The organism is Terrihabitans aquatilis, from assembly GCF_052542005.1.
This window is the reverse complement of the sequence record NZ_JBOCUO010000001.1, coordinates 835,906-891,481: the sequence shown is the minus strand read 5'-3', so window position 1 is coordinate 891,481 and position 55,576 is coordinate 835,906. Positions and strand designations below refer to the sequence as shown.

Sequence of the window (55,576 nt, the reverse complement as noted above, 5' to 3'; positions counted from 1 at the left end):
TTCCCATTCATCGTATTGCACCCGCCAGGCGCCGGGCGTTGCCTGCCAGATGCCTGCGAACAGTTTTCCGTCGGGCGTCTCCTCAAGGTTCCAGGTTCGTGTAACCGGTTTCCCCTTCAGGATACGGTCTTCGGGCAGGGCGGTTTCTTCCGGAATAATGTTGCCGATGTCGAACGTCAGCAATGCCTGGCTCATCTTGCCATTACTCCAAAGTCTAATTGGTTCCACGGATTCAGAGGACAGAAGGTCGCACTTTTTATACGATCCATAATCTGCCGGACGCGAGCCTCATTTCTGCCCCATCCAGCCCGTTTCTGGCGCCTCATCGGGCCAGGGGGTCCTTTCAGGGAAGAGTGAATGCGTTTTCAGAACATCGCTGCGGCCGCCGCCGCGCTCATCGCGGTTGGCGCCGTCAACGTGTCCGCAGCGCAGGCTGCTCCGAAGTCGGAAAAGAAAGTCCATCGGATGTCGGGCACGGCATCCTGGTACCAGTCCGGTCACCGCACCGCTTCGGGCGCGCGTTACAATCCGGACGGTCTCAGCGCCGCCCATCGGACGCTGCCTTTCGGCACGCGTCTCAAAGTCACCAATCGCAGCAACGGCAAGACGGTTCACGTCGTCGTCAACGATCGCGGCCCGTTCATCGGCGGCCGGGTCATCGATGTTTCGCGGGGTGCCGCACGCCAGCTTGGCATGATGTCGAGCGGCACCGCACGCGTTGAATTTCAGCTCGCCTCGAACTGAGGCACAGGGCGGACGGGAAAAGGTATCGCGTTCCCATCTCCGTCGTCCCAATCATAAAACGCCCGCGGAACCCGATTGTTCCGCGGGCGTTTTGCTGCCGGAACAATCCATGAACGGAGCCGACAGCATGGCGCAGGACAAAGCGGCGAACGACGACAATCCGAAAACCGATCCCAATCCCGGCTCCAACACCGAGAAGCCGGTGGAAGACTGGGTATCCGGCGGTGAGCCGATGACCGGCGCGCAGGCCTCCTACCTGAAGACCCTGTCGGAAGAAGCGGGCGAGCCCGACACCTTCTCCGACGATCTCACCAAGGCGGATGCCTCCAAGCGCATCGACGCCCTCAAGCAGAAGCTCGGCCGCTGACGGCGTGCGCCGGCGCAACGTATTTTTGCGCCGGCACAACGATAGAACCATGGCGTTCCGTCCGCGCCTGCATCATCTTGCCCAAAGATGGAGACCTGCCATGGCGCTGACCCGAACCAACCCGATCGAACGCCCGTTTTTTGCCGCTGAACGTTACGCCCCGCTGATGCTCAGCATCCTGCGCATCATGACAGGGCTTCTCATCATGCAGCACGGTCTGCAGAAATTGCTCGGGTTTCCGTCGGCCCCGGCCAGCGGCCTGCCGCCTCTCGTGTCCATCTACGGTCTGGCCGGTATCATCGAGACTTTCGGCGGCCTGCTCATCGTGATCGGCCTGTTCACGAGGCCTGCGGCCTTTCTGCTGGCCGGCTTCACGGCGGTGGCCTATTTCATGGCTCACGCATCGCGCAGCTTCTATCCCGTCCTCAACGGCGGTGAACTCGCGGTTCTCTACTGCTTTGTGTTCCTTTATATGATGCTTGCCGGCCCCGGTCCGTGGAGCCTCGATGCCCGCCGCCACCGCTCCGGTCTGGGGGCAGGCGGCTTCGGCTTCCGCCGCTAGGACGGCGCGCGATTTTCAGTCAATCGGACGGGTGGCATACGCTGCCCGTCCATGATCCATTGGACACATGCACCGCCCCGAATCGCCTGATGGACGGCCGAAGCGCCAACGCCTGCTGAGCGTCGATTTCTGGCGCGGCCTTGCCTTGCTGACGATCTTCATCAACCACGTTCCGGGCAACGTGTTCGTCCACCTCACGCACCGCAATTACGGGTTTTCGGACGCGACCGAGATCTTCGTGATGCTGGCCGGCGTGGCGGCGGCGCTCGCCTATCTGCCTCGCTTCCGCGAGGGCAAGGCGCTGGCCACCTCGTTCCGCATCCTGCAGCGCGCCTTCCAGCTCTATATGGCGCACATCGTGCTCATCGTCTTTTCGGGCGCCATCATCGCCTACACGGTGAACCGCACGGGCGACAGCCGCTTCCTCGAAGCCTTCCGGCTCGACATCCTCATCAACGACACGATCGGCGGGCTGATCGGCCTTGCCACGTTGAGCCTGCAGCCTTCCTATCTCGACATTCTGCCGCTCTACATCGTGCTGGTCGTGGCGGCTCCGCTGCTCCTGCTGCTGGCGCGGTGCAGCATGGGCCTCACGGTCGCGGCGTCGGTCGGCCTCTATGTGGTCGCGCAATTCGTGCCGCTGCATCTAGTCACCTTTCCCGCGTCGGGCCTTTGGTTCCTCAACCCGTTCTGCTGGCAATTGCTTTTCGTCATCGGTCTTGCCATCGGGCGGATGATCCTCGACGGCCGGTCCGTGCCGCGCTCGCGCGTCCTGCTCGCGGCCGCGCTCGCCTATCTCGCCATCGCCGCCGCGTGGATCGTGTCCGGCTTCGTACCGAGCTGGAATCTGGCGCCGCTGCCGGTTTTCCTGTGGGAATTCAACAAGACGGACCTGTTCCTGCCGCGGCTTCTGCACGTCCTGGCGTTGAGTTATGTTGCAACCTATCTACCCACCGAGCATTGGTTGCGGTCGGTCGCATGGCTGCGTCCGTTCGCGGTGCTTGGTCGTCATTCGCTGCCGGTGTTCGCGCTGGGCACGGTGCTGGCCATCAACGGGCAGATGATGCGGGCGCTGCACGGTGGCAGCCTCGTCATGGATGTTGTGCTTATCGGTTCTGGCGTTCTTCTTCTCTTTGCATGCGCTGGTGTTCTCGAATGGAATCGATTGGGGCAGGCGGATCGCCGCATTGGATCCGGAGCAGTGCAGCCGCGCTGATCTGCGGCCTTGCGATCATGGCCTCGGCGCCGACTTTGGCCGGCGTGTCCGATCGCTGTTTCGTGCCCGATACCTACCTCAAATTCCCAACCATCCTCGACCGCACCGAGGATCTGGTCGGCGACCGCCGTCCCGTCCGCATCCTCATTCTCGGGGCCGATCTTCCCGGGCGTGCGCATGACCGGTCCGGCCCGTCGCCTCTCGTGCACGCGCTCGAACAGCGTCTTCCGGGCGTAAAGTTCCAGGTTCTGGAGGTGCGCACCGCCGGGCTCGCCGAGGAGGATTTCGAGCGGCTGCGCAGCGCCGTCGCCACCACCAATCCGGACCTCGTGATCTGGCAAGTCGGCGTGCGCGATGCCCTGGCGCTCAACGATGTCGATGATTTCGAAAGCGTGCTCGACCAGGCCAGCGCCTGGGTGGACGCGCGGGGTCTCGATCTCGTCCTCGTCGATCCGCCTTTCGTGCCTCAGGTGGCGCACGAGCGGATCTATGTTCCCTATGTCGGCGAGATCGGGGAGATGTCGCGCACCGACGGCGTGGCCGTCCTGCGGCGCTACGCGGCCATGCAATATTGGAACATCGAGCGGGAAAAGAGGCGCGCGCCGCTGTCGGATTTTACCGCGAAGCAGCCTTGCGTGACCGAATTGCTGGCGGAAGCCATTTCCCGTGCCTCGGTCGTCGCCACGGGCAAGAAGCCCTGAGGGAAAAGGGCCCGGCCGCGTGTATGCGGCCAGGCTCTTCCTTGGGCATCAATCGTCGACGGCGACGACGTTGAAGTCACGGTCGAGCTTTAGGTCCACCTTGTGGCCGTCGATCGTGCGGGCTTCATCGACCTCCCACAGGCCGTCCTTGAGCTTCACCTTGTCCCACTGGACGTAGCCCTGTTCCAGAAGCGCCTCGGCGAGCATCGCCTTTTCGGGGCCGCTGGGCTTGTCGCTGAATGGCAGAGCATAGGCTGCGGGGGCTGCGGCCAGCGCCAGTGCCAGAGCAGTTCCGCGGATCATTGCCTTTGTCATGCTTGGTCCTCCTTGGTTTTCACCAGAATGGGCGGGGGTGAGTATGGCCCCGAATGCGGCAGGGTTCGGGCCGTGTTCCGGCACGGATGTGCCCGCGCCCGACAAAGCTCAGCGATCCGGCTTCACGCTGGTGATCTTGAAGTTCTGGTCGAGATGGATGTCGTGCTTCACGCCGTCCGCGCCGCGTGCGTCGTCCACTTCCCAGCGGCCGTCGTCGAACTCGATGTCCTTCCAGCTGGTGAAGCCACGCTCGGCAAGGGCCGCGGTGATGGCGGCCTTCTCGGTTTCGTTGGGCAGACGGTCGGCCATTGCCCCGCTCACGGGCGCAAGGAAGGCCGCGGCGGCGAGGGCGATGCGGATCGTGCGATGGGTCATGAAAAGCCTCCATTGATCGGGAGCCATTTCATCTAGAGCCCTGACACGCTGGGAAAAGTGCGGGCCGGCGCCGATCAGCGTCCGCGTTTGCCGCCGGCTCTTCCGGCGCTGGAACGTCCGCCCCGCGTCACGCGGCGCACCTCCACCTCGTCATCACGCGCTTCCGAGGCCAGTCCCTCGACCACACGGCGCGGCGCGGCCAAGGGCAGGTCGCGGTTGTGCGGTCCCATCTCCTTCAGGGTCGGCTTGTGCACGCGCGAACTTGGCGGCGGCAGCGGATCGACCGGCGCGTTGGGCAGACTTTCCTCCGGCGGACGATTGCCGCGCTTGCCCTTCGGCGCTCCGGCGGGCGAGGCGCGGTCGCCGTATTTGCCGGCCTGCTGCTCGATGTCCGATTGCCGGGTCAGCGCATCGTCCGCCACCAGAAGCTCGGTCTCGCGCAGACGTTTCAGCTCGTCGCGCAGGCGGGCGGCCTCCTCGAATTCCAGATTGGCGGCGGCCTCTCGCATGCGCTTTTCGAGATCGGCAAGCGTCGCCTGGAAATTGTGGCCGACGGTCGCGCCGTCCTTCATGAGGCCGGTATCGACGCGGACGTGGTCGCGCTCGTACACGCTGTCCAGAATGTCGGCGATGCGCGCCTTCACGCTCTGCGGCGTGATGCCGTGCTCCTCGTTGTAGGCCAGCTGCTTCCCGCGGCGGCGGGCGGTTTCCGCCATCGCCCGCTCCATCGATCCGGTGACGTGATCGGCGTAGAGGATCACGCGCCCGTCGACGTTTCGGGCCGCTCGGCCGATGGTCTGCACCAGAGACGTCTCGGACCGCAGGAAACCCTCCTTGTCGGCGTCGAGGATCGCGACGAAGCCGCATTCCGGAATGTCGAGGCCTTCGCGCAGCAGGTTGATGCCCACCAGCACGTCGAATGCGCCGAGCCTGAGATCACGGATGATCTCGATGCGCTCGATCGTGTCGATGTCGGAGTGCATGTAGCGCACCCGGATGCCGGCCTCGTGGAGGTATTCCGTCAGATCCTCCGCCATGCGCTTCGTCAGCACGGTCACGAGCGAGCGGTAGCCGGCCTTCGCCGTCTGCCGGATCTCGTCCAGCACATCGTCCACCTGCGAGCGCGCAGGCCGCACCTCGACCGGGGGATCGACCAGCCCGGTCGGGCGGATCACCTGCTCGGCGAACACGCCGCCGGTCTGCTCCATCTCCCATTTGCCGGGCGTCGCCGAGACGTGCACGGTCTGCGGCCGCATCTCGTCCCATTCCTCGAAGCGCATGGGGCGGTTGTCCATGCACGAGGGCAGGCGGAAGCCGTATTCGGCCAGCGTGGCCTTCCGGCGGAAGTCGCCGCGATACATGCCGCCGATCTGCGGGATGGTGACGTGGCTTTCGTCGACGAAGACGAGCGCGTTGTCGGGCAGATATTCGAACAGGGTCGGCGGCGGCTCGCCGGGTTTGCGGCCGGTCAGCCAGCGCGAATAATTCTCGATGCCCGCGCAGGAACCGGTGGCCTCCATCATCTCCAGATCGAAGGTCGTGCGCTGCTCCAGCCGCTGGGCCTCCAGCAGGCGGCCCATCTTGGTCAGCTCATCGAGGCGAACGCGCAGCTCTTCCTTGATGCCCTTGATGCTTTGCAGAAGGGTAGGGCGCGGCGTCACGTAATGCGAGTTCGCGTAGATCTTCACGAACGCCAGATCGCTGGTCTTGCGCCCTGTCAGTGGGTCGAATTCCTGGATGCTTTCGATCTCGTCGCCGAACAGGCCGATGCGCCAGGCACGGTCTTCGTAATGGGCCGGGAACACTTCGATCGTGTCGCCCCGAACCCGGAACGTGCCGCGCACGAAATTGGCGTCCGAGCGCTTGTATTGCGTCGCCACGAGGTCGGCCATCAGCTGGCGCTGGTCGATGCGCTCGCCCACCTTCAGGCCGAACGTCATCGCCGTATAGGTCTCGACAGAGCCAATGCCGTAGATGCACGAGACCGAGGCCACGATCACCACGTCGTCGCGTTCCAGCAGCGCACGCGTTGCCGAGTGGCGCATGCGGTCGATCTGCTCGTTGATCGACGAATCCTTCTCGATATAGGTGTCCGTGCGCGGGACGTAGGCTTCCGGCTGGTAGTAATCGTAATACGAAACGAAATACTCGACCGCGTTCCCCGGGAAGAAGCTCTTGAACTCGCCGTAGAGCTGCGCCGCCAGCGTCTTGTTCGGCGCCAGGATCAGCGCCGGGCGCTGCGTTTCGTGGATCACCTTGGCCATGGTGAAGGTCTTGCCAGAGCCGGTCACGCCCAGCAGCACCTGGTCGCGCTCATGGCCCGTCACGCCGTCCACCAGTTCGCGGATGGCGGTGGGCTGGTCGCCCGCCGGCTCGAACTCCGAGCTCAGCACCAGCTCCTTTCCGCCTTCCCATTTCTCGGGGCGGGGCGGGCGATGCGGTGTCCACGGCTTGCCCTGCAATTCCTTGCGGCCGTGCTGGATCAGGTCTTCCAGCGCCTTCACGGTGGCCGAGACGCCACCCGCGCCGCCGTCCGACAAAGCGGGCTTCGCGAACGGGTTTGGAAACGCCGCCGCCACATCCTTGCGCGTGGGCGCCTCGTTCTCCCTGGCCGCGTCCCAGCGCCGGTCGCGCGGCTCCACTTCGGGCGTGGCGTTCTTGCGGGTGCGCGTCGAGGGCTTCTTGGCCGCGCGCGCCTGCGCTTCCTCGGCCGCGCCGCTGCCGCGCCCGAGCGCCTTCAGCAGATCCGGATCGCCGATCAGGCCGGAGAGATCGACCGCGTCCGGGCCATGGTCGAAGCCGGCCTGCGGGGCTTCGCCAAAACCGGCGGGCTTGGAGGGTTTGCGGGGCATGGCCGCAATATGGGCGTGCCCCGGTCAAAAGGCGAGGGGTGCCAGTTCCCGACGGTCTGAAACGCCCGGCCTTTACACGTTCGCGTTAGCTCACGCGATTGCGTTTCGCGGCGACAGGCCTTCGTCGCATTCGCGCCTTTGGTTGGGAGGCGCTTCAGGCGTCCCGCCTGTGAGCCGACCCCGCCGGAGGATTATGTCGATGACCTTGCAAGCTCTGCTTCGCGCCGCCCGCTATCCCGCCGCTGCCGCCCTGTTCGGTCTTTCTTTCCCCGTATCCGCTCAGGATGTCGATCTCGACGTCCCCTATGTTCCGACGCCCGTCCCGGTGGTCGAAAAGATGCTCGACATGGTCGACGTCAAGAAGGGCGAGCGCATGATCGATCTCGGCTCGGGCGATGGCCGGATCGCGATCGCCGCCGCCAAGAGGGGGGCCGAGACCTACGGCGTCGACATCGATCCGCAGCGCATCGCAGAGGCCAAGGCCAATGCCCAGAAGGCGGGCGTCGCCGAGCGGGCGACCTTCGAGGAACGCGATCTCTTCGACACCAATATCAGCCAGTTCGACGTCATCACCATGTACCTGCTGCCGTCCGTGAACCGCGATCTGCGCCCGCGCTTGCTCGATCTGAAGCCCGGCACGCGCATCGTCTCGCACGCCTTCGACATGGGCGAATGGGAGCCGGACGAACATGCCGAGGTCGAGGGTCGGGACGTGTTCTTCTGGCGGGTGCCGGCCAAGGTCGAAGGCGCCTGGTCGATCCGTCACGACGGGGCCGATCTGCGGGTAAGCCTGCGGCAGACCTTCCAGAAGCTCGATGGCACCGCCTCGGCCGATGGGGCCAATTTCCCGGTCACGGGTCAGGTGGCGGGCGAAAACGTCAGCCTCGTCGTCGGCGAGGGAGAGGCGCGGCGCGTGTTCAACGGCCGTGTGAAGGGTGACGCGCTGGAGGCCGTCGCGGGTGAGGGCGCCACCGAGAACTGGACCGCCCGTCGCGGCTGATCGGTACCCCTTCCGGCCGCCGCCTCCTGCGCGGCGGCCCCTCTCCAGCCGCGTGAGGCCGTTTTGACATCCGCCACGAGCCCCCGTCCCACCCTGTCCGTCGTCGATGGCATCGCCATCATGGTCGGCATCGTCATCGGTGCCGGCATCTTCCGAACCCCGCCGCTGGTTGCGGCCAATGTCGATACCGAAACAGCCTTCCTGCTGGTCTGGCTGGTGGGCGGCATCGCCGTTCTCATCGGCGCGATCTGCTATGCCGAGCTCGCCGCCTCCTATCCCAATGTCGGGGGGGAATATCATTTTCTGCAGCGTGCCTTCGGCCGCCGCGTCGCACTGCTGTTCGCCTGGGCCCGATGTACGATCATTCAGCCCGGCGCCATCGCCGCCGTTGCCTTCGTCTATGGCGATTACATGCAGCAGATATTGCCCTTGGGCAGTTATGGCGCGTCGCTCCACGCGGCCATTTCCGTCATTCTCCTCACCGGATTGAACGTGGTCGGCACGCTCCAGTCCAAGAATCTGCAGATCGGCCTGACGATCCTCGAACTTCTGGCGGTCGGCGCGGTGGTGGCCGCCGGCGTCCTTGCCGAACCGGTCGCAGCCGCCGTGCCGGCCGCCGAGGCGCAGACCGGCAACGCGCTCGGCATGGCCATGGTCTTCGTGCTGCTCACCTATGGCGGCTGGAACGAGGCGGCCTACATGTCGGGCGAATTGCGCAATGTCCGCCGCACCATGATCCGGGTTCTCGTCGGCGGCACGGCCCTGATCGTCATCACCTACACGGCCATCAACATCGCCTTCCTGCAGGTTCTCGGGCTCGAGGGCCTGCGCGCCAGCGATGCTCCGGCCGCCAGCGTGATGCGCGCTGCCGGCGGCGAGGTCGGCGTCGTGCTCCTCAGCCTCATCGTCGGCGTGGCCGCGCTCAGCACCATCAACGCCACGATCTTCACCGGCGCGCGCACCTTCTACGCGCTCGGCCGGGACGTGCCGCAATTGCCGCTGGGCAAATGGGACGAGCGGGGCGGCACGCCGCGCCAGGGCCTCATCGCGCAGGCCGTGCTGACGCTCGGCCTCGTCCTGTTCGGCGCCGTCACGCGCGACGGTTTCCAGGCAATGGTCGATTACACCTCGCCGGTGTTCTGGCTGTTCATGATGCTGGTCAGCATCTCGCTGTTTGTGCTGCGACGAAAGGAGCCTGATCTCGCGCGTCCGTTCCGCGTGCCGTTCTATCCCGCACTGCCGGCGCTGTTCGTGCTGATCTGCGCGGGCCTACTTTGGTCGAGTCTCGCCTACACCGGGAACGGCGCTTGGGTCGGCGTCGCCGTGCTTCTGGCCGGTGCCCCGCTGCTCCTGCTGCGGCCCCCGCCGGCAGCCGTGCCCGCAGGCTAGGAACGGGCCTTGGGGCCTGCACCACGCGGGCCGGGAGACCGGCCCGCAATGGTTTCGCCTCAGTCGCTGGGGTATGATCGGGCTGCGCCGAATCGCGGGTCATCCCGGCAGGCGCCTGTCCGGGAGACCGTCGCATGCGCCGTTTTTCAGTCTACGCTCTGCTCGCCGTCGCGCTGTCCGCCGCGCCAGCCATTGCGCAGACCTGCGTGCCGAAGGAGACGCCGGACATGGGTGCGCGCGGCCCGCTGCCGGACATCTTCCGCTGGTGCTCGGAGACCGCGCGCTGCGGTGCCGTCAACAAGAGCGGCGCTTGGGTCATCCCGCCGAAATTCGAGGACGTGATGGTGACGGACGGATTCGTCGCCGCGCTGTCGGGCGAGCTGTGGGGCTTTGTCGACCGGTCCGGAAACTGGCTCGCGGAGCCGGCCTTCTTCATCAACACCGACGATCCGGCCATCGGCGAGGGCATGGCGGCCGTCATCGTCGGCGAGAAGTCCGGCTATGTGGATGTTTCCGGCAAGCTCGTCATTCCCGCGCAGTTCGACGAAGCAGGCATGTTCAAGGAGGGGCTGGCCAGCGTCGTCCAGGGCGAGAAGCGCGGCTACATCGACAAGACCGGCGCGTGGGCCGTCGAGCCCAAGGGCGAGTTCGACCTGCTGGACTGGTTCCAGGAGGGCGTGGCCATCGTCGTGCGCGACGAAAAATACGGCCTGATCGACCGCGAGGGCAATGTGCTGATCGAGCCGCAATTCGCCTGGCTCAGCAATTCCACCGGCGGCGTCCTGGTGGCGGAAAAGGACGGCAAGTCCGGCATCGTCGATCGCACCGGTGCCTTTGTCGTGAAGCCGGAATTCGAGGAAATGGGCGAGTTCTCGCAGGGCCTCGCGCCGGCGCGGCTCAGCGGCAAATGGGGCTTCATCGACACCTGCGGCACCTGGGCCATCGAACCGCAATATGACGATGTGTTCGGCTTCAACGGCGGCCCGGCCACGGTCAAGATCGGCGAGAAATGGGGCCTCATCGACAAGGATGGCGCCGAGCTCCTGGCCCCCAGCATGGCCAGCATCGTCAGCGACGGCTGGACCGAGGGGCTCACCTCCTTCGCGGCCTCGTCCGAGAACGCGCTGGAAGGCATCATCGACGGCACCGGCAAGGTGGTCATCGGCCCGCGCTACCAGACGGCGCTGCCGCTCGGCCACGGCGTGGTCTGGGTCTATGAGGGCGAGACCGAGCAATTGCTCAATCTCGATGGCACGCAGATCCGGATCGAGCCCCAGCCCTGACGCACGCCGCCTGACGTCTGCCGACCTACTTCTCCACCGTCTTTTCGCCCGGCGCGGCCTGCGCCGGGCTGAACGCGCCACCGCCTTGTTGACGCCAGCGCGGGAGGGCGTCTTCTCTGTTCGGGTGGGGATGGCGGCGGGCCATCGATTGCGGGGGCGACAATGGCGGACGTGGAACGCGGAGCGCGCGCGGGCGCGGCAGGCGGATCGGTGCTGGAGCGCTATTTCGCGCTGAGCGAAAACGGAACGAATGTCCGCACCGAAGTGATCGCCGGCATCACCACCTTCCTGACGATGGCCTACATCATCTTCGTCAATCCCAACATCCTGTCGGCCGCGGGCATGCCGAAGGAGGCGGTTTTCGTCGCCACTTGCGTCGCGGCTGCCCTGGCCACGCTGGTCATGGCGCTCTACGCCAATTATCCGGTGGCGCTCGCGCCGGGCATGGGGCTCAACGCCTTCTTCGCGTTCACGGTCGTTGGCGCGCAGGGCTTTACCTGGCAGCAGGCCCTGGCCTGCGTCTTCGTCTCGGGCGTCCTGGCGCTCATCATCTCGCTGCTGCCCATCCGCGCCTGGCTCATCAACGCCATACCCCGCAGCCTGAAGATGGCCACGTCGGCCGGCATCGGCTTCTTCCTCGGCATCATCGCTCTGCAAAGCGCCGGTCTCGTGGTCGACAGTCCGGCCACGCTCGTCACCCACGGCAGCCTCATCGCGCCCGCGCCGCTCTTGGCGCTGCTCGGCTTCATCCTCATCGCGGCGCTGTCCTATCTGAACGTGCTCGGCGCCACGATCATCGGCATCATCGCCGTGACGCTTATCGGCATCCCATTCGGCGCGGCCACGTTCACGGGCGTGGTCTCGCTGCCTCCGAACGTCGGCACCACTTTGTTCGCGCTCGATTTCTCGCGCGCGGTCGAGGGCACGTTCTGGATCGTGGCGCTCACCATGTTCTTCGTCGATTTCTTCGACACGGCCGGCACGCTGGTGGGCGTCACCCATCGCGCCGGCATGCTCGATGAGCAGGGCCGCCTGCCGCGCATGAAGCAGGCGCTGGTGGCTGATTCCGCCGGCACCACGCTCGGCGCGCTGATCGGCACCTCCAACACGACGAGCTATGTCGAGAGCGCGGCGGGCGTCGCGGCGGGTGGCCGCACCGGCCTGTCCTCGGTCGTCACGGCACTGTGCTTCTTGCTGGCCCTGTTCTTCTCGCCGCTGGCGGGTGCGGTGCCGGCCTATGCCACGGCGGCGGCGCTGCTGTTCGTCGCGGTGGTCATGTCGCGCGGCCTGGCCGAGGTCGATTGGGACGATCTGACGGAAGCCGCACCCGCCGCCGTCACCGCCATCGCCATGCCGCTCACCTATTCCATCGCGGTGGGGCTCGGCTTCGGCTTCATCACCTATGCGCTGATCAAGCTGTTCACCGGCCGTTTCCAGGAACTGACCCCGCCGGTCATCCTGCTGGCCGTGATCTTTGCCATCATGCTGCCCATGCTCTGATGATCGGCGCGGTGCTTTCGGGCCTCGCGCGGCAGACCGGTGTCCCTCATGTCAGGCATATCCTTCCAGGCCATCGCGCCGATCCTCCTGCTGATCGGCTCGAACGTCTTCATGACCTTCGCCTGGTACGGGCACCTGCGCTTCACCTCGTCGCCGCTCGTCGTGGTGATCCTGGTGAGCTGGGGCATTGCGCTTGCGGAATATTGCCTTGCCGTGCCGGCCAACCGCATCGGATATGAGATCTATTCCGCCGCCCAGCTGAAGACCATGCAGGAGGTCATAACCCTCACGGTCTTCGCCGGCTTTTCGGTGCTCTATCTCAAGGAGCCGCTGGGCTGGAACCATCTGGCGGGTTTCGCGCTGATCGCGGCCGGCGCGATGCTCATCTTCAAGAAATTCTGAGGCTGATGGTCGAAGGATGGGGCCGCGCGGGCCCCATCCACCATCCTCATTTCTCCGGCGTCACGCGCAGCAGCTTGCCGTCGCGCGCGTCCGTCAGCACGTAGAGCGCTCCATCCGGACCCTGCCGCACATCGCGGATGCGCGCACCGAGATCGGTCAGCAGGTCCTCGGTGCCCGCCACCTTCTCGCCGTCGAGATCGACCCGCACGAGCGCGCGGTTTTTCAGCCCGCCGACGAACAGATCGCCCTTCCAGTCGGGAAACGCATCGCCCGTGTAGAACGCCATGCCGGAGGGCGCGATCGACGGGTCCCAATAATGCAAAGGCTGCTCCATGCCGGCCTTCTCGGTGCCTTCGCCGATCTTCGAGCCGTCATAGTTCACGCCGTAGGAGATCACCGGCCAGCCGTAATTCTTGCCGGCCTCGGCGATGTTGATCTCGTCGCCGCCCTTCGCGCCGTGTTCTACCACCCACAGCTTTCCGGTTTCGGGATGGATCGCCGCGCTCTGCGGATTGCGGTGGCCGTAGGACCAGATCTCCGGCAGCGCGCCATCCCGGCCATTGGCGAAGGGGTTGTCCGAGGGCACCTTGCCGTCCGGTGCGATGCGCACGACCTTGCCGTAATGCGTCGAGAGCAGCTGCGCCCGCTCGCGGTAGTCGGAGCGTTCGCCGAGAGTCACGAACAGGTTTCCGTCGGGCGCGAACGCCAGGCGTGAGCCGAAATGCTTGTTGCCGTCGACCTTGGGCGCTTGCCGGAATATCACCGTCACATCGTCGAGCCGGCTGCGATCCTCCGAGAGGACACCGCGCGCGACCGCCGTCCCGTTGCCGCCCTGGCCGGCCTCGGAATAGGTCAGATAGATGCGTTGATTGCTCGCGAAGTCGGGATCGAGCGCCACGTCCAGCAGCCCACCCTGGCCTCCGGAATCCACTTTCGGGACCCCCTCGATCGGGCCGGATTTCTTGCCGTCCTTGCCGATTGCCACCAGCCGACCCGGCTTCTCGGTCACCAGCATCGCCCCGTCCGGTAGAAAAGCGAGGCCCCAGGGAGTGGCGAGCCCCGTTGCGATCTCTTCTGTCTTCAGCCGGGTTTCGGCATAGGCGGGCAGGGTGAGCAGCGCGGCTCCGGATGCGAGAAGGACGGCGGCAAGGCGCATGAATCTGTCTCCGTGGGAATTCATGTCGGCGACATAAGGGCCCGCTACGTCCCGGCAAGGCGGGTGCCGGTCAGGAAATCGTGAAGGCGCAGCACCTCCGGGTTTTCCACAAATGGTGTGGGCAAGCCGAAACGAGGAATTTACGCCGCACGGTCTCGCGCTCTAGTTGTCCTGATGCGAAGGAAGTGGCGGTGAATCACGCTTTCGGGAGGCAATTGTAGCGGGAACAAAGCGTGGCTATAAAGCGCGCGATCAAGGCTGCCCGTAAGAAGCGGGTTCGAAGATAATTCAACGGGGTGCGGGCGATATGGACCTTATCGACGAGTACCGGCCGAGTGAGTCAGAGCCGTTCATGAACGAGCGCCAGCGCGAATATTTTCGCGCGAAGCTTCTGCGGTGGAAGGACGAAATTCTCCAGGAGAGCAAGGAAACCCTGGAGCACCTTCAGGACGAAAATCAGAATCACCCTGATCTCGTTGATCGGGCATCATCGGAAACCGATCGCGCCATAGAGCTGCGCGCCCGGGACCGCCAGCGCAAGGTGATCGCGAAGATCGACGCGGCGCTGAAGCGGATCGAGGACAGGACCTACGGTTATTGTGAAGAGACGGGAGAGCCGATCGGCCTCAAGCGCCTCGACGCACGGCCCATCGCCACCTTGTCGGTGGAGGCTCAGGAGCGACACGAGCGTCGCGAGCGCGTCTATCGCGACGAATAGTTCTCAGCGATCCTTCAAAACGAAAAGCCCCGGCCAAGCGGCCGGGGCTTTTTTATTGGCGATGTGGGTGGCCGTCAGGACTGGCGGTCGCGACCCAGCAGATTGGCCATCTCTTCTTCGAGCGCGTCGAGATGGGCCTGCTCGTTCATCGGGTTCTGGCGCGCGGGCTGGGGCTGTGCCGGGGGCGCAGCGGGGCGCGGCGTGGGCGCGACAGGCGCGGGCCGTTCGGCGGCAGCCGGGCGCTCCGGCAACGGGCGACGCGGTGGCGGAGGAGGGGCGGCCGGGCGCGGCGGCGCGACGGGGCGTGCCGGTGGCGTTGCCGGGCGGTGCAGGGCCTCTTCCAGCTGCTTCTCGATATCGGCAAACAGCGGATCGACATCCGGCGTGCGGGCGGCCGGAGCAGGCGCTGCCGGCGGGGGTGAGGCCGGGCGTGCCGGTTCAGGGGCGCGCAGAGGAGGCTCGGTGCGTGTGGGCGGGGCGGATGGGGCCGCGGGCGGCGTCTGCCCGCCGGGCCGCGCCATCGACGAGCGGAAGAAGCCCGGCAGTTTCGATTCGCGCGGGGCCGGTTGCGGTGCGGGCGGAGGCGCGAGATCCTCGTCGGCCGGATGCGGAGCGTGCACCGCCGGAGCGGAGCTCGGGGGCGGCGGCGCGGGACGCGCGGCGGGAGCGGGTGCCGCCGGACGCACCGGCGGGCGGATCTGCGGTGCCGGGCGCGGCGGGGCCGCAGGCGCGGGACGCGCGGGCGGTTCGCCGGCGGCATGGTCGAGACGCGGCGCGGCGGAGGGCGGCGCCATCTGCGGACGAGGCGCGGCCTCGATCTCGGGGATGCGGGCCCGCGGCTCGGCGCCTGGCGCGGCCTGCGCTCCCACACGCACGATGTTGCTCTCGATGACGACGTCGTTCGGGCCGCCGATCATGATCAGATGCTCGACATTGTCGCGGCGGATCAGGACGAGGCGGCGACGGGCGTCGATGGCGAATGCGTCGAGCACGCCCAGGCGCGGCTGGCGCGCCCGGCTGGCTGTGGCCACCGGCAGGCGGCGCCCCGCGAGGCGGCGGATCACCCACGCCACCAGCGCGATGAGCCCCAGAACAATAACAAAAGCCAGAAGAAACCGGACCGGGAGCGGAAGGCTGGTGCCGAAGATCTGATCGAGTACGCCCATATTACCGTCCCTGCTGATGCCGAACCGCCAACCCAAATGTTTTGCGGAGGTTCCGCTCCAGAGATGACCGTACCAAAAGCAGGGCCATGATCCTAGAGCTTATCCCTGAGACCGATGCCGTGATGACAGCGCCTTAAGGGCTGCTTAACCATAATCGCGGCCGATTCGCCGCCCGTTCCCGTTTTCCGGCCGGGCAGGGCGGTGGATCGGTGCCGGACGTGACCGCCTCCATGCGCCCAATCCCTGTGGCGAAGCGGCGGGCGCGATTGCTTTTCGGCCGTGCGCGGACCACCCTCCGCATGGCGGACACACATGCGGGACCCATGAGCGACACACAGGAACAGGCAGCCTACGAAGCGCCGATCGACCGCGCCGAGCCGCCCGGCAACATCAAGCTGGTTCTGGCGCTCGCGCTGTCGCTGGTCGCCGCCGCGCTCGGCCTGTCCTACGCCGAGGGCGAGAACGCCGGGTTCTACATCCTCTTGTTCCTCGCCTTGCTGTCGGCCATCGGCATCTTCGCCATGTTCGCGCTGGCCATCGGCATCCTGCGGCCGGCCGGCCGCCGTCGCGAGCCGGATTTCGCCCGCACGCTCCTCGCCGATGCGCCCGACGGCGTCCTCATCCAGGATGCGGACGGCGGCATCGTCTTCGCCAACCGCGCCTACCTCACGATGACCGGCACCGAAATCGCGCGCGACGTGCGCACCGTCGAGCGCGTCTTCGCCTCCGATCCCGATGTGGCCGAGGCGATCTACCGCCTGGCCCAGGCCTCGCGTGAGGGGCGGCCCATGCAGGAAGAATTCCGCGTCCAGAACGGCGCGCGCGGAGAGCCGGCCTGGTACCGCATCAAGGTGCGTCCGCTGCGCCGCGCCGGCGTGTCGCGCCCCGACAGCGTCTGGGTGCTGGCCGATGTGACGCGCGACCGCGAGCGGCAGGAAAACGTCTTCCAGGAGCTGCAGCACGCCATCGATTTCCTCGACCATGCCCCGGCCGGCTTCTTCTCCGCCGAGCCCGACGGCACGCTCGGCTACATGAATGCCACGCTCGCTGAATGGCTGGATTACGATCTCACCCAGACGGGCGCGGGCGCGCTCCGGCTGGAGGACGTGTTCGCCGGCGACGGCGCTTCCCTCGTGCGCACCGTCACCGGCGAAGCGGGCACCGTGCGCACCGAGGTACTCGACCTCGATCTCAAGACGCGCGGTGGCCAGAGCTTTCCCGTGCGCCTTCTCCACAAGGTGGCGGCCTCGGCCGATGGCTCGGTGGCTCCGTCGAAGACGCTCGTTCTCGATCGCTCCCGCTCGCGCGGTGTGCCGGACGCGTTGCGGGCCGCCGAGGTGCAGTTCGCGCGCTTCTTCAACAGCACACCCATCGCCATCGCGATCGTGGATCGCGCGGGGCAGGTGCGCCGCGCCAATTCCGCCTTCGCCCGCTTGTTCGGCGATCTGCTCAAGGGCACCGAGCGGGCGTTGCTCGGCGCCGTGGCCGAAGCCGGCCGCGCCCCTCTTGCCGATGCGCTGGCGCAGGCCGCCTCCGGCCGCGGCGACATCGCCCCGGTCGATGGCCTCATCGGCGAGACCGGCCGCTCGGCGCGCTTCTTTTTCAGCCCCCTGGAAGGCGGTGGCGGCGAGGAGGATGGCGAGGCCGTCATCCTCTACGCGCTCGACACCACCGAGCAGCGGGCACTCGAACTGCAGATCGCCCAGTCGCAGAAGATGGAGACCGTGGGCCAGCTCGCGGGCGGCATCGCGCACGATTTCAACAACGTGCTCACCGCCATCATCGGCTATTCCGACCTGCTGTTGACGAGCCACCGGCCGACCGATCCGTCGTTCCGCGACATCATGCAGATCAAGCACAACGCCAACCGCGCGGCGGGTCTGGTGCGCCATCTCTTGGCGTTCTCGCGCCGGCAGACATTGCGGCCGCAGGTGCTCTCTCTCGGCGAGGTTCTGTCGGATCTGCGCATGATGCTCGGCCGCCTGCTCGGCGAGCACGTCACGCTCGACGTCGTTCACGGCCGCGATCTGTGGCTTCTGAAGGCGGATCTCGGCCAGTTCGAACAGGTCGTCACGAATCTCGTCGTCAATGCGCGCGACGCCATGCCGGGCGGCGGCAAGGTCACCATCCGCACCCGCAACGTGGCGTCGGCGGAGGTGGCGTCCTTCAACGAGCCCATGCTCCCCGTCGCCGACTGGATTCTCGTGGAGGTCGAGGACAGCGGCACCGGCATTCCCAAGGAAATCCGCGACAAGATCTTCGAGCCGTTCTTCTCCACCAAGGAGGTCGGCAAGGGCACGGGTCTCGGCCTGTCCACCGTCTACGGCATCGTCAAGCAGACGGAGGGCTTCATCTTCGTCGACAGCGAACTCGGCCGCGGCACCGTGTTCCGCATCTTCCTGCCGCGTCATGTGCCAGCCGTCGCGCCTGCGGTCATCGAAGCCGCCGGCCACAAGGGACCCGAGCCGGCGCCCGCCAAGGACATGACGGGGCAGGGCGGCATCCTTCTGGTCGAGGACGAGGACGCCGTGCGCAGCTTCGCCATGCGTGCGCTGGAATCGCGTGGCTACACCGTGCATGCGGCCAATTCGGGCGTGGAGGCGCTGGAATTGATGGACCAATATGCCGACGAGATCGATCTCGTCGTCTCCGACGTCGTCATGCCGGAAATGGATGGCCCGACACTGCTCGGAGAGCTCAGGCGGCGAAACCCGGCCCTCAAGATCATCTTCGTTTCCGGTTATGCCGAGGATGCCTTCAAGAAGAACCTGGCCGAGGGCGAGCAGTTCGCGTTCCTGCCGAAGCCGTTTGCCCTGAAGGACCTCATCCAGACCGTGAAGGACACGCTCGGCTGATCCGCGATTCGCGCGGATCAAAGCAAGAACATGCTTGCTAGTGAGAACAAAACGTGTACTTTCAGTGCAGGTTGTTTTTTCCGCCAGCCCTGCCAAGAAGGAGGCTCCCATGGCCCCGAATCTCAAGGTCGTTGAAGTGGTCTCCCAGAACAAATCGAAGGCGCTTGACGCCGCCTTGGCGCAGATCGAGCGCAGCTTTGGCAAGGGCTCCATCATGCGGCTCGGCCAGCGCGAGGCGCTGGACATCGAAACCATCTCCACGGGTTCGCTCGGGCTCGACATCGCGCTCGGCGTCGGGGGGCTGCCGAAGGGGCGCGTGGTCGAGATCTACGGTCCGGAAAGCTCGGGCAAGACCACGCTTGCGCTTCACACCGTGGCCGAGGCGCAGAAGGCCGGCGGTATCTGTGCCTTCGTCGATGCCGAGCACGCGCTGGATCCGATCTATGCCCGCAAGCTCGGCGTCAATCTTGATGAGCTTCTGATCTCCCAGCCGGATGCTGGCGAGCAGGCGCTGGAGATCACCGACACGCTGGTGCGTTCCGGCGCGGTCGATGTGGTCGTGGTGGACTCGGTGGCAGCCCTTGTTCCGCGTTCGGAACTCGAAGGCGAGATGGGCGACACCCAGCCCGGCCAGCAGGCCCGTCTGATGAGTCAGGCGCTGCGCAAGCTGACGGGTTCGATCTCCAAGTCGAACACACTCGTCATTTTCATCAACCAGATCCGCATGAAGATTGGCGTGATGTACGGCTCGCCGGAGACCACCACGGGCGGCAATGCGCTGAAGTTCTACGCCTCGGTTCGCCTCGACATCCGCCGCATCGGCGCCATCAAGGACCGCGACGAAGTGGTCGGCAACCAGACCCGCGTCAAGGTCGTCAAGAACAAGGTGGCGCCGCCGTTCAAGCAGGTCGAATTCGACATCATGTACGGCGAGGGCGTGTCGAAGATGGGCGAGCTCATCGATCTCGGCGTCAAAGCCGGCATCGTCGAAAAATCGGGCGCCTGGTTCTCCTATGAAAGCCAGCGGCTCGGCCAGGGGCGCGAGAACGCCAAGACCTTCATGCGCGAAAATCCGGATGTGGCAAGCCGCATCGAGAACCAGATCCGCATGAACGCCAACATCATCGCGGGCAAGATTCTCGAAGAGGGGGATCCTGAACCCGAGGATGACGGCGCGCCCGACGTTTGAGACGCTTTTAGAAGGCCCGGAAGGGCCTTCTTCATGTTGAACGCAGACCGCTTGGTCGAAGAACATCCTTGACAATATTCCTATTATCGTCTAGCCTTGCTCCATCCTGTTTCAGGAAGGGGGTCGCGCAGGTACCGGCCGGCGTCTGATGGAAACAGGAGCGGCGCCTGCGGTCGGGTTCGGTATCCCGGCTCCGGGAGGCCGATGGCTGAAGGGCAGGGGCTCGCTCCTGCCCGGACGAGTGGGCCCGTCGGGCACTACGACCCGTCTGCGACGATTGGATCGCTGGGGACGGTGCGGTGCCGGGTGCCGCAAGGCGCAACCGGTGTCACACCGTGGAAGCGCCCGCCGCCATCGTGCCCGAAATCGCCGCGCGGGGAACGCCGTAGGTGTCCACGCTATAAAGTTTCACAGGACGCCCCGGCGTTCTCCGCCCCCTTCCCTTGGGGCACCGTTCCGTTTCGCGATCCGCCGACGCCCGCGAGGATGAGGCATGTCTGCGCCTGACGCGTTCCGCCGGGGATGGGGTCGTGGCGCAGTTTTCTAGACAGTCCACAGGCCCGCCGCTAAGAGAAGCCGGAATGCCCGCCATCTCCCTGCGCGGGGCCAAGAGCGTAGTGATGAGCAGCGTCAACGAGATCCGGGCCGCCTTCCTCGACTTCTTCGCGAAGGAAGGTCATCAAATCGTGCCGTCCAGCCCGCTGGTGCCGCGCAACGATCCAACCTTGCTGTTCACCAATGCCGGCATGGTGCAATTCAAGAACGTCTTCACCGGCGTCGAAAAGCGGCCCTATTCCACGGCCACCACCGCGCAGAAATGCGTGCGCGCCGGCGGCAAGCACAACGATCTCGAAAACGTCGGCTACACGGCCCGCCATCACACCTTCTTCGAGATGATGGGCAATTTCTCGTTCGGCGATTATTTCAAGGAACGCGCGATCGAGCTGGCCTGGACGCTCAGCACCAAGGTCTTCGACCTGCCGAAGGACCGCCTCCTCGTCACCGTGTACCATGACGACGATCAGGCCTTCGATCTCTGGAAGCGCATCGCCGGTCTGCCCGACAGCCGCATCATCCGCATCGCGACGTCCGACAATTTCTGGCAGATGGGCGACACCGGCCCCTGCGGACCATGCTCCGAGATCTTCATCGATCAGGGCCCGGAGCTTCAGGGTGGCCCCCCCGGCAGCCCGGACGAGGACGGCGACCGCTTCCTCGAATTCTGGAATCTCGTCTTCATGCAATACGAGCAGATTGCCCTCGGCAACCGGCTCGATCTGCCCCGTCCGTCGATCGACACCGGCATGGGCCTCGAGCGCATGGCCGCGATTCTGCAGGGTGTGAAATCGAACTACGACACCGACCTCTTCAAGGCTCTGATCCGCGCTTCCGTCGAGGCTGTCGGCAGCGACGCCGAAGGCCCGCGCCGTCCGAGCCATCGCGTTATTGCCGATCACCTGCGCGCGTCCGCCTTCCTCGTGGCCGATGGCGTCCTGCCCTCGAACGAAGGCCGTGGCTACGTGCTGCGCCGCATCATGCGCCGCGCCATGCGCCACGCCCAGCTTCTCGGCGCGGAAGAGCCGGTGATGTACAAGCTCGTCCCAGCGCTCACCCGCGAAATGGGCGCTGCCTATCCCGAGCTCGTCAACGCCGAAGCACTTATCACCGAGACGTTGAAGCTCGAGGAAACCCGCTTCCGCAAGACCTTGTCCCGAGGCCTTCAGATCCTCGACGAGGAGAGCGCAGCCCTCAATTCCGGCGACACCCTGTCCGGCGACGTCGCCTTCAAGCTTCACGATACGTTCGGCTTCCCGCTCGATCTCACGCAGGACGCATTGCGTGCCCGTGATATCAAGGTCGACACCGAAGGCTTCGAAACCGCCATGGCTCGCCAGCGCGCCGATGCGCGCAAAGCGTGGGCCGGTTCCGGCGACGCCGCCTCGGAGACGATCTGGTTCGGCTTGCGTGATCGCCTCGGCGCCACTGAATTCCTGGGCTACGACACCGAGACGGCCGAAGGCGTCGTCACCGCACTCGTGCGCGACGGTCAGGAGGTCGAGAACCTGAAGGCCGGCGAGACCGGGTCTCTCGTCCTCAACCAGACGCCGTTCTACGCCGAATCCGGCGGACAGGTCGGCGACCGGGGAACGATCCTCGCTCCGGGCGGGCGTCTCACCGTCACCGATACCCAGAAACGGGCCGATGGCTTGTTCATCCATCAGATCAGCGTGGAGGAGGGCGAGGTTGCGGTCGGCACCGCCGTCGAGCTGAAGGTGGATCACGCCCGTCGCGGGGCCATCCGCTCGAACCATTCCGCGACGCATCTCCTGCATGAGGCGCTTCGCCGTGTCCTCGGCGATCACGTCGCCCAGAAGGGATCGCTTGTCGCGCCCGACCGGTTGCGGTTCGACTTCGCCCATCCGAAGCCGATGAACGACGAGGAGCTCGTCGCCGTCGAGGACATCGTCAATTCCGAAATTCTGGGGAACACGCCCGTCGAAACGCGCCTCATGGCCGTCGACGATGCGGTCGCTTCCGGTGCGCGGGCACTGTTCGGCGAGAAATACGGCGAGGAGGTTCGCGTCGTATCGATGGGCAACCGCGACGGCAACAAGGCCTTCTCCGTCGAACTCTGCGGCGGCACACATACGGGGCGCACGGGAGATATCGGGCTACTGGCGGTCGTCGGCGAAGGCGCCGTCGCAGCCGGCGTGCGTCGTGTCGAGGCGCTGACGGGCGATGCCGCCCGCAAATATTTCGCCGAGCGTGGCCGTGCCCTCGAAGAGGTGGCGGCTCAGCTGAAAGCTCCGGTCAGCGAAGCTCCGGCCCGCGTCGCCGCTCTCGTGGAGGATCGCAAGCGGTTGGAGCGGGAGCTTGCCGATGCGCGCAGAAAGCTGGCGCTTGGCGGTGGGGGAGCGGCTGCTCCGGAAGCCAAGGAGATCGGCGGCACGAAGTTCCTTGGCCGCGTGATCCACGGTGTCTCGCCCAAGGACCTCAAGGGTCTCATCCACGACGCCAAGAAGCAGATCGGCTCGGGTATCGTCTCGTTCATCGCAGTGGACGACGAGAACAAGGCATCGATCGCCGTCGGCGTAACGGCGGATCGTGTTGAGCAGAACAATGCGGTGGATCTCGTGCGTCTCGGCGCCGACGCGCTGGGTGGCAAGGGCGGCGGCGGCCGTCCCGACATGGCCCAGGCCGGAGGTCCGAACGGTGCGAATGCGGATGCGGCGCTGGCCGCCATCGAAGCCCGCATCGCTGCACTCTGAGACAATAGTACGGAGCGGAGCAGGCCATTGGCCCGCTCCGCTCATTGTGTGATCAGGCGGCCATTGCGGCTTTCAGGTTCTCGTCGATCTTGTCGAGGAAGCCGGTGGTCGAGAGCCATTTCTGGTCCGGTCCGACCAAGAGCGCCAGATCCTTGGTCATGTAGCCGGCCTCGACAGTCTCGATGCAGACCCGCTCGAGCGTGTCGGCGAAGCGCTTCAGTTCATCGTTGCTGTCGAGCTTGGCGCGATGGGCGAGACCGCGGGTCCAAGCGAAGATGGATGCCATGGAATTCGTCGAGGTCTCTTTACCCTGCTGATGCTGGCGGTAATGGCGCGTCACGGTACCGTGCGCGGCCTCCGATTCCACCACCTTGCCGTCAGGGGTCATAAGCACGGAAGTCATCAGGCCAAGGGAACCGAAGCCCTGCGCCACGGTGTCGGACTGCACGTCGCCATCGTAGTTTTTGCAAGCCCACACATAACCGCCCGACCATTTCAGGCACGAGGCCACCATGTCGTCGATAAGACGGTGTTCGTAGGTCAGGCCACGAGCATCAAACTCAGCCTTGAACTCGGCATCGAACACTTCCTGGAACAGGTCCTTGAAGCGACCGTCATAGGCCTTGAGGATCGTGTTCTTGGTCGAAAGGTAGACAGGGTAGTTCCGGGCCAAGCCATAATTCATCGAAGCGCGGGCAAATTCCCGAATCGAATCGTCGAGGTTGTACATAGCCATCGTCACGCCAGAATCCGGTGCGTTGAACACCTCCTTCTCGATGACCTGTCCGTCCTCGCCGACGAACTTGATCGACAGGGTGCCCTTGCCGGGGAATTTGAAGTCAGTGGCGCGGTACTGGTCGCCGAAGGCATGGCGGCCGATGATGATGGGCTGCGTCCAGCCGGGCACGAGGCGCGGCACGTTCGAGCAGATGATGGGCTCGCGGAAGATCACGCCGCCCAGGATGTTGCGGATCGTGCCGTTCGGCGACTTCCACATGTCCTTGAGGCCGAATTCCTCAACCCGCGCTTCGTCAGGCGTGATGGTCGCGCACTTGACGCCGACGCCATGTTTCTTGATGGCATTGGCCGCATCCACGGTGACCTGGTCGTTCGTGGCGTCGCGATGCTCGACACCGAGGTCGTAATATTCGAGATCGATGTCGAGATAGGGATGGATCAGCTTGTCCTTGATGAGCTGCCAGATGATCCGGGTCATCTCGTCGCCGTCGAGTTCGACAACCGGGTTTGCGACCTTGATCTTCGCCATTGGCGGGATTCCTCTCATCAAATGCGGGGGCCGTTCTTATATCAGGCACCGCTGACACGAGAAGTACAACTATGGCCGGAACAGACCGCAGCAAACACCTCGTGCGGGGCGGACCTGTCGTGATCCTCGTCGAACCGCAGATGCCGGAAAATATCGGCAGCGCGGCTCGCGCAATGGCCAATTTTGGGCTGGGAGACCTTCGCCTTGTAAGGCCGCAAGCAAAATTTCCTCACCCGAAGACGCGGGCCATGGCGTCAGGCGCCGTGCACCTGATCGACAACGCCCGCATATTCGGTAGCTTGGAGGATGCGATTGCCGATCTGTCGCTGGTGTTCGCGGCCACAGCGCGCGAACGCGGACAGGCTAAGCCGGTCGATACGCCTTCGAGCGCCGTGGGCCTCATGCTTCAGCAGGAAATGACCGGCATAAAGACCGGGATTCTCTTCGGTCGTGAACGGACAGGTCTCGAAAACGATGAAGTGGCGCTGGCGGACCGGGTGCTGACCTTTCCCGTCAATCCGGCATTCGCAAGCCTCAATCTTGGCCAGGCCGTGCTGCTGGCTGGCTATGAATGGTTCAAGGCCTCCAATGGCGATGTGCCGCCTTTCGAAATGCCGCAGCATTCCCCGCCCGCCGAGAAGCAACATCTTATCGCGTTCTTCGCGCATATCGAAGCAGCCCTGGATCGAGCGGGCTTTTTCTTCCCGGAAGTGCGGAGGCCCGTGATGGTGCGCAATCTCCGCAACATCTTTCATCGGCTGGGGCTCTCCGAGCAGGATCTACGCACGTTGCATGGCGCGATCGCTGCCTTGGAAGAAGGAGAGCGCGGACCTTCTCGCCGTGAAAGGCGCGTGCTTAAGGTGAACGCGGAGGACGAGGAAACAGGCCAGTGATGGCACGAGACGGCTCGGTATGGTAAGGCGCGGCATGTCCGATATTCTCATTGCACCCTCCATTCTTGCGGCTGACTTTGCTCGTTTCGGCGAAGAGGTTGCGGCGGTCGATTCGGCCGGGGCGGATTGGATCCACATCGACGTGATGGACGGGCATTTCGTGCCCAATATCTCGTTCGGCCCGGAAGTGGTGAGGGCGGTCCGACGTCACACGCAAAAGCCGCTCGACGTGCATCTGATGATCGAGCCGGCTGATCCGTATCTCGCATCGTTTGCCGAGGCTGGAGCCGATCACATCAGCGTGCATGCGGAAGCTGGGCCGCATCTGCACCGGTCGCTGCAGACGATTCGCGCGCTCGGCAAGAAAGCCGGCGCGGCCATCAATCCCGCAACGCCCGTCGATCACCTCAGCCACGTTCTCGACGAATTGGATGTGATCCTGGTCATGACCGTTAACCCCGGCTTCGGCGGTCAGAGCTTCATCACGTCCGTCCTGCCCAAGATCGCCGAAATCAGCGAGATGGTTCGGCACCGTCCCCGCAAGATCGAGATCGTCATCGATGGTGGCGTGACGAAGGAGACGGCGCGTGCCTGCGCGGAAGCTGGTGGCACGGTGATGGTCGCTGGGTCGGCGGTATTTTCAGGTGGCGCCGGCTATGCCGAGAAAATTTTGGACATCCGCAAGGCGGCAACGAGCATCATTGTCTGAAGCATTCGATGTTCTGTCGCTGATCGCCGGAATTTCCGGTTATGAAATGAGGTTTCGATGATCCCGCGTTATTCCCGGCCCGAAATGGTCGCTGTCTGGTCGCCCGAGACCCGATTTCGGATCTGGTTCGAGATTGAGGCGCATGCGGCGGACGCTTTGGCCGAAATCGGCGTGATCCCGAAGGAAGCCGCAGCGACGATCTGGGAAAGGGGCGGGAAGGCAGAGTTCGACATCGCACGGATCGACGAGATCGAGCGCGAAACGAAGCACGACGTGATCGCATTCCTCACGCATCTTGCGGAGTTTGTCGGCGATGATGCGCGTTTCGTCCATCAGGGCATGACGTCGTCGGACGTTCTGGATACATGCCTGTCCGTGCAGCTGGTTCGAGCGGCAGATATTCTCATCGCCGACGTCGATCGGGTGCTTGAGGCTTTGGAAAAGCGGGCCTTCGAGCACAAGATGACGCCTGCGATCGGCCGGTCTCACGGCATTCATGCCGAGCCTCTGACGTTTGGTCTCAAGCTTGCGGGATTTCATGCGGAGTTTCGGCGGGCAAGGGCGCGTCTTGTGCAGGCCCGCGCTGAAATCGCCACGTGCGCCATTTCAGGTGCTGTCGGTACTTTTGCGAATATTGATCCGCGTGTGGAGGAGCATGTTGCCGCCAAGCTCGGACTTGAGGTGGAGCCCGTATCCACGCAGGTGATTCCCAGAGATCGGCACGCCGCTTTCTTCGCAATGCTGGGAGTCGTCGCTTCGTCGGTTGAGCGTCTTGCGATCGAGATTCGGCACATGCAGCGCACTGAGGTGCTGGAGGCAGAGGAATATTTCTCGCCGGGCCAGAAGGGCTCCTCGGCCATGCCGCACAAGCGTAACCCCGTGTTGACGGAAAACCTCACGGGTCTGGCGCGCATGGTGCGGTCGTACGCAATGCCGGCGATGGAAAATGTCGCTCTTTGGCACGAGCGCGACATCTCTCACTCTTCGGTGGAGAGAATGATCGGACCGGACGCCACGATCACGCTGGATTTCGCACTGGTCAGATTGGCAGGCGTGGTCGAGAATCTCGTCGTCTATCCTGAGCGGATGCAGGGCAATCTCGATCTGCTTGGCGGACTCGTTCATTCTCAGCGTGTGCTGCTTGCATTGACGCAAAAGGGTGCCAGTCGTGAGGACGCCTATCGCCTTGTTCAGCGCAATGCCATGCCGGTTTGGCGTGGAGAAGGGGATTTCCTCACTCTGCTACAAGCGGATGAAGATGTCGGTCGATATTTGACGGGCAATGAACTCGCGGAGCTATTCGATCTCTCGTACCATTTCAAACATGTAGACACGGTGTTTCAGCGGGTTTTCGGCCGCGCTTGAGCCCAGCAAAAAGCCCGCTGCAGCGCAGCGGGCTTTACTTTTTCGACGCTGATCTCAGCGGGTGCGTTCCGGGAATACAACGCCGCCGCCAGGACCGCCACGGTCACCGCCACCAAAACGCTCCCCACCTCGGCCTTCACCGCGCATGCCGCCGCTGATTGGACGGAGTTCGCGGGATCCTCGATCGCGTCCTATTGAGTCGCCGCGACCCGGTCCGCGCTCATTGTCCGAGCGGTCCCGCCGTGGTCCCCGGTCGGAATCGGGACGATCAGGGCGCGACCCCCGATCAAATCCGGGACGATCCTGACGTGGTCCTCGATCGAAATCAGGACGATCACGACGGGGGCCACGGTCGATGACCGGGCGGCCATCCCTCCCACCACGGTTCCTCCAGCGATCCTCGAAACGGTCGCGATGCCTGCGGTCGGTCCAGCGGAAATCACGACGGTCGCGGAACCAGTCCCAATCCACGCGGTGGCGACGGCCGCCACGCCAATACCAGTAATACCCACCGTCATCCCAAAAGAACGGATCGCTGCCATAATAGAACAGGGGATCGCCCAGATAGGACGGATACACCTCCTCTACCACGACACGTTCACGCGGCGGTGGCGCACCCCGGGGGTCGAGGTAGGCAGCACTCGCCCAACCGAGGCCGGAGATCTCGTACCAACTGCCCTGGCTCGAAACGACTTCGACCGTTTCTCCTGCCTGAAGCTGATCCACGACGCTATAATTCGTTCCAGGACCTGAGCGAACATTCAAGCTCGTGGTCGCAGTAGCAGGGAACGCGGAAGCCGCTCCCGCCGACGCGATCAGAAGCGCCAAGGCACTGATCGCGAACCTTGCTTTTGACATGGAATTTCCTCCAAGGCCTCCGGCCGAAGCCACAGGCGGGAATGACAGAGCCGATCTGGAAGGATCGGCCTCAGAGGAGGAAACTTAGGATCTAGCGGGCCGGTTCCAAGGGCGAAAGCCGGCCCTTTATGGGAAGGTTATTGCGTTTTCACCTCAGCCATTGCCCGGTCCAGCAATGACAGCATGGTGCTCCGGATTTCTTCGTCGGAAATCGCGATGCCCGCATTATCCAGATCGCCGCGGACCTTGCGAAACACGTCTTCGTCGCCTGCTTCCTCGAAATCAGCCTTTACGACCTCACGTTCATAGGCTTCGGCTTCTTCGGCGGACTTGCCCATCTTCTCTGCTGCCCACGTGCCGAGATAACGGTTGCGGCGGGCAAGCGCGCGGAATCGCTGCTCCTCGTCCAGGGCATATTTCCGCTCGAAAGCGTCCTTGCGGTCATCGAAAGTCGTCATGTCACTGGCCTCGATCGCAAAATAGCGGCGCGGATTGCTTATCGTCGGCGTCTGCGCAAATCAACGATCGCCTTGCTGCGTTGTAAGCGGCGGCGTGATCGGATAGTTTCGCCGGGCGCCTCATGGACGCGCCTCTCGGTGCGGCCACAAGCTGCGCGTCGTGCATCCTCTCACGAGGATCGCCGGCATGCTTCCTCGAACACGGTACTTTGCTAATGAGCCGCCGCCGCCGGATTTACGAGGGCAAGGCGAAGATCCTCTACGAGGGTCCCGAGCCTGGAACCCTGGTCCAGCACTTCAAGGACGACGCCACCGCCTTCAATGCGAAGAAGCATGAGGTGATCGATGGCAAGGGTGTCCTGAACAATCGGATCTCCGAATACATTTTCACGAATCTCAACGATATCGGAGTGCCGACGCATTTCATTCGTCGACTCAACATGCGCGAACAATTGATTCGCGAAGTCGAGATCATTCCACTCGAGATCGTGATCCGAAATGTTGCAGCCGGTTCGCTGTCGACCAAGCTTGGCATCGAGGAAGGCACGCAACTGCCGCGCTCGATCATCGAGTTCTATTACAAGAACGACGCGCTCAACGATCCGATGGTCTCGGAAGAGCACATCACGGCGTTCGGCTGGGCATCGCCGCAGGAGATCGACGACATCATGTCGCTCGCAATCCGCGTCAATGACTTCCTCACGGGTCTCTTCCTTGGAGCCGGCATCCGTCTGGTCGATTTCAAGATGGAATGCGGGCGCCTATGGGAGAACGACATGGTGCGGATTGTCGTCGCCGACGAGATCAGCCCCGATTCGTGCCGCCTCTGGGACATGAAGACCAACGAGAAGATGGACAAGGATCGGTTCCGCCGGGATCTCGGTGGTCTGGTCGAGGCTTACAGCGAAGTCGCCAAGCGCCTCGGCATTCTCTCGGAAAGCGATAACCCGGTTGCCAAGCCGGGGCCGACGCTGGTGAAGGGCTGAACATGAAGGCGCGTGTCACCGTTACGCTGAAGCCGAGCGTTCTCGACCCACAAGGCAAAGCGATTGAGGGATCTCTGAAATCGCTTGGTTTCGATGGGGTCGGCAATGTTCGACAGGGCAAGGTGTTCGACCTTGAAGTTGCAGAGCGCGACCCCGCAAAAGCCGAGGCAAACATCAAAGCCATGTGTGAGAAGCTGCTCGCCAATACGGTGATCGAGAGCTATCGGGTGGAGATCGCGGGTTGAAGTCCGCGGTCATTCTCTTTCCGGGCTCCAATCGTGAGCGCGACGCTGCCCGCGCGCTGAAGCAGGCAACGGGCCAGGATGCGTCTATCGTCTGGCACGGGGAGACCGCGCTGCCGGCTGGCACCGACATCGTGGTTCTGCCCGGCGGCTTTTCCTATGGTGATTATTTGCGCTGCGGCGCTATCGCGGCCCGCTCGCCCGTGATGGCGGCGGTGCGCGAACACGCAGAACGCGGCGGGCTTGTGCTCGGCATTTGCAATGGTTTTCAGATTCTTGTCGAGACGGGGCTCCTGCCGGGTGCGTTGCTGCGCAACAATCATCTCAAGTTCGTCTGCCGTATGCAGCACTTGAAGGTCGAGCGCACCGACACCCGCTTTACCTCGCGATACACAGGCGGCCAGGTTATCGAAGTCGCAGTGGCGCACGGCGACGGCAATTATCTCGCCGATGCCGATACACTGGCGCGCATCGAGGGTGAGGGCCGTGTCGCGTTCCGCTACTGCGATGCGTCGGGTATCGTGGGGCAGGCGAGCCCAAACGGCTCAGTGAATTGCATTGCCGGCATTTATTCAGAGCGCTTCAACGTGCTCGGCATGATGCCGCATCCTGAAAATCTGATCGATCCGCTGGTCGGCGGCACGGATGGTGCAGGACTTTTCGAAAGTCTTGCCCGCGCGGCCTGACTTTTCCAACTGGCGGAGAGCACCGCTCCGTCGCTTATCCATTAGACAGGCAGGATACGCTTTGGCGATGTCGCAGCCCCCGATTACGCCCGAACTCGTCGCCCAGCATGGCCTGAAGCCTGACGAATATCAGCGCATCCTTGATCTGATCGGCCGTGAGCCGTCATTGACCGAGCTCGGCATCTTTTCGGCGATGTGGAACGAGCATTGTTCATACAAGAGCTCGCGACTTCACCTAAAAGGACTGCCCACCAAGGCGCCTTGGGTGATCCAAGGGCCAGGCGAGAACGCCGGCATCATCGACATCGGTGACGGAATCGCAGTGGTCTTCAAGATGGAGAGCCACAACCATCCAAGCTTCATCGAGCCCTATCAGGGCGCGGCGACCGGCTGCGGCGGCATCCTGCGCGATGTCTTCACCATGGGCGCGCGGCCAATCGCGGCCCTCAACGCGCTGAGCTTCGGCAGCCCGGATCATCCGCGCACGCGGCATCTGGTGTCGGGTGTGGTGTCCGGCATTGGTCATTACGGCAATGCTTTCGGAGTGCCGACGGTCGGTGGGCAGGTGCGGTTCCACCCGCGCTATGACGGCAATATCCTCGTCAATGCGATGGCGGTGGGCATCTGCCGCACCGACCAGATCTTCTATGCGGCGGCAACCGGCGTTGGGAATCCAATCGTCTATCTCGGTTCCAAGACCGGCCGCGACGGCATCCATGGCGCGACCATGGCCTCGGCCGAGTTCGACGAGGGTTCGGAGGAGAAACGCCCGACGGTGCAGGTCGGCGATCCGTTTGCCGAAAAGCTGCTGCTGGAGGCATGCCTTGAGCTGATGGCGTCCGGCGCGGTGATTGCGATCCAGGACATGGGTGCTGCGGGCCTGACCTGCTCGGCCGTCGAGATGGGTGCCAAGGGCGATCTCGGCGTCGAGCTGTTGCTCGACGCGGTGCCGACGCGCGAAGCCGGAATGAGCGCCTATGAGATGATGCTGTCGGAGAGCCAGGAGCGCATGCTCATGGTGCTCGACCCTGCGCGTGAGGAGGATGCCAAAGCGATCTTCACGAAATGGGGCCTGGATTTTGCCATCGTCGGATACACCACCGACGATCTGCGCTTTCGTGTGACGCATGGCGGTGCGGAAATGGCCGATCTGCCGATCAAGGAGCTCGGCGACGAGGCGCCGATCTACGACCGACCTTATGTCGAGACGCCGAAGCGGCCTGTTATCGCGGCGGACGACGTGCCGGCTCCAGAATCGCTGGGCAAAGCGCTGCTGACAATGATTGGTGCGCCAGACCTTTCGTCGAAGCGGTGGGTCTATGAGCAGTATGACCACCTCATTCTCGGCAATACCGTGCAACGTCCCGGCGGCGACAGCGCAGTTGTTCGCATAGAGGACGGCCCGAAGGGCCTGGCGCTGACGGCGGACGTAACGCCGCGCTATTGCGAGGCCGATCCATTTGAGGGCGGCAAGCAGGCCGTAGCAGAAGCTTGGCGTAACATCACGGCAGTAGGTGCGCTGCCGCGCGCACTGACGGACAACCTCAATTTTGGCAATCCCGAGAGGCCCGAGATCATGGGCCAATTCGTCTATTGCCTGAAGGGCATCTCGGAAGCCTGTATCGCGCTCGACTTCCCGATCGTTTCCGGGAACGTGTCGCTCTACAATGAGACGCTCGGCCGCGGCATCCTGCCAACACCAACAATCGGTGGCGTGGGCGTGCTGGATGACGTCACGAAGAGCGTCAGCATTGCCTTCAAGAGGGCGGGTGAAACTGTTCTTCTCATTGGTGAAACGGCTGGCTGGCTGGGGGCGTCGAGCTATCTGGCAATAATGCACGACCGTGAGGACGGTGCACCGCCGCCAGTCGATCTCGCGGCCGAAAAGCGCAATGGCGATTTCGTGCGTGGGCTTATCCTCGAGGGCCGTGTGACCGCATCTCATGATCTGTCCGATGGCGGTCTCGGCATTGCTCTAGCGGAAATGGCGATCGCGGGCGGTGTCGGTGCCGTGATCGACGCATTGCCACAAGGCCTGCCTGCTCATGCCGCGCTGTTTGGCGAGGATCAGGCGCGCTACGTGCTGACGGTCAGCGATAGCGACGCTAATGCCATTCTCGAGGCGGCCGACGCGGCTGGCGTGCGGTCCATGCGGCTTGGCACCACAGGCGGTGATCATTTGACGTTGCCAAGCGGCGAACGCATATCAATCAACGAGGTGCAGCGGGCACATGAGGGCTGGTTCCCAGCCTATATGGCGGGCACGGCAGCGACGGAGAATTGACGCGATGGCGATGGATGCGGGCGAAATCGAGCGCATGATCAAGGACGCCCTGCCGGACGCGGAGGTCACCATCAAGGATCTCGCGGGCGATGGCGATCATTACGCGGCTATCGTTGTGTCCGAGAGTTTTCGAGGAAAGACACGCGTCCAGCAGCATCAATTGGTTTATTCGGCACTCCAAGGCCGGATGGGTGGTGTACTTCACGCGCTGGCTCTTCAAACGTCTGCTCCACAGGCCTGATCATCGCAAATTGGGGCGTGGTGCTCCCATTTCAGTGTGGGCAGGCTTATATGTCGGCAACCGACATTCAAGCGCCGCGTGGCGGCGGGATTTAATGGTGACGAGATGAGCGCTTTCGACCAGATCAAGCAGGAAGTGGAATCGAACGACGTCGTGCTGTTCATGAAGGGCACGAAGCAATTTCCGATGTGCGGTTTTTCCGGGCAGGTCGTGCAGATTCTCGAATATCTCGGCGCGTCTTACAAGGACATCAACGTCCTTGAGACGGATGAAATACGCCAGGGCATCAAGGAATTCTCGAACTGGCCGACCATTCCTCAGCTCTATGTGAAGGGCGAATTCGTGGGTGGTTGCGATATCGTGCGCGAGATGTTCCAGGCGGGCGAACTCCAGGAGTTCATGGCCGGCAAGGGCATTCCGGTAAAGCAGGCGAGCTGATCGGCCCGGCCTTCGGCCAATAAAAAAGCCGCCCATTCGGGCGGCTTTTTCGTATCTGCTTTTCGCCGATCAGCGCGAATAGAACTCGACCACGAGGTTCGGTTCCTGCTGTACCGGGTAGGGAACTTCAGACAGCGTCGGAACGCGCACGAAGCGGGCCGTCATCTTGGAATGATCGACTTCGATAAAGTCCGGGACATCACGCTCGGCAAGCGACACGGCTTCGAGCACGATGGCCAGCTGCTTCGACGCTTCCTTGACCTCGACGACATCGCCAACCTTGAGGCGATAGCTGCCGATGTTGGTCCGGCGGCCGTTCACCTTCACATGACCGTGGTTGATGAACTGGCGGGCCGCGAAAATGGTCGGAACGAACTTTGCGCGGTACACGACAGCGTCAAGGCGCGATTCCAGAAGGCCAATCAGATTTGCCGAAGTATCGCCCTTGAGGCGGGAAGCCTCGGTATAGATGCGCTGGAACTGCTTCTCGGTGATGTCGCCATACGAGCCCTTGAGCTTCTGCTTCGCGCGCAGCTGCGTTCCGAAGTCGGAAAGCTTGCCCTTGCGACGCTGGCCATGCTGACCAGGCCCGTATTCACGCTTGTTGACCGGGCTTTTGGCGCGGCCGAAAATGTTCACGCCAAGACGGCGATCGATCTTGTGCTTGGAAGCATGACGCTTCGACATAATCCGCGTTTCCTTCTCGAAACGTGAGAGTGGAAGACGCGCCCTCCTGGACACCTCCTTTTCGGAGGCCGACAGACCCGGCAGGCCGGAAGTCACGGGTGCGTGCTAAAGAAAGCGCGGGCCCGAAGGACCCGCACGGGGACTTTTAGAAAGGGCCGTTAGAAAAGTCAATGAAACCGCGTGCGCCTCTCCGTGAGGATTGAGGAACTCCCCGGCACCACAGGCGTAGTTCTCTCAGCTTCAACCGCGATGTGCTCGACGCCATCGCTTTCCAGGCGAGGGGCCATGCGCGCACTTACATATCACGGCAAACAGGACATTCGCTGCGAGACGGTTCCGGACCCGATCATCGAGGATGGCCGGGATGCCATTATCAAGGTCAGCAGCTGTGCAATCTGCGGGTCTGATCTTCATCTCTATGATGGCTTCGTGCCTGGGATGCAGACCGGCGATATCATGGGCCATGAGTTCATGGGCGAAGTCGTCGAGGTCGGGAAGGATAACAAAAAGCTGAAAGTTGGGGACCGCGTTGTCGTGCCCTTCACCATTTGCTGTGGCCAGTGTCCTCAATGCCGACGGGGCAATTGGTCGGTTTGTGAAAGAACGAACCGGAAGAAGGATCTCGGCGATCTTGCTTTCGGCCACACGACGGCCGGGCTTTTTGGCTATTCGCACCTGACGGGCGGATATCCCGGCGGGCAAGCCGAATATGTCCGAGTCCCCTATGCGGATGTCTCGCCTATCGTCATCCCGAACGGGCTCACGGACGAACAGGTGCTGTTCCTTGGTGACATCTTTGCCACCGGTTGGATGGCAGCCATCAACTGCGACATTGAGCCGACGGATTGGGTGGGCGTTTGGGGCGCGGGGCCTGTAGGCCAGTTCTGCGTTCGGAGCGCATTCATGCTCGGTGCTGAAAAGGTCTTCGTCGTCGACAACGTTTCCGAGAGGCTCGCCATGGCGAAGGCTGCGGGAGCTATCACGATCAACTTCGACGAGGAAAGCGTCCTCGAAAGGATCAATGAGCTCACAGGAGGGAAGGGCCCTGAGAAATGCATTGATGCGGTCGGCCTTGAGGCTCACGCGACGCGCTCGCTAGACTCCGTCTACGATCGCATCAAGCAGGCGGTGATGCTGGAAAGTGACCGACCGCATGTCTTGCGGGAAATCCTATACGTCTGCCGACCCGCTGGCATCGTTTCAATACCCGGCGTTTATGGAGGCCTCGCGGACAAAATTCCGCTCGGTGCCTTGATGAACAAGGGGCTGACCATCCGCACCGGCCAGACCCACGTGAACCGATACAGCCAGGATCTCCTTCGACGGATCGAGGAAGGTCAGATCGATCCCAGCTTTGTCATTACCCATACCGTCGGCCTGGAGGAGGGGCCAGGAATGTACAAGACATTCCGGGACAAGGACGACGGCTGCATCAAGGTCGTACTCAAGCCCTGAGGTGTTGCCATGTATCGCAAGCAGAAGCATACGAAAGCAGATCCACTCGCTCGTGGTTTGGGTTGGTTCTCATTGGCTTTGGGAGCTGCAGAGCTTTTGGCGCCTCGAACATTGAGTCGAGTGCTGGGGATGGAGGAGCGGTCCGGACTGATCCAAGCCTATGGCATGCGAGAAGTTGTAACCGGTGTCGCTATCCTCGCCTCTGAAGATCCTGCACCTTTTATCTGGGGGCGTGTTGCTGGAGATGCCCTCGACCTCGCCGCGCTTGCACCTGCGATGAATGACTCCAATCTACAACATGACAATGTAGCATTGGCGATTGCTGCCGTGGCGGGTGTGACCTTGCTTGATCTGCTGTGTGCAACAGCGCTCAGTAACCGAGCTCAGGACGCTGTTCCTGTGCGCGACTACAGTGACCGATCAGGTTTTCCGAACGGCCGGCCGAGTCCCGCCTCCTCTGGAACCGATGATCAATCCGAAGGGCATCCTTCCTGACGCTCGCTGAAATCTGCCTTTAACGAGAATAAAAAACCGGGCTCGTTGGAGCCCGGTTTCTTTTTTCCGCCTGTGTTGGCCCTGTCTGGTGTCAGACGTGGGCTGGCTTTGGAGCGGCTGCAATGGCATCCGCTGCGGTTGCAGGGTGGGCAACACCTGAACGGAGTACGTGCGCTGCGAGGACAGGCCGAAGAACGGTCATCGCGAGGAAGGCCGCGAACAGGTCCATTGCTGCCACGGTGTAGAGAACCGTCGACCAGGTTCCTGTAGCTTCCATCATCAGGTTGCCGACCGGGACGAACAGCGCACCGAGACCCTTTGCGCAGTACAGGACGCCATAGATCTTGCCGATATGTTTCGTGCCGAAGGCATCGCCGGCCAGAGCCGAGAACAGCGAGTAAACCTCACCCCAAGCCAGGAACACGACGCCGGACAGGATCAGGAACGCCCACGGATTGGAGCCGAAATAGCCCAGCGCGATGATGCCGAAGCCTTCGAGGGTGAAGGCGATGACCATCGTCTTCTCACGGCCGATGTTGTCGGAAATCCAGCCGAACAGCGGACGCGAGATGCCGTTCATGACGCGGTCGAGCATCAGGGCCAGCGGAAGGGCGGCCATGGTGAAGAAGTACAGGTTGACCTGGAACTCCTTGACGCCAAGGTCCTGAGCGATGACGCCGAGCTGAGCAACGGCCATCATGCCGCCGGTCACCACGCAGGTGAACATCAGCATCATGAGCCAGAACAGCTTGGTGTTGAGCGCTTCCTTCAGCGTGTAGTCCTTGCGGCTCTGAACGAGCTTGTCAGAGACCTTGACTTCGCTTGCCGACGGCGAACGCAGGAACCAAGCCGCGATGAAGGCAAGACCGCCCTGCAGCAGACCGAAGAAGAAGAAGGTTTCCTGGAAGCCTGAGGACTCGATCATTGCCGCGATCGGCAGAATCGTTGCCGCAGAACCCGCGCCATAGCCGCCCGCAGTGAGGCCAACGGCGAGGCCGCGACGATCCGGGAACCACTTCAGAGCGTTGTTGATACAGGTGGCGTAGATGGAGCCGACGCCGATGCCGCCGACGGCTGCGCCGATGTAGAAGCCGGTGAGGCTGGTAGCCTGCGAGTTGATGACCCATGCGACGCCGATGAAGACCGCGCCGAAGGCGACCATCAGGCGGGGACCGAACTTGTCGATGAAGAAGCCCTCGATCGGGGCAAGCCAGGTCTGAACCAGCACGAAGATCGTAAAGGCGATCTGGATGGAGGCGCGCTCCCAGCCGAAGGTTTCCTGAATCTCAGGAACGAACAGCGTCCACGCATACTGGATGTTCGCGGTCGCGATCATGCAGACAACGCCTACGGCGAGCTGGATCCAGCGTGTTGATTCCTTGACGTCCGGACGCAAAGCCGGATTTGCTTTTTCACTCATTGAACGTCTCTCCTAGAATTATTCGATTGGCCGGCATCCCCCCAGCGGGGCCGATCTTTTTGTTTTTGGGCGCTTCAATAAAGCGTCTGGAAAAGCTCCAAAGCCGCAAATTCCAATGGCTTGCGGGGCTGATGAGCCGTCAGCGCGTAGCTGTCGGAGACGAGTTGCCAATGGGCCGTGGATTCACCCTCGACCTTATTGATGGTGGGCAGGACGATGGCGACGTCCTTGGTGTGGCGCGCCAGGAGCGAGAGCTCACCGAACTCCGGCGTATCGAGGATGACCTCTATGCCGATGCCTGCGCTGGTGTCGACGATGCGTGTGCCGATGAGTGTCCATGAATCCGGGATGCGCGGAAGCCGGACCGAAACCGCGGCGCCGAGCTTGGCCGGATCGAGATGGCTGGCATCGATGATACCGTTGGACGAGGATGCATTGACGCTCGGAGCCGTAACGGGAGCGGCGGCAAGTACGGTCGGGACGGGTGCCGTGGATGTTGCCGGCGCCTCCTGAACGATTGCCTCGGCCCGACGGCTTTCCTGGGCGCGATCCCAGCCAATGCCCGTGCCCCAGCCAAGCAGGAAGATGCCGAGGCCGGCGGCGATGCGGCTTGCCGGCGCCATGAAACGACGGAGCCTCAGGGCCTGCGACAGGCGACGCGCCGCGGACACGGTGCCCGGCATGGGAGGTGAAATCGGTGCGGGCAGGGACAGGCGCAAGCTGTCGCGGAGGCTGAGATCAGCCATCACGCGTGCCGCCACGTCAGGATTGCGAGACAGGAATTCCTGGACCTCGAGGCGGCCTTTGTCGTCGATCTGGCCATCGACAAAGGCATTGAGCTCAGCCTCGGTCACGCGATCAACGGCCATCGTCTTTGCCTCCAACCAGTCTCAGCGGAACGACATTGCCTTTGGGTTCATCTTCGAGTGCGCGGAGCGCGAGACGTGCGCGGCCGAGCCGCGACATCAGTGTTCCAACCGGAATGCCGAGCGTGCGCGCGGCCTCCTGGTAGGGCAGGCCCTCGATGGCCACGAGATGGAGAACGGCGCGCTGCTCCTCCGGGAGCGACATGAACGCCGCGCGTATCTGGGTGAGCCGCAGGCGGCTTTCCTGCTCCGGCTCGGCGCAGGTGTCGACGAGTTCGGCCGCGCGGTCGATACGGGCGTCGTAGGCCTTCCGGCTGCGCGTGCGGGAAACGAAGGTGTTGTGAAGCACCGAGAACAGCCAGCTGCGGAGATCGCCGCCATCCTTGAAGGTGCTGCGCCCTTCATAGGCCCGGACGAGCGCGTCGTGCACCAGATCCTCGGCTTCGGCGCGATCACGGGTCAGCGTCCACGCGTAACGGCGCAGCGCGGGCAATTCCGCAAGCACATCAAAGGAGGTTCCGACTGAACTCATGTGCTATTTACATAGCTGCATCCCGATTTAATCCGGACTTGCGGAACTTTTTTTAGAAAAGTTCGTTTCTGTCGATTTTTCGGGATGTTAGGGCGCGACGGTACGTGTGCGGAGCGCCGATATCGCACAGGGTGAGTTGTTCTATCGTACTTTTCCGAGGTTGCAACGTTAGGAGGATTGGCGGGCCTTCGCGGCCTACCCTAGAAGTCGCCCGACACTTGCATGCAAATTATGCGCAGCTCGTCGGCATTGCCGGTCGTAAGCGCGTCGTTCCCGACCGGCCGATATCCCGGAGCGTTTCGCTTCGGCAGGAAGGACTGATTTTTCGAAATGCCTGAATTGACCGTTCGGCACGTGACCACTTACCGCTACGCGCGGCCGGTCGGCTTCGGCGACCACAGGATGATGGTGCGTCCGCTGGAGAGCTATGACCAGCGGCTGATCGACATGCAGATCGATATCCAGCCCCGACCGGTGGACTTGCGCTGGATCCACGATGCCTTCGGAAACTGCGTCGCGATCGCGCGGTTCGGAGTGGATTCCGATGTGCTGAGATTCGAGAGCAATGTGCGTCTCGAGCATTTGCCGCAGAACGTCCCCGACTTCCGGATGGAATCCTACGCCCGCACCTATCCGTTCACCTATGGAGCGGAGGAGATGCCCGATCTCGTTCGCTGTATCGAACGGGCCTATTTCGATCCCAATCACGAGGTGGCGCACTGGGTGCATCAATTCCTCGATCCGCGTGGGGAAACTCCGACGGGTGAGCTTTTGATGACGATCACGCACGCCATCAAGGAGAGCTTCACCTACATCCACCGCTATGAGAGCGGAACGCAGGACCCGCTGACGACGCTGCACACCGGACGGGGCACCTGTCGCGATTTCGCGGTGCTGATGATGGAGGCCGTGCGCGCGCTCGGGCTCGCCTCGCGATTTGTGTCAGGTTATCTCTACGTGCCCAGCGCAAGTGGCCGGGTGGGTGGCGGCAACACCCATGCCTGGTGTCAGGTCTACCTGCCGGGCGCGGGCTGGGTGGAATTCGATCCCACCAATGGCATCATCGGCAATCGCGACCTCATCCGCGTCGCGGTGGTGAGAGACCCTCGTCAGGCCATCCCCTTGCACGGCACCTGGATCGGATCGCAGGCCGACAGCATCGGCATGAGTGTGGAGGTGGATGTGCGCGAGGTGCAGCCCAGCCTTCCCCTAGAGGTTGTGTAAACCGGGGAACCCGTTTTTTCGCCCGTGCATTTAACCATGTCGGGGGTTCGGCATCGGTTTTGCTTCTCCCGTTTCGCGTGTGTTTCGTGCGCGGCCTGTCGGAGGAGCGGATGATGAAGATCAGGTGTGGTTTCGATATCGGTTTCGAACTCCCTCAACCCACGCCTCTTTTGCTGATGCTGAGCGTGCGTCCCGAACGGCTTCCCGATCTTCTGAGCCCACAGGACTTCACATTCTCGCCCTCGGTCGAGGGGCGGGATTATCGCGACGGCTTCGGCAACATCGTCACCCGTGTGACGGCCCCCGCCGGCGATTTTCGAGTGCAGGCGGATTTTCTGATCGAGGACCCGGGCGAATACGACGCGACGGCGCCTGACGCCTTGCAGCACCCGGTGGAGGATCTGCCGGACGACGTGCTCGTCTATCTTCTTGGCAGCCGTTATTGCGACACCGAGCATCTGGTCGAACTGGCCTGGAAAGAGTTCGGCAATACCCCGCCGGGATGGGCGCGCGTGCGGCATATCGTGGAATACACGCACAAGCGCATCACGTTCGGCTATCAGCACGCCTGCGCTACCCGCACGGCCTGGGATGGACATCGCGAACAGATCGGCGTGTGCCGCGATTTCGCGCACCTCGCCATCACACTGTGCCGCTGCATGAACATTCCGGCGCGCTATTGCACCGGTTATCTCGGCGATATCGGCGTGCCGAAGGACCCGAACCCGATGGATTTCTCCGCGTGGTTCGAAGCCTATCTCGGCGGGCGCTGGTACACGTTCGACGCACGCCACAACAAGCCGCGCATGTCGCGGATCGTCATGGCGAGGGGGCGCGATGCGACCGATGTCGCGATATCGACCATTTTCGGCCCGTCCAAGCTGACAAATTTCACGGTGATCACCGACGAGGTGGTGGAGGACCCCGTCTCCTGAAATGAAAAGGAGCCCGAAAAGGGCTCCCGATCTCAGTGAGTGGCTGGATAGAGGATCGGCTCAGGGCCGGGTTCCTCGTAGCGGACATGCAGGCGGTGGGACCAAGCGTCCACCTCATGCTCCGCTTCTTCGCGGCTGTGGCCATAAAGGCCCTGCAGTTTGCCGATGAGCTCTTCGCGGTGGTCTTCGGCGATCCGGAGATCATCGTCCGTGAGCTTGTCCCACGTTTCCTTCGCGTTGCCCTTGAACTCGTTCCAGCGTCCCGCAACCATCTGCCATTGCATTGGTTCTTCTCCTTTGTAGCGGTTCGTCGAGGGTGACAAGGTGCGGGGAACCCCGCAAGTTGGGGAAATCACGGAGCGGCGGAAATGTTCCCTTATCGGCCAGCACGTTGCACGAGGTCGGCATCCGGGAAGCACGTCGCGTCCTGACCGTTGCGGCTCTGCCAGAGACCGATGGCCACACGGGTGCGGAAGCCCACCAGGCCGTCCGTGCCGCCCGCATCATGGCCCTGTTTTTCGAGGCGCTGCTGCATGGTGCGGACATCCGAGCGGTCGAACCCCGACAACGCATCCCATTTTCCGGCGATGGCAGGACTGCCGCGATAGCGATCCGCCAGATGGCCGATGAAGAGGGCGTACATGTCGGATTCGTTGTAGCTCTTCAGGACGTAGAAATTCTGCGAGACCAGAAAGGCCGGCCCGTGGCGGCCGGCAGGCATAAGCAGGTGCCCCGGCAGATTCGGCGCGCCGGAGAGCACGTTGGAGCGCGGCTTCGCGCCCATCTTCAGCCAGTCCCCGACGGGTTTCGGCTTGTCCGGCCCTTCCAGCGTGCAGGAAATGGCGGCGGAGGCCGTGATCTCCGTGCCCCACCAGCGGCCCGGCACCCAGCCATGGCCACGCAAATAATTGGCGATGGAGGCGAGGGTATCCGGTGTGGAATTCCAGATGTCGCGCTTGCCGTCGCCATCGCCGTCCACGGCGAAGCGCAGGAATTTCGACGGCAGGAATTGCGGCTGGCCCATCGCGCCGGCCCATGAGCTTTTGAGCTCCGACAGGGGCAGATGGTCGGCTTCGAGGATTTCGAGGGCGGCCAGCAGTTCCGGATAGAAGTAGGATTTGCGGGCGCCGATGAAGCCGAGCGTGGCCAGCGAACGCACGGCGTTGGTTTTCGGCTTCACCGCGCCATAGGCGGTCTCGCGGCCCCAGATGGCGACGATGATCTCGCGCGGCACGCCATAGCGCGCCTCGATGGCGTCGAGGCTTTTCGACCAGGTTTTCAGGGCCGCGCGACCGCCGGAAACGAGCGGCGGGAATTTGTCTTCCGAGACGTAGCGGCCCGGCGTCTGGAATTCGGGCTGGCGCTGTTCCTTGGGCGGCGGGGCACCCGGTGCCTTCAGATCGGGCAGGGACCAATCGAGCGTGACGCCGCTGAAGGCGGCTTCGAAGGTGCTGCGGGAGATCTTGCGCTTCTGCACATCGGGCCAGACCGTCCTGTCGAGCCAGACGCGGAATTCGCGTTCCAGAGCGGGGCGATCCTGGGCATGGACGGGAGCGGCGAGCAGCAGCGTGACGAAGGCGGCGAGGAGGGACAGAATCGGCTTCATGGCACCACCTCTAACCCGGCCCTCTGCCGGCGCCTATCCGTTCAGGTGCCGCTGGGCTGCGGCGGGACGTTCAGGCGCTTCGTTTCGGGGATGATGATGTCGGCAACGAGGCGGTGCAGCGCCTCGACATGGCCGCTGCCGCGCTCGTAGCTGCCGGCGTTCGAGGTCATGGCGATGGTGAGGCCGAGATCCGGGACGACGTAGAGCATCTGGCCGCCATAGCCCCAGGCGTAGTTCGCGCGGTGGCCGGCGAGATCGGTCGAGAACCAGCCGTAACCATAGCCGTGGCCGGTGAAGAAGCTTTGCGTGACGGGCGTCCAGCTGGCCTGGATCCAGGCTTCGGACAGGACCTGCTTGCCGTCCACGCGGCCGCCATTGCGGTACATTTCGCCGAAACGGACGAGGGCGCGGGGCGACAGCGCCATGTTGTTGCCGCCGAGATAGATGCCCTGCGGGTCGCGCTCCCAGGCGGGGATGGCGATGTCGAGCGGATCGCCGAGCCATTCGCGGGCGAGCTGGTGCGTGCTCTTGCCCGAAGCGCGGGTGAGGATGGCCGAGAGCAGATGCGTGCTGCCGGTGGAATAGAGCATGCGCCCGCCGGGCTTATCGACGAAGGGACGGGCGAGGGCGTCGCGCACCCAATTGCGGCTGGAAATCCAGGCGCCGTAATTCGCGCCCGACGTGCGCTCCAGCCCAGCGCGCATGGTGAGGAGATCGGCGATGGTGATGTCGTGCAGCCGCGGGTCGGGATTGGCCGGCAGGCTGGCGGACAGGAGCGGCGCGATCTTCTGGTCCGGGCCTTCGAGCACGCCGCGGTCGATGGCGATGCCGACGAGGGCGGAGATCACCGATTTCGAGGCAGACTTGATGTTGACGGCGCGATCGAGCGGCGGGCCCCGAAAGACGTGCTCGGCAACCGGCTGGCCGTTATGGGAGACGATGAGTGCGTTGAGGCCGGGCAGGGCCTTGCCGCGTTCGGCGAGCGCGGCATAGGGGGCCGGCGGCGTTTCCTGCGCATGGGGGGCGAACGGCGCGAACAGCAGGCCGAGTACGAGAGCGGACATGAAAAGGCGAGACATGGGCGCAAAGTGGGGACGTGGACGGGGCTGGCAAGCGCAGGATGCTCACCATTTCGCGAGGTCGTCGTCCGCGGCTTGTGAAAAGGAGACCTTGTCTTTCCGGCGCGGGTGCTCCATCTAATCCCGGCTGGCGCGTGCAACCTCTCCAACGCGACGTCGCCCATCGACAGGTTTGCCTGCGATGTTCGCCAGCTGCCGGCACGCATGACGTGGCGGTGAGTACGATTTTTGGCAGTCTGCATCGCGCCCGAAGGCGTGGTCTGCAAGCCTTCCCAAATGTCGAGAATGCGGCGCGTGCCGAAAGGTGCGCTTTAAGGAATGTGAATATGTCTCAGACTGGTACCGTGAAGTTCTACAACTCGCAAAAGGGCTACGGCTTCATTCAGCCGGAAGCCGGCGGACCGGACGTCTTCGTTCATGCGACGGCGCTGGAGCAGGCGGGCCTCTACACCCTCAACGAGGGTCAGAAGGTCTCGTTCGAGGTTGTGTCCGATCGCGGCAAGACCAAGGCGGCGAACCTGAAGGCGGAGTAATCCCCTTTTCGGTAGAGCACTGAAAATGGAAAGCCTGGCCCTCGCGCCAGGCTTTTTGCTGTTCGGGCTTTGCTCGTGGCATGCGCTTTGCAACATTTGGATCGTGACCGGCGTTTGACACCACGAACCGGGTTGCCACACATTGCGCGCCTTCGAGGAGATCCTGTCCTGTCGACCATAGCTCAATCCGTCCCCGCCCTTGAGGCGCGCGGAATCAAGAAACGGTACGGCGCACTGGAAGTCCTCAAGGGCATCGATATCGAGGCCCGCACCGGCGATGTCATCTCCATCATCGGCACGTCCGGTTCGGGCAAGAGCACGCTGTTGCGGTGCCTCAACCTACTCGAACTGCCCAATGAAGGGGCGATCCGCCTTCACGGCGAGGAGATGCGGCTGAAGCGCCAGAGCAATGGAACGCTGTGCGCCGCCGATGCCCGCCAGATTTCACGGCTACGGGCAAATCTCGGCTTCGTCTTTCAAAGCTTCAATCTGTGGCCGCATCTGAATGTGCTCGAAAACCTCATCGAGGCGCCGATGCATGTGCTCGGCCTCAAGCGCCGCAATGCTGTCGAGCGTGCCGAAAAGCTGTTGCTCAAGGTCGGCATGGCCGACAAGGCGAAATCCTACCCGATGATGCTTTCGGGCGGCCAGCAGCAGCGCGCGGCCATTGCTCGCACCCTGGCGATGGAGCCCAAGATCATCCTGTTCGACGAGCCGACGTCCGCGCTCGATCCGGAAATGGTCGGCGAGGTGCTGAACGTCATCCGGGCCCTGGCGGATGAGGGGCGCACCATGCTTCTCGTCACCCATGAAATGCGCTTTGCCCGCAGCGTGTCGACGCACACGCTTTTCCTCGACGCCGGTCGGATCGAGGAACAGGGGCCGCCGGAGCAGGTCTTCGACAATCCGAGCTCGGCCCGTTGCCGCCTGTTCATGGCCAGCCAGCACACACCCATCAGGGAGCACGCCGCATCATGATCTCAAGGTTCTTCGCCTCCGCCGCCCTTGCCGCCGCGATCGCCCTGACCGGCATGTCCCCGGCGTCCGCCGAGAAGCTCCGTATCGGCACCGAAGGCGCCTATGCGCCCTTCAACATGAAGGATTCCAGCGGCGAGGTGACGGGTTTCGACCTCGACATCGCCAAGGCCCTGTGCGCCGAAATGAAGGTGGAATGCACCGTGGTGACGCAGGATTGGGACGGCATCATCCCTGCGCTGCAGAACAAGAAGTTCGATTTCATCGCTGCGTCGATGTCCATCACGCCGGAACGCGAGCGGGTGGTTGCCTTCACGGACCCGTATTACATCAACAAGCTGCAATATGTGGCCAAGAAGGGCCAGGATCTCGACGTTTCGAATGATTCGATGAAATCGAAATCGATCGGTGCGCAGCGGGCCACGATCTCGGCCGAGTGGCTGACCGAAAACCTCGGTTCGGGCGCGAACGTGAAGCTCTACGACACTCAGGAGAATGCGTATCTCGACCTCGGCTCGGGCCGGACCGACGCCGTGCTGGCCGATATGTTCGTCTCGTACGAATGGCTGAAGAGCGATGCCGGAAAGGATTTCGAATTCAAGGGCCAGCCGGTGTTCGAGAATGACCGCATCGGCCTGGCGCTGCGCAAATCCGACACCGCATTGCGTGATCGCCTGAACGTCGCGCTGAAGGCCATCATCGACAACGGCACTTACGCCAAGATAAACGCCAAGTACTTCCCTTTCAGCATTCTCTGATCCAGGAGGGCCGCCCGAAAGGCGGCCTTTTCGTCCCGCCCCATGGACCTGCAAGGCTTCGGCGCGCAATTGGCGCTCGGCACATGGATGACGGTCAGGCTGGCGCTCGCAGCGCTCCTGGTCGGGCTGGCGCTTGGGCTTCTGGGAGCGGTGGCCAAATCATCCGGCTTCAGGCCGCTGCGATGGATCGGTGAATTCTATTCGACCGTGTTTCGGGGGGTGCCGGAACTCGTCGTGGTGCTGCTGCTGTATTTCGGATCCTCGCGTCTGCTCACCACAATCTCCGAAGCCTTCGGCGGCGGTTATGTCGAGCTCAATCCGTTTGTGGCGGGAACGATCGCGCTGGGCCTGACCTTTGGCGCCTATGCCACCGAAGTGTTTCGTGGCGCCTTGCTGACCATCCCGCCGGGACAGGTGGAGGCCGGGCTTGCGCTCGGTTTGCCGCGTGGCCGCATCTTTCGCCGCATCGTCGTTCCGCAGCTCTGGCGTATCGCGCTGCCGGGGCTGGGCAACCTCTTCATGGTGTTGTTGAAGGACACCGCGCTCGTCTCGGTCATCGGCCTCGAGGAGCTGATGCGGAAGGCGCAGGTGGCCACCGGCTACACAAAGGACGCCTTCACCTTCTACATGACGGCGGCCCTGATCTACCTCCTGATCACAATGGTGACGTCCGGCATCCTTCAGGTGCTGGAGCGCCGCGCGAACCGGGGTGTGCGGAGGGCGAACGCGTGATCGATTTCGCCCTGATCTGGGAATATCTGCCCCAGCTCATCCGCGGCGCGGGCCTCAGCCTGCAATTGCTGGTGTTGTCGGGCCTGCTCGGCCTTGCCATCGCGTTTCCTCTGGCGCTGCTGCGCACATCGCCCAATCCTTTCGTGGCGGCAGGGCCTTACGCCTACATCTTCTTCTTCCGTGGCACGCCTCTGCTGGTGCAATTGTTCCTGGTTTATTACGGCCTCGGGCAATTCGCGTTCGTGCGGGATTCCGTGCTCTGGCCTTTCCTGCGCGAGCCTTATTGGTGCGCGGTGCTGACCATGGGAATGCACACGGGGGCCTATATTGCTGAGATCCTGCGCGGCGCGATCCAGGCCGTGCCGGTGGGCGAGGAGGAAGCGGCGCGGGCGCTCGGCATGTCCAAAGTGACGATGCTCCGCCGCATCATCCTGCCGCGCGCGGTGCGCATCGCCCTGCCGGCCTATGGCAACGAAGTCATACTGATGCTCAAAGGCTCCGCGCTGGCCAGCACGATCACGCTTCTCGACCTGACCGGCATGGCGCGCACCATCATCGCCAAGACCTATGCGCCGGTGGACATCTTCCTCGCCGCCGGGGCCATCTATCTTGCGATGTCGTTCGTGCTGGTGCAGCTGTTCCGCCTGCTGGAGCGACGCTGGAACAGGCATCTGGAGCGGGCCGCCTGATCGCAGAAAGCTGCCGAAGAACCATGACGACCGACGCAGCCGTCTCGCTTGTCCCCGTGACTTCCGCCGACCTCGATGAGGTGAACCGCATATTCGACGACCTCGTCGGCTATTCTCCAATGTCGACGGCGTACCCAGACGGGAGGGCGCCGCGTGTAATTTCGTGACGTCCCTTCCACCGGGATATTCACCGCAGCACAAACATTCGTTCGTCGCACGGCGTGATGGTTTGCCGGTCGGTCTATTGGATGTGCTCCGCGATTATCCATTGGCAGGAACGGCTTTCATCGGGCTTCTCGCCGTCAGGGAAAGCGTTCAGGGATCGGGTGCCGGGCGAGCGCTCGTTCATGAGGCCGAGACGTTTGCCCGCGATGTCCTGAAGGCAAATGTTCTGCGGCTTGCGGTCGTTGAGGCCAATCCGGTGGCGGGGTTCTGGACGAAGATAGGTTTCCGCCCGACCGGGGAGGTGAGACCCTATGAGGGCGAAGCCGTCACTTCACGAGCGGTTCTTATGGAAAAGGAACTTTAGCCGGCGTCGGGTTAAGCTCCCTCCGAGCGCCCCTGCTGTTCTTCCGCCAATGCCGACGCGGCGAGATGAAGAAGCGGGAAGGGCTTGCCGAGATCATCCAGCGGCGAGCGGCCGATCTCTTCGAAGCCCATTCGGGCATAGAATTTGCGCGCTGGCCGGTTCTGCTCGTTGACATCGATGCGCAGCGGCCCGGCGAGCCGGAAAGCGTGCGCAAGGAGAGCGCGGCCGATACCCCGGCGGTGATGATCCGGATCGACGAACAGGCTTTCCACCTTGCTGCCGGCGATGCCGAGAAAGCCGAGCGGAACGCCGTTCTCGGCCACGACCCAGAGGTCGGCGAAGGGCAGGTAACGGGTGCGCACCAGCGGCTTGTAGAATTCGATATCGGCCGGCGTGAGGAAATCATGGGTGCGCTCGACCGCGCGCAACCATATGTCCAGCAGCAAATCGAGTTCGTCGCGGCGGGCGCGCCGGATGTTCATAATGGTGATAGCGGGGATAAGTCCGCTCCCTGATGACAGGGTTCGCTATAAAGGCGGGAGATGTCACGTCAAGCTATGCGCTTCACCCCTGAATTCCTGGACGAGATCCGCGCCCGGCTGCCGGTCTCCGAGGTGGTCGGCCGACGGGTGAAGCTGAAGAAGCAGGGCCGGGAATGGGCCGGCCTGTCTCCCTTCAACAAGGAGAAGACCCCGAGCTTTTTCGTCAACGACCAGAAGGGCTTCTATCATTGCTTCTCGAGCGGGAAGCACGGTTCCATCTTCGATTTCGTGATGGAAACGGAAGGGTTGACCTTCCCCGAGGCCGTGGAACGGCTGGCACAACAGGCCGGGCTCGAGCTGCCGAAATCCGCGCCGCAGGAGATCGAGCGCCAGAAACGCCGCGCCACGCTGCACGAAGTGATGGATATGGCGGCGGCCTTCTTCGAGGCGCAACTGGCCGCTTCGGGCGGGGCCAATGCCCGCGCCTATCTGGAGCGGCGCGGATTGTCGCCGCACACCCGTGCCGAATTCCGGCTGGGCTTTGCGCCTTCCGAGCGGATGGCGCTGCGCAATCATCTGGCGCGGCTCGACGTGCCGGTGGCGGACATGGTGGATGCCGGGCTGCTGATCTCTGGCGAGGATGTGGCCGAGCCGTTCGACCGTTTTCGCGACCGCATCATGTTTCCGATTCACGATGCGCGCGGGCGGGTGATCGCGTTCGGCGGGCGCGCCATGCAGGCCGACGTGCCGGCGAAATATCTGAATTCGCCGGAGACGCCGCTGTTTCACAAGGGCGGTGTGCTGTTCAACCATCATCGCGCGCGGGCGGTGGCGCACGATGCCGGCACGATGCTGGTGGTGGAAGGCTATATGGACGCCATCGCGCTCGCTCAGGTCGGCATCCGCAATGTTGTGGCGCCGCTCGGGACCGCGCTGACGGAAAACCAGATCGACTTGTTGTGGCGAACGGCGCCGGAGCCCGTTCTTTGCTTCGACGGCGACAAGGCCGGGCGGCGGGCCGCGCATCGCGCGATCGATGTGGCGCTGCCGCATCTGAAACCCGGGCGCTCGCTGCGCTTCGCTTTCCTGCCGGAAGGGCAGGACCCCGACGATCTGGTGCGGGCCGCGGGTGCGTCCGCGATGGAGGCGGTTGTCGCGCGGGCGCGGGCGATGGACGAGGTGCTGTGGGAACGCGAGGCCGACCTCGCGCCGCTGGACACGCCCGAACGGCGGGCGGCGCTGGAGCGGCGGCTGGGCGACCTCGTGCGCACCATCGCCGATGAAAGCGTGCGCCGCCATTACGGGCAGGCGATGCAGGAGCGCTTCCAGCGCTTCGCACCGGCCTCCCAGGCGCCGGCGGTCTACCAGCGCCGGCCGGGACGCATGCCCGGCGGCGGGGGTGACCGGCGTGGAGGACGTGGCCCGTTCAGGCCGGAACCCATCCGCGCCAGCCCAAGCCTGCGGAACAGCGCGAGCCTGGGCGGCGGGCGCATCCTGGTGCGGGAGGCGGCGCTCGTTATCTCCCTCATCCGTCATCCGCAATTGATCGAGCGGCACGCAGAGACGTTCTGCGCGCTCGACTTCGCTTCGCCGGAACTGGACCGGCTGCGTACGATCGCCGTGGACGCGGCGGCGCATGGCGAGGCGGAGAGTGCGGAGATGCTGGAAGGCGTGATCGCCCGCGCGGGGCTTGCCGCCATCCTGGCGCGTGTGGAGGCGGCGCTGACGCCCGGCCTCTGGTGGGCGCGCACGGATGCTGACGATCTGGACGCGGAGACCGGCTTCCTGCACAGCCTGGCCTTGCACCAGAAGGCCCACGCATTACATAAGGAACTCCGCGCCGCCGAGGCTGTCTTCGGACAAGATCTGACCGAGGAGAATTTTTCCCGCCTTGCTGACATTCAGCATCAATTGCGGACCGTGGATGGCACGGAGGCCAGCATTGAGGGATTCGGGGCGGCGTCGGGACGACCGACGAGCAGTCTTTGAACGCGCATAAACGTTGGTGCGGGCTGGGTTAATCGCCGTTTAATGCGCAGACGCCAATGTAATCGGAAGTGATTCGCACGGATAGCCGATTGCGCTATTTGCGCTATATGATCCTGAACGACCCATGAATGGCCCGGATCGTCGAGCCGGGTGAAGAGAAAAGAGACATGGCAGCAAACAAGGTCGCCACCAAGGACGAAAATGCCGAAGCCACAGCGGCGGAAACTCCGGATGGTGCGGTTCTCGACCTGAACGATCAGTCAGTCCGTCGGATGATCAAGGCCGCGAAAAAGCGCGGCTATGTGACGTTCGACGAACTGAATGAGGTGCTGCCGTCGGATTCCACGTCGCCCGAGCAGATCGAAGACATCATGGCGATGCTCAACGATATGGGCATTAACGTCATCGAGGCTGAAGAGGCCGAGAGCGAGGAGGGCGCCGCCGACCGCCGCTCGTCCGACGACGACGATGACGACGACACCGGCACCGAAGTGGCGGAGACCACGACGCGCGCGGTGGCCACCACGACGGCGAAGGAGCCGACGGACCGGACCGACGATCCGGTACGGATGTATCTCCGCGAGATGGGTTCGGTCGAACTGCTGTCGCGCGAGGGCGAAATCGCCATCGCCAAGCGGATCGAGGCCGGCCGCGAGGCCATGATCGCGGGCCTATGCGAAAGCCCGCTGACCTTCCAGGCCATCATCATCTGGCGCGACGAACTGGCGGAAGCTAAGATTCTGCTGCGCGACATCATCGACCTCGAAGCGACCTATGCCGGGCCGGAAGGCAAGGCCATTCCGGCGCCCGCAGGCGAGGCCGAGGAAGCGCTGCCGGAAGCCGAGGCGCCGTCGCTCGACGCCGACGACGAGGACGAGGAGGGCAATCCCTCGCTGGCCGCGATGGAGGCCGAGCTCAAGCCGCAGGTCGTCGAGACGTTCGACCGCATCGCCGACAATTACAAGAAGCTGCGCCGCCTGCAGGACCAGAACGTCGAGCAGCGCATGCTGAATGCGCGCCTGACGCCTGCCCAGGAGCGTAAGTACAAGACGCTGAAAGATCAGATCGTCGCCGACGTGAAGTCGCTGTCGCTCAACCAGAACCGCATCGAGGCCCTGGTCGAGCAGCTTTATGACATCAACAAGCGTCTCGTCTCGTTGGAAGGCCGCCTGTTCCGCATGGCCGATTCCTATGGCGTCGATCGGCTGGAATTCCTGCGCGAGCATCAGGGCTCGGAGCTTGATCCGAACTGGATCCGCCGCGTCGGCAAGCTCGGAAGCCGTGGCTGGAAGGATTTCATCGCGAACGACAAGGACGCGGTGAAGGATCTGCGCGGTGAGGTGCAGACGCTTGCGGCGGAAACCGGGCTCGAGATCGGCGAATTCCGCAAGATCGTGCACATGGTCCAGAAGGGCGAAAAAGAAGCCCGGCAGGCCAAGAAGGAGATGGTGGAGGCCAACCTGCGCCTCGTGATCTCCATCGCCAAGAAATACACGAACCGTGGCCTTCAGTTCTTGGACCTCATCCAGGAAGGCAATATCGGCCTCATGAAGGCGGTCGATAAGTTCGAATACCGCCGCGGCTACAAGTTCTCGACCTATGCGACGTGGTGGATCCGACAGGCCATCACCCGCTCCATCGCCGATCAGGCGCGCACGATCCGCATTCCGGTGCACATGATCGAGACGATCAACAAGATCGTTCGCACCTCGCGCCAGATGCTGCACGAGATCGGCCGCGAGCCGACCCCGGAGGAACTGGCCGAAAAGCTGGCCATGCCTCTGGAGAAGGTGCGCAAGGTCCTCAAGATCGCCAAGGAGCCGATCTCGCTCGAAACGCCCATCGGCGACGAGGAAGATTCGCATCTCGGCGATTTCATCGAGGACAAGAACGCGATCCTGCCGATCGATGCGGCCATCCAGTCCAATTTGCGCGAGACGACCACGCGTGTTCTGGCGACCCTCACCCCCCGTGAGGAGCGCGTGCTGCGCATGCGTTTCGGCATCGGCATGAACACCGATCACACGCTGGAAGAAGTCGGCCAGCAATTCTCGGTGACGCGCGAGCGTATCCGTCAGATCGAGGCGAAGGCGTTGCGCAAGCTCAAGCATCCGTCGCGTTCGAGGAAGCTACGCAGCTTCCTCGACAATTGATTCGACGATCAGAACGCGAAAAGCCCGGCTTCGAGCCGGGCTTTTTTATTTCTTTCTGGTTCTCTTCTGAGAGAGTGCAGAGCCGGCCGCAGGCTTTGCATTTCCGGCGCTGTGGTTATCCGAAAGGCTCTTCGCCGCCTTGGATGCCGCCTTGGGGGACGTGGTCTTGGGAGAGCGGATCAAGAGGTGCAGGTTTATGTTCCTCGCACTCTTGCCAATTGCTTACGCTGGACGATCCGCGAAGATCTCTTTCCTTATAACGGCGTGAACGCCCCAATTGCCGTCGACCACTTGCGTAATTCCGAAGTCGACGCCGATGGACATCAGTGAGATTGCCTCGTCTTCGGTCAGGCCTTTCGTTGTCATCAGGAAGGCGCGCATTTTGCGAAATGCATCCTTCATGGCGAGGTCGATCGAGCTTTTGCCAAAGATGTCATTCTGGGCATTCGCGCCGAGATCGGCCAAGAAATTGGCATAGCTGAAGCCGTGAACGAGCCATTCGTCCTGCGTTTCCAGCATCGGGTAATCAAGCCCCTCAAGAGGCGTGCCGGCGATATCCGCTTTTTTGTGCAGTATGAGCTGGAATGTACCGGTCAGCGAGCATTCGATGGCGGTGCCACACAGCTCGGAATCGCCCTGCGAAGCGTGGGGATCGCCGACGGAAAGGAGGGCTCCGTCCACTGCGACGGGGTAGTACATGGTAGCGCCTTTGCCGATGCGCCAGTTGTCAATATTGCCACCCGTGTAGCTCGGCGGGATGGAATTGACGAAATCCGCTTCCTTGGGTGCGAGACCTATGACCCCGAAATGGGGGCGGATGGGCACGCGCACGCCTTTCAAGACATCGGTGTTTTTCGTGATCTTTGAATGGTCCACGGGCACGCCGGGATAGTCGATCGTGGGATGGACCACACCGGACGGATCGGTCTGGGCTTCCCATTTGTAATTGTAGACGGCGCGCGCCCAATTGCGGGCGCCTGTGGCGTCCACTTCGTAGATCGTGATGACCTCGCGCTTCTTTGGCTCGGTGATGAGATCATTGTAGTGGAACCCCCACCACGCGGCAGCATTGCTGCCGAAGGTCTTCCCCTTGTGCTCGGGATTCATCGATGGACGGAACTTCGTGTCCACGATCCGAACCTCGAGAACGTCGCCGGGCTCAGCGCCGCGCACATAGACGGGGCCCGTGCAGATGTGAACGCCAAGGCCGCCGCCACCTCCGAGTTTCGTATCGTTGATATCTCCTGCACCCCGGCGGGCGACCTTCTTCTGCTCCTTGGTCCAGTGAAAAACGCTTTCCGCTCCCGGATCACCTGTCACCATCAGTGCGGCATCATCGTTGGCATGATGGGTCAGGGTCTCGATCGTTACGATATCGCCGGAATCGATCTCCACTTGTGGCTTGAGCGTTTTTGAGAAATAGCCCCAATGCACTGTGGTGTCGTTCGCCGGCAGGTAGTGATAGCCTGGCTGACCGGGTGCACGATTGGCACTGGCCTGCGCCAAAGCCGGCGTGACTAAGGTGGAGGCTCCCGCGCCGAGCGCTGCCGCGCCACCGGCGGCTGCGAAGGCGCTCTTCAGAAAGCTGCGGCGCTCGACGCCGAGCGTGTCCATCATTTTCGCCCGATGGCGCTCGAATTCGGGACAAGTGGTGTCATCGCCAGCGCACATTCTCGCTCTCTCCAACGCGTGGCCGAAGGGCCGATCGGTAGAGTTCAGCACAGTGCCTTTCTCTCAACCAGCCTCGATTAGGGGCATTAGGTTGAGGGGAGTAAACTAGAATAGTGTATTTTTATCAGCTGCTTACGATTGTCCTGTCCTTCCTGGGAGCGCGCCGCCGTGTTTTTGAGCGCGCTGTTGTGAAATCCTGCTCAGGCATCGCTCAGTCCTCGAACGTCACAGTCATGCCGTTCTTCACCAGATGGGCGAGCTCCGTGACGTCCCAATTGGTGAGGCGAACGCAGCCGCTCGACATGGCCTTGCCGACCTTCTCTGGCTCGGGCGAGCCATGGATGCCGAAATGCTCCTTGTCGAGATCGATCCACATCACGCCGACAGGATTGTTGGGGCCAGCCGGGACGACCATCGGCTTGTCGGGCCGGTCCTTGTGGCCTTCGAGCTTCAGATCGGGATTATAGGTCCAGGTGGGCTTTTCCGCGGTGCCGGTGATCTTGAGATCGCCTGTGGGTGCCGGGTTCTCCTTGCTGCCGATCGACGCGGGATAGAGCGCCAGCACCGTCCCGTCCTTGTCGAGGACCTTCAGGGTGCGGTCGGATTTGTCGATGAGGATGCGGTCTACGGCGTCGGGCTTGATGTCGGCGGCGCGTTTGTCATCAAGCGCGGGCACCACGATTTCGGTGCCTTCCTTGGTGAAATCGGCGTCGGGATTGAGGGCCTTCAACGCGTCTTCATCCATGTGGAAGCGCTCGGCCAAGGCTTCGCGCGGTCCGGTGTAGGCGAGGCTTTCCAGCGCGGCCATATCGGCGATGCCGTCCGGGATCTTCTCGACGAAGGGCCCTTTCACATCGTCTGCGGTGATCGTGTAGCGGGTAAGGACATCTCCCTCCGCGCCCTCGCCAAGCTTTTCCCAGGTCGCTCGGTCGAGCTTGCCCGTTTCCTTCAAGCCTTGTGCCGATTGGAACGCCTTGAGCGCGATCTCCGTGGCATCGCCGAAGACGCCGTCGATGGCGCCCGGCGAATAACGCTGGCGATCCAGCTGGATCTGCGCTTTCAACAGAGCGGCGCGGTTGCCGGTCTCGGCTTTCTCCGAGAAATCGGCCGCGTTGACCGTGTCGGGCGTCAGCTTCTCGGCAGCGATCGCCGGCGCGCTTAGGGCCATGAGGACACATACCAGAATGCCGCTCTGCTTCATCATCCGTCTCCAATGTGCGGGGACAACACGCGAAATCGCTGTTCGGTTGCGCCCATGACGGACGTTGCGGCTCGTATTT

53 protein-coding genes and 2 pseudogenes (2 of these 55 running past the window's edge) are annotated in these 55,576 nt (G+C 63.3%); 36 read left to right on the top strand and 19 right to left on the bottom strand.

The genetic code is table 11. The features are described from left to right. Positions 1 to 195: pseudogene (locus ACQ6S1_RS04470) on the bottom strand (cupin domain-containing protein) (it extends 161 nt beyond the left edge of the window). Between the two features lie 162 nt (positions 196 to 357). On the opposite strand from ACQ6S1_RS04470, the gene ACQ6S1_RS04465 reads away from it, so the two are divergent. From ACQ6S1_RS04465 to ACQ6S1_RS04445, 5 genes are all read left to right on the top strand, one after another. Then, positions 358 to 744, top strand: a complete 387-nt coding sequence (locus ACQ6S1_RS04465) for a septal ring lytic transglycosylase RlpA family protein (RefSeq protein WP_445039938.1) — start codon at positions 358 to 360, stop codon at positions 742 to 744. Between the two features lie 109 nt (positions 745 to 853). Next, positions 854 to 1,111 (top strand): DUF3072 domain-containing protein, encoded by a 258-nt coding sequence (locus tag ACQ6S1_RS04460; RefSeq protein WP_445039937.1) that lies wholly within the window; start codon positions 854 to 856, stop codon positions 1,109 to 1,111. Between the two features lie 100 nt (positions 1,112 to 1,211). Further along, complete coding sequence (locus ACQ6S1_RS04455; protein WP_445039936.1) at positions 1,212 to 1,673, top strand: DoxX family protein; 462 nt, start codon at positions 1,212 to 1,214, stop codon at positions 1,671 to 1,673. Positions 1,674 to 1,740: 67 nt separating this feature from the next. After that, positions 1,741 to 2,889 (top strand): OpgC family protein, encoded by a 1,149-nt coding sequence (locus ACQ6S1_RS04450; RefSeq protein ID WP_445039935.1) that lies wholly within the window; start codon positions 1,741 to 1,743, stop codon positions 2,887 to 2,889. Continuing rightward, a complete protein-coding gene (locus ACQ6S1_RS04445; protein WP_445039934.1) occupies positions 2,829 to 3,590 on the top strand; it encodes an SGNH/GDSL hydrolase family protein in 762 nt (253 codons plus the stop codon). The genes ACQ6S1_RS04450 and ACQ6S1_RS04445 overlap by 61 nt, the downstream gene beginning before the upstream one ends. Positions 3,591 to 3,638: 48 nt before the next feature. Here the strand turns inward: ACQ6S1_RS04445 and ACQ6S1_RS04440 are convergent, their stop codons facing one another. From ACQ6S1_RS04440 to uvrB, 3 genes and pseudogenes are all read right to left on the bottom strand, one after another. Further along, entirely contained in the window at positions 3,639 to 3,905 is a 267-nt protein-coding gene (locus ACQ6S1_RS04440; protein ID WP_445039933.1) for a PepSY domain-containing protein, read from the bottom strand. 108 nt (positions 3,906 to 4,013) lie between these two features. Then, positions 4,014 to 4,280, bottom strand: coding sequence for a PepSY domain-containing protein (locus ACQ6S1_RS04435; RefSeq protein WP_445039932.1), 267 nt, complete (start codon positions 4,278 to 4,280; stop codon positions 4,014 to 4,016). A gap of 74 nt (positions 4,281 to 4,354) precedes the next feature. Continuing rightward, positions 4,355 to 6,909: pseudogene (uvrB, locus tag ACQ6S1_RS04430) on the bottom strand (excinuclease ABC subunit UvrB); the annotation flags it as partial. Positions 6,910 to 7,331: 422 nt separating this feature from the next. Here uvrB and ACQ6S1_RS04425 point away from each other — a divergent pair. The 5 genes from ACQ6S1_RS04425 to ACQ6S1_RS04405 all read left to right on the top strand — a co-directional run bounded on the left by ACQ6S1_RS04425 (position 7,332) and on the right by ACQ6S1_RS04405 (position 12,706). Then, on the top strand, positions 7,332 to 8,132 hold the full coding sequence (locus ACQ6S1_RS04425) for a methyltransferase domain-containing protein (protein ID WP_445039931.1): 801 nt from the start codon (positions 7,332 to 7,334) through the stop codon (positions 8,130 to 8,132). Positions 8,133 to 8,195: 63 nt separating this feature from the next. Next, positions 8,196 to 9,521, top strand: coding sequence for an APC family permease (locus tag ACQ6S1_RS04420; RefSeq protein WP_445039930.1), 1,326 nt, complete (start codon positions 8,196 to 8,198; stop codon positions 9,519 to 9,521). Between the two features lie 134 nt (positions 9,522 to 9,655). Next, the gene (locus ACQ6S1_RS04415) at positions 9,656 to 10,804 is read left to right on the top strand and encodes a WG repeat-containing protein (RefSeq protein WP_445039929.1); all 1,149 of its coding nucleotides are present in this window, start codon (positions 9,656 to 9,658) and stop codon (positions 10,802 to 10,804) included. Positions 10,805 to 10,966: 162 nt separating this feature from the next. Beyond that, positions 10,967 to 12,304: an NCS2 family permease gene (locus tag ACQ6S1_RS04410; RefSeq protein WP_445039928.1), complete on the top strand. Its 1,338-nt coding sequence runs from the start codon at positions 10,967 to 10,969 to the stop codon at positions 12,302 to 12,304. A gap of 48 nt (positions 12,305 to 12,352) precedes the next feature. Beyond that, positions 12,353 to 12,706: a DMT family protein gene (locus ACQ6S1_RS04405; RefSeq protein ID WP_445039927.1), complete on the top strand. Its 354-nt coding sequence runs from the start codon at positions 12,353 to 12,355 to the stop codon at positions 12,704 to 12,706. A gap of 46 nt (positions 12,707 to 12,752) precedes the next feature. Here ACQ6S1_RS04405 and ACQ6S1_RS04400 read toward each other — a convergent pair whose 3' ends face one another. Beyond that, positions 12,753 to 13,862: a PQQ-dependent sugar dehydrogenase gene (locus ACQ6S1_RS04400; RefSeq protein ID WP_445039926.1), complete on the bottom strand. Its 1,110-nt coding sequence runs from the start codon at positions 13,860 to 13,862 to the stop codon at positions 12,753 to 12,755. A 307-nt stretch (positions 13,863 to 14,169) separates the two neighbouring features. Between ACQ6S1_RS04400 and dksA the strand changes: the two genes are divergently transcribed. Beyond that, a complete protein-coding gene (gene dksA / locus ACQ6S1_RS04395) occupies positions 14,170 to 14,580 on the top strand; it encodes an RNA polymerase-binding protein DksA (RefSeq protein WP_445039925.1) in 411 nt (136 codons plus the stop codon). Between the two features lie 74 nt (positions 14,581 to 14,654). Here the strand turns inward: dksA and ACQ6S1_RS04390 are convergent, their stop codons facing one another. After that, complete coding sequence (locus ACQ6S1_RS04390; RefSeq protein ID WP_445039924.1) at positions 14,655 to 15,746, bottom strand: flagellar biosynthetic protein FliO; 1,092 nt, start codon at positions 15,744 to 15,746, stop codon at positions 14,655 to 14,657. A gap of 323 nt (positions 15,747 to 16,069) precedes the next feature. On the opposite strand from ACQ6S1_RS04390, the gene cckA reads away from it, so the two are divergent. The 3 genes from cckA (at position 16,070) to alaS (ending at position 23,059) form a co-directional block, all read left to right on the top strand. Further along, entirely contained in the window at positions 16,070 to 18,601 is a 2,532-nt protein-coding gene (gene cckA, locus ACQ6S1_RS04385; RefSeq protein WP_445039923.1) for a cell cycle histidine kinase CckA, read from the top strand. A 109-nt stretch (positions 18,602 to 18,710) separates the two neighbouring features. After that, on the top strand, positions 18,711 to 19,790 hold the full coding sequence (recA, locus tag ACQ6S1_RS04380; RefSeq protein WP_445039922.1) for a recombinase RecA: 1,080 nt from the start codon (positions 18,711 to 18,713) through the stop codon (positions 19,788 to 19,790). A gap of 620 nt (positions 19,791 to 20,410) precedes the next feature. Further along, complete coding sequence (alaS, locus tag ACQ6S1_RS04375) at positions 20,411 to 23,059, top strand: alanine--tRNA ligase (RefSeq protein WP_445040262.1); 2,649 nt, start codon at positions 20,411 to 20,413, stop codon at positions 23,057 to 23,059. A 52-nt stretch (positions 23,060 to 23,111) separates the two neighbouring features. Here alaS and ACQ6S1_RS04370 read toward each other — a convergent pair whose 3' ends face one another. After that, positions 23,112 to 24,326, bottom strand: coding sequence for an NADP-dependent isocitrate dehydrogenase (locus ACQ6S1_RS04370; RefSeq protein WP_445039921.1), 1,215 nt, complete (start codon positions 24,324 to 24,326; stop codon positions 23,112 to 23,114). Between ACQ6S1_RS04370 and ACQ6S1_RS04365 the strand changes: the two genes are divergently transcribed. The 3 genes from ACQ6S1_RS04365 to purB are packed head-to-tail and all read left to right on the top strand — an operon-like array spanning position 24,326 to position 27,293. Beyond that, on the top strand, positions 24,326 to 25,219 hold the full coding sequence (locus ACQ6S1_RS04365; RefSeq protein ID WP_445039920.1) for an RNA methyltransferase: 894 nt from the start codon (positions 24,326 to 24,328) through the stop codon (positions 25,217 to 25,219). The genes ACQ6S1_RS04370 and ACQ6S1_RS04365 overlap by 1 nt on opposite strands. Before the next feature lie 34 nt (positions 25,220 to 25,253). Next, the gene (rpe, locus tag ACQ6S1_RS04360) at positions 25,254 to 25,928 is read left to right on the top strand and encodes a ribulose-phosphate 3-epimerase (RefSeq protein ID WP_445039919.1); all 675 of its coding nucleotides are present in this window, start codon (positions 25,254 to 25,256) and stop codon (positions 25,926 to 25,928) included. Between the two features lie 57 nt (positions 25,929 to 25,985). Beyond that, positions 25,986 to 27,293 (top strand): adenylosuccinate lyase, encoded by a 1,308-nt coding sequence (purB, locus tag ACQ6S1_RS04355; RefSeq protein ID WP_445039918.1) that lies wholly within the window; start codon positions 25,986 to 25,988, stop codon positions 27,291 to 27,293. A gap of 54 nt (positions 27,294 to 27,347) precedes the next feature. Here the strand turns inward: purB and ACQ6S1_RS04350 are convergent, their stop codons facing one another. Both ACQ6S1_RS04350 and ACQ6S1_RS04345 read right to left on the bottom strand, forming a co-directional pair. Then, a complete protein-coding gene (locus tag ACQ6S1_RS04350; protein WP_445039917.1) occupies positions 27,348 to 28,151 on the bottom strand; it encodes an SH3 domain-containing protein in 804 nt (267 codons plus the stop codon). Between the two features lie 137 nt (positions 28,152 to 28,288). Then, complete coding sequence (locus tag ACQ6S1_RS04345) at positions 28,289 to 28,609, bottom strand: DUF1476 domain-containing protein (protein ID WP_445039916.1); 321 nt, start codon at positions 28,607 to 28,609, stop codon at positions 28,289 to 28,291. A gap of 215 nt (positions 28,610 to 28,824) precedes the next feature. Here ACQ6S1_RS04345 and purC point away from each other — a divergent pair, with 215 nt between their 5' ends. The 6 genes from purC to grxD all read left to right on the top strand — a co-directional run bounded on the left by purC (position 28,825) and on the right by grxD (position 33,486). Continuing rightward, a complete protein-coding gene (purC, locus tag ACQ6S1_RS04340; protein ID WP_445039915.1) occupies positions 28,825 to 29,595 on the top strand; it encodes a phosphoribosylaminoimidazolesuccinocarboxamide synthase in 771 nt (256 codons plus the stop codon). A gap of 2 nt (positions 29,596 to 29,597) precedes the next feature. Next, entirely contained in the window at positions 29,598 to 29,840 is a 243-nt protein-coding gene (gene purS, locus ACQ6S1_RS04335; protein WP_445039914.1) for a phosphoribosylformylglycinamidine synthase subunit PurS, read from the top strand. Next, positions 29,837 to 30,523: a phosphoribosylformylglycinamidine synthase subunit PurQ gene (gene purQ, locus ACQ6S1_RS04330; RefSeq protein ID WP_445039913.1), complete on the top strand. Its 687-nt coding sequence runs from the start codon at positions 29,837 to 29,839 to the stop codon at positions 30,521 to 30,523. Before purS ends, purQ begins: the two co-directional genes overlap by 4 nt. Positions 30,524 to 30,590: 67 nt before the next feature. Beyond that, complete coding sequence (gene purL, locus ACQ6S1_RS04325) at positions 30,591 to 32,807, top strand: phosphoribosylformylglycinamidine synthase subunit PurL (protein ID WP_445039912.1); 2,217 nt, start codon at positions 30,591 to 30,593, stop codon at positions 32,805 to 32,807. Positions 32,808 to 32,811: 4 nt separating this feature from the next. Continuing rightward, complete coding sequence (locus tag ACQ6S1_RS04320; protein ID WP_445039911.1) at positions 32,812 to 33,048, top strand: BolA family protein; 237 nt, start codon at positions 32,812 to 32,814, stop codon at positions 33,046 to 33,048. Between the two features lie 105 nt (positions 33,049 to 33,153). Next, the gene (gene grxD / locus ACQ6S1_RS04315) at positions 33,154 to 33,486 is read left to right on the top strand and encodes a Grx4 family monothiol glutaredoxin (RefSeq protein WP_445039910.1); all 333 of its coding nucleotides are present in this window, start codon (positions 33,154 to 33,156) and stop codon (positions 33,484 to 33,486) included. 69 nt (positions 33,487 to 33,555) lie between these two features. On the opposite strand, the gene rpsD is transcribed toward grxD, so the two are convergent. After that, complete coding sequence (gene rpsD, locus ACQ6S1_RS04310) at positions 33,556 to 34,173, bottom strand: 30S ribosomal protein S4 (protein ID WP_445039909.1); 618 nt, start codon at positions 34,171 to 34,173, stop codon at positions 33,556 to 33,558. Between the two features lie 285 nt (positions 34,174 to 34,458). On the opposite strand from rpsD, the gene ACQ6S1_RS04305 reads away from it, so the two are divergent. Both ACQ6S1_RS04305 and ACQ6S1_RS04300 read left to right on the top strand, forming a co-directional pair. Further along, on the top strand, positions 34,459 to 35,628 hold the full coding sequence (locus ACQ6S1_RS04305) for a zinc-dependent alcohol dehydrogenase (protein WP_445039908.1): 1,170 nt from the start codon (positions 34,459 to 34,461) through the stop codon (positions 35,626 to 35,628). A 9-nt stretch (positions 35,629 to 35,637) separates the two neighbouring features. Then, entirely contained in the window at positions 35,638 to 36,123 is a 486-nt protein-coding gene (locus tag ACQ6S1_RS04300; RefSeq protein WP_445039907.1) for a cyclase dehydrase, read from the top strand. Between the two features lie 91 nt (positions 36,124 to 36,214). Here the strand turns inward: ACQ6S1_RS04300 and oxlT are convergent, their stop codons facing one another. The 3 genes from oxlT to ACQ6S1_RS04285 form a co-directional block, all read right to left on the bottom strand. Further along, positions 36,215 to 37,543 carry an oxalate/formate MFS antiporter gene (gene oxlT / locus ACQ6S1_RS04295; protein WP_445039906.1) on the bottom strand — a complete coding sequence of 443 codons (1,329 nt, stop codon included), beginning with the start codon at positions 37,541 to 37,543 and terminating at the stop codon, positions 36,215 to 36,217. 74 nt (positions 37,544 to 37,617) lie between these two features. Further along, on the bottom strand, positions 37,618 to 38,412 hold the full coding sequence (locus tag ACQ6S1_RS04290; protein ID WP_445039905.1) for an anti-sigma factor family protein: 795 nt from the start codon (positions 38,410 to 38,412) through the stop codon (positions 37,618 to 37,620). Then, positions 38,402 to 38,941 carry a sigma-70 family RNA polymerase sigma factor gene (locus tag ACQ6S1_RS04285; protein ID WP_445039904.1) on the bottom strand — a complete coding sequence of 180 codons (540 nt, stop codon included), beginning with the start codon at positions 38,939 to 38,941 and terminating at the stop codon, positions 38,402 to 38,404. The genes ACQ6S1_RS04290 and ACQ6S1_RS04285 overlap by 11 nt, the downstream gene beginning before the upstream one ends. Positions 38,942 to 39,271: 330 nt before the next feature. On the opposite strand from ACQ6S1_RS04285, the gene ACQ6S1_RS04280 reads away from it, so the two are divergent. Both ACQ6S1_RS04280 and ACQ6S1_RS04275 read left to right on the top strand, forming a co-directional pair. After that, positions 39,272 to 40,165: a transglutaminase family protein gene (locus ACQ6S1_RS04280; RefSeq protein WP_445039903.1), complete on the top strand. Its 894-nt coding sequence runs from the start codon at positions 39,272 to 39,274 to the stop codon at positions 40,163 to 40,165. Between the two features lie 113 nt (positions 40,166 to 40,278). Then, the gene (locus ACQ6S1_RS04275) at positions 40,279 to 41,100 is read left to right on the top strand and encodes a transglutaminase-like domain-containing protein (RefSeq protein WP_445040261.1); all 822 of its coding nucleotides are present in this window, start codon (positions 40,279 to 40,281) and stop codon (positions 41,098 to 41,100) included. Positions 41,101 to 41,132: 32 nt separating this feature from the next. On the opposite strand, the gene ACQ6S1_RS04270 is transcribed toward ACQ6S1_RS04275, so the two are convergent. From ACQ6S1_RS04270 to ACQ6S1_RS04260, 3 genes are all read right to left on the bottom strand, one after another. Further along, positions 41,133 to 41,384 (bottom strand): CsbD family protein, encoded by a 252-nt coding sequence (locus ACQ6S1_RS04270; protein WP_445039902.1) that lies wholly within the window; start codon positions 41,382 to 41,384, stop codon positions 41,133 to 41,135. Between the two features lie 92 nt (positions 41,385 to 41,476). Continuing rightward, positions 41,477 to 42,706 (bottom strand): lytic murein transglycosylase, encoded by a 1,230-nt coding sequence (locus ACQ6S1_RS04265; protein WP_445039901.1) that lies wholly within the window; start codon positions 42,704 to 42,706, stop codon positions 41,477 to 41,479. 41 nt (positions 42,707 to 42,747) lie between these two features. Continuing rightward, positions 42,748 to 43,770, bottom strand: a complete 1,023-nt coding sequence (locus ACQ6S1_RS04260) for a serine hydrolase domain-containing protein (protein WP_445039900.1) — start codon at positions 43,768 to 43,770, stop codon at positions 42,748 to 42,750. Positions 43,771 to 44,111: 341 nt separating this feature from the next. Here ACQ6S1_RS04260 and ACQ6S1_RS04255 point away from each other — a divergent pair, with 341 nt between their 5' ends. The 6 genes from ACQ6S1_RS04255 (at position 44,112) to ACQ6S1_RS04230 (ending at position 48,001) form a co-directional block, all read left to right on the top strand. Continuing rightward, entirely contained in the window at positions 44,112 to 44,318 is a 207-nt protein-coding gene (locus ACQ6S1_RS04255) for a cold-shock protein (RefSeq protein WP_445039899.1), read from the top strand. A 141-nt stretch (positions 44,319 to 44,459) separates the two neighbouring features. Then, positions 44,460 to 45,296, top strand: a complete 837-nt coding sequence (locus tag ACQ6S1_RS04250; RefSeq protein ID WP_445040260.1) for an ABC transporter ATP-binding protein — start codon at positions 44,460 to 44,462, stop codon at positions 45,294 to 45,296. Then, a complete protein-coding gene (locus ACQ6S1_RS04245) occupies positions 45,293 to 46,051 on the top strand; it encodes an ABC transporter substrate-binding protein (protein ID WP_445039898.1) in 759 nt (252 codons plus the stop codon). Before ACQ6S1_RS04250 ends, ACQ6S1_RS04245 begins: the two co-directional genes overlap by 4 nt. Positions 46,052 to 46,093: 42 nt before the next feature. Beyond that, positions 46,094 to 46,783: an ABC transporter permease gene (locus tag ACQ6S1_RS04240; RefSeq protein WP_445039897.1), complete on the top strand. Its 690-nt coding sequence runs from the start codon at positions 46,094 to 46,096 to the stop codon at positions 46,781 to 46,783. Next, on the top strand, positions 46,780 to 47,472 hold the full coding sequence (locus ACQ6S1_RS04235; RefSeq protein ID WP_445039896.1) for an ABC transporter permease: 693 nt from the start codon (positions 46,780 to 46,782) through the stop codon (positions 47,470 to 47,472). Before ACQ6S1_RS04240 ends, ACQ6S1_RS04235 begins: the two co-directional genes overlap by 4 nt. 163 nt (positions 47,473 to 47,635) lie before the next feature. Further along, on the top strand, positions 47,636 to 48,001 hold the full coding sequence (locus tag ACQ6S1_RS04230; RefSeq protein WP_445039895.1) for a GNAT family N-acetyltransferase: 366 nt from the start codon (positions 47,636 to 47,638) through the stop codon (positions 47,999 to 48,001). An 11-nt stretch (positions 48,002 to 48,012) separates the two neighbouring features. Here ACQ6S1_RS04230 and ACQ6S1_RS04225 read toward each other — a convergent pair whose 3' ends face one another. Then, on the bottom strand, positions 48,013 to 48,483 hold the full coding sequence (locus ACQ6S1_RS04225; RefSeq protein ID WP_445039894.1) for an acetyltransferase: 471 nt from the start codon (positions 48,481 to 48,483) through the stop codon (positions 48,013 to 48,015). 75 nt (positions 48,484 to 48,558) lie between these two features. Between ACQ6S1_RS04225 and dnaG the strand changes: the two genes are divergently transcribed. Further along, positions 48,559 to 50,472 carry a DNA primase gene (gene dnaG, locus ACQ6S1_RS04220; protein ID WP_445039893.1) on the top strand — a complete coding sequence of 638 codons (1,914 nt, stop codon included), beginning with the start codon at positions 48,559 to 48,561 and terminating at the stop codon, positions 50,470 to 50,472. A gap of 167 nt (positions 50,473 to 50,639) precedes the next feature. Continuing rightward, the gene (gene rpoD / locus ACQ6S1_RS04215) at positions 50,640 to 52,625 is read left to right on the top strand and encodes an RNA polymerase sigma factor RpoD (RefSeq protein WP_445039892.1); all 1,986 of its coding nucleotides are present in this window, start codon (positions 50,640 to 50,642) and stop codon (positions 52,623 to 52,625) included. 222 nt (positions 52,626 to 52,847) lie between these two features. On the opposite strand, the gene ACQ6S1_RS04210 is transcribed toward rpoD, so the two are convergent. Next, positions 52,848 to 54,296 carry an acetamidase/formamidase family protein gene (locus ACQ6S1_RS04210; RefSeq protein WP_445039891.1) on the bottom strand — a complete coding sequence of 483 codons (1,449 nt, stop codon included), beginning with the start codon at positions 54,294 to 54,296 and terminating at the stop codon, positions 52,848 to 52,850. A 211-nt stretch (positions 54,297 to 54,507) separates the two neighbouring features. After that, positions 54,508 to 55,500 carry a L,D-transpeptidase family protein gene (locus ACQ6S1_RS04205; RefSeq protein WP_445039890.1) on the bottom strand — a complete coding sequence of 331 codons (993 nt, stop codon included), beginning with the start codon at positions 55,498 to 55,500 and terminating at the stop codon, positions 54,508 to 54,510. Between the two features lie 51 nt (positions 55,501 to 55,551). Here ACQ6S1_RS04205 and ACQ6S1_RS04200 point away from each other — a divergent pair, with 51 nt between their 5' ends. Further along, positions 55,552 to 55,576, top strand: partial view of a TrmH family RNA methyltransferase gene (locus tag ACQ6S1_RS04200; protein WP_445039889.1) — the 5' portion only. Its footprint extends 794 nt past the window's final position; only the first 25 of its 819 coding nucleotides appear in the window; the start codon lies at positions 55,552 to 55,554; its stop codon lies beyond the right edge, outside the window.

Coding starts and splice junctions, on each gene's coding strand:
- ACQ6S1_RS04465 (WP_445039938.1), top strand. CDS start 358: ATGCGTTTTCAGAACATCGCTGCGGCCGCCGCCGCGCTCATCGCGGTT.
- ACQ6S1_RS04460 (WP_445039937.1), top strand. CDS start 854: ATGAACGGAGCCGACAGCATGGCGCAGGACAAAGCGGCGAACGACGAC.
- ACQ6S1_RS04455 (WP_445039936.1), top strand. CDS start 1,212: ATGGCGCTGACCCGAACCAACCCGATCGAACGCCCGTTTTTTGCCGCT.
- ACQ6S1_RS04450 (WP_445039935.1), top strand. CDS start 1,741: ATGCACCGCCCCGAATCGCCTGATGGACGGCCGAAGCGCCAACGCCTG.
- ACQ6S1_RS04445 (WP_445039934.1), top strand. CDS start 2,829: ATGGAATCGATTGGGGCAGGCGGATCGCCGCATTGGATCCGGAGCAGT.
- ACQ6S1_RS04440 (WP_445039933.1), bottom strand. CDS start 3,905: ATGACAAAGGCAATGATCCGCGGAACTGCTCTGGCACTGGCGCTGGCC.
- ACQ6S1_RS04435 (WP_445039932.1), bottom strand. CDS start 4,280: ATGACCCATCGCACGATCCGCATCGCCCTCGCCGCCGCGGCCTTCCTT.
- ACQ6S1_RS04425 (WP_445039931.1), top strand. CDS start 7,332: ATGACCTTGCAAGCTCTGCTTCGCGCCGCCCGCTATCCCGCCGCTGCC.
- ACQ6S1_RS04415 (WP_445039929.1), top strand. CDS start 9,656: ATGCGCCGTTTTTCAGTCTACGCTCTGCTCGCCGTCGCGCTGTCCGCC.
- ACQ6S1_RS04410 (WP_445039928.1), top strand. CDS start 10,967: ATGGCGGACGTGGAACGCGGAGCGCGCGCGGGCGCGGCAGGCGGATCG.
- ACQ6S1_RS04405 (WP_445039927.1), top strand. CDS start 12,353: ATGTCAGGCATATCCTTCCAGGCCATCGCGCCGATCCTCCTGCTGATC.
- ACQ6S1_RS04400 (WP_445039926.1), bottom strand. CDS start 13,862: ATGCGCCTTGCCGCCGTCCTTCTCGCATCCGGAGCCGCGCTGCTCACC.
- dksA (WP_445039925.1), top strand. CDS start 14,170: ATGGACCTTATCGACGAGTACCGGCCGAGTGAGTCAGAGCCGTTCATG.
- ACQ6S1_RS04390 (WP_445039924.1), bottom strand. CDS start 15,746: ATGGGCGTACTCGATCAGATCTTCGGCACCAGCCTTCCGCTCCCGGTC.
- cckA (WP_445039923.1), top strand. CDS start 16,070: ATGAGCGACACACAGGAACAGGCAGCCTACGAAGCGCCGATCGACCGC.
- recA (WP_445039922.1), top strand. CDS start 18,711: ATGGCCCCGAATCTCAAGGTCGTTGAAGTGGTCTCCCAGAACAAATCG.
- alaS (WP_445040262.1), top strand. CDS start 20,411: ATGAGCAGCGTCAACGAGATCCGGGCCGCCTTCCTCGACTTCTTCGCG.
- ACQ6S1_RS04370 (WP_445039921.1), bottom strand. CDS start 24,326: ATGGCGAAGATCAAGGTCGCAAACCCGGTTGTCGAACTCGACGGCGAC.
- rpe (WP_445039919.1), top strand. CDS start 25,254: ATGTCCGATATTCTCATTGCACCCTCCATTCTTGCGGCTGACTTTGCT.
- purB (WP_445039918.1), top strand. CDS start 25,986: ATGATCCCGCGTTATTCCCGGCCCGAAATGGTCGCTGTCTGGTCGCCC.
- ACQ6S1_RS04350 (WP_445039917.1), bottom strand. CDS start 28,151: ATGTCAAAAGCAAGGTTCGCGATCAGTGCCTTGGCGCTTCTGATCGCG.
- ACQ6S1_RS04345 (WP_445039916.1), bottom strand. CDS start 28,609: ATGACGACTTTCGATGACCGCAAGGACGCTTTCGAGCGGAAATATGCC.
- purC (WP_445039915.1), top strand. CDS start 28,825: ATGAGCCGCCGCCGCCGGATTTACGAGGGCAAGGCGAAGATCCTCTAC.
- purS (WP_445039914.1), top strand. CDS start 29,598: ATGAAGGCGCGTGTCACCGTTACGCTGAAGCCGAGCGTTCTCGACCCA.
- purL (WP_445039912.1), top strand. CDS start 30,591: ATGTCGCAGCCCCCGATTACGCCCGAACTCGTCGCCCAGCATGGCCTG.
- ACQ6S1_RS04320 (WP_445039911.1), top strand. CDS start 32,812: ATGGCGATGGATGCGGGCGAAATCGAGCGCATGATCAAGGACGCCCTG.
- grxD (WP_445039910.1), top strand. CDS start 33,154: ATGAGCGCTTTCGACCAGATCAAGCAGGAAGTGGAATCGAACGACGTC.
- rpsD (WP_445039909.1), bottom strand. CDS start 34,173: ATGTCGAAGCGTCATGCTTCCAAGCACAAGATCGATCGCCGTCTTGGC.
- ACQ6S1_RS04305 (WP_445039908.1), top strand. CDS start 34,459: ATGCGCGCACTTACATATCACGGCAAACAGGACATTCGCTGCGAGACG.
- ACQ6S1_RS04300 (WP_445039907.1), top strand. CDS start 35,638: ATGTATCGCAAGCAGAAGCATACGAAAGCAGATCCACTCGCTCGTGGT.
- oxlT (WP_445039906.1), bottom strand. CDS start 37,543: ATGAGTGAAAAAGCAAATCCGGCTTTGCGTCCGGACGTCAAGGAATCA.
- ACQ6S1_RS04290 (WP_445039905.1), bottom strand. CDS start 38,412: ATGGCCGTTGATCGCGTGACCGAGGCTGAGCTCAATGCCTTTGTCGAT.
- ACQ6S1_RS04285 (WP_445039904.1), bottom strand. CDS start 38,941: ATGAGTTCAGTCGGAACCTCCTTTGATGTGCTTGCGGAATTGCCCGCG.
- ACQ6S1_RS04280 (WP_445039903.1), top strand. CDS start 39,272: ATGCCTGAATTGACCGTTCGGCACGTGACCACTTACCGCTACGCGCGG.
- ACQ6S1_RS04275 (WP_445040261.1), top strand. CDS start 40,279: ATGAAGATCAGGTGTGGTTTCGATATCGGTTTCGAACTCCCTCAACCC.
- ACQ6S1_RS04270 (WP_445039902.1), bottom strand. CDS start 41,384: ATGCAATGGCAGATGGTTGCGGGACGCTGGAACGAGTTCAAGGGCAAC.
- ACQ6S1_RS04265 (WP_445039901.1), bottom strand. CDS start 42,706: ATGAAGCCGATTCTGTCCCTCCTCGCCGCCTTCGTCACGCTGCTGCTC.
- ACQ6S1_RS04260 (WP_445039900.1), bottom strand. CDS start 43,770: ATGTCCGCTCTCGTACTCGGCCTGCTGTTCGCGCCGTTCGCCCCCCAT.
- ACQ6S1_RS04255 (WP_445039899.1), top strand. CDS start 44,112: ATGTCTCAGACTGGTACCGTGAAGTTCTACAACTCGCAAAAGGGCTAC.
- ACQ6S1_RS04245 (WP_445039898.1), top strand. CDS start 45,293: ATGATCTCAAGGTTCTTCGCCTCCGCCGCCCTTGCCGCCGCGATCGCC.
- ACQ6S1_RS04240 (WP_445039897.1), top strand. CDS start 46,094: ATGGACCTGCAAGGCTTCGGCGCGCAATTGGCGCTCGGCACATGGATG.
- ACQ6S1_RS04225 (WP_445039894.1), bottom strand. CDS start 48,483: ATGAACATCCGGCGCGCCCGCCGCGACGAACTCGATTTGCTGCTGGAC.
- dnaG (WP_445039893.1), top strand. CDS start 48,559: ATGCGCTTCACCCCTGAATTCCTGGACGAGATCCGCGCCCGGCTGCCG.
- rpoD (WP_445039892.1), top strand. CDS start 50,640: ATGGCAGCAAACAAGGTCGCCACCAAGGACGAAAATGCCGAAGCCACA.
- ACQ6S1_RS04210 (WP_445039891.1), bottom strand. CDS start 54,296: ATGTGCGCTGGCGATGACACCACTTGTCCCGAATTCGAGCGCCATCGG.
- ACQ6S1_RS04205 (WP_445039890.1), bottom strand. CDS start 55,500: ATGATGAAGCAGAGCGGCATTCTGGTATGTGTCCTCATGGCCCTAAGC.